The organism is Agrobacterium radiobacter, from assembly GCF_040801995.1.
In the GTDB taxonomy this organism is placed as follows: domain Bacteria; phylum Pseudomonadota; class Alphaproteobacteria; order Rhizobiales; family Rhizobiaceae; genus Agrobacterium; species Agrobacterium radiobacter.
Genome location: NZ_JBEGHX010000001.1, coordinates 1,213,204 through 1,270,389 on the forward strand (window position 1 = coordinate 1,213,204; position 57,186 = coordinate 1,270,389).

The following is a 57,186-nucleotide window of genomic DNA, read 5'->3' on the forward strand; positions in this document are numbered from 1 at the left end:
CCGACCCTCGCCGTCTCTCAACTATCCGAGGGCGGCGGCCCGTCGTCGTGATGATCCTGCGCCTCCACAAGACTGCCAAGCAGCCACAGCGAAACCTCGGCCGCCTCTCCGGCCGATTTGAACCGGTATGAGCCGCTATATTTCGGCATATCGAAAAAGGTGACGACGAAACCGTCACCGCTTTCCAGACTTTCGACCCTGATGCGCTCAGGATCGATCATCACACACACATAATGCGACCCCATATTGCGCATGAAGCCGGCCTTGTTGTCGTGCAGCCGCACGAAGGCAGCACCACCATCCGCCGTCATGTGCAGACTTCTGATCGCCTCGTTGGGAAAGGCACGGGCGAAATCCATGATCGCCTGCCCCACATCATGACTGTTATCCTCATCCGTCGCCCGCGTCATGCGCCAGGCGTAGACAGCGAAGACCGAAAGCAGCACGAAAACGATAATCCAGATCGCAATACTCATCCGGGGCGCTCCCTCAGCATCGAAACATCACGATTCGCGAATCGAAAAGACGCGAACCCGGCTCAGGTTCATACAGACCGAGGCTTGTGTGAAGTGTGGCTCTGCCGGATCGATGTCGTTTCGCTGCGTTACGCGGTCTGCGTAATCAGAAACGCTTGAGGAAGGAGGCCTTTGCCAGCAGCCATTGCCGGCGAAGCTGCGACAGTTGCAGGTCGCCGTCAAATACGCCGCTCCCCGTCTTTCTCGCCGCAGTGATGACAGGGCCGGACAGGGCGACGGGAAGATAGGCGGCAAAAACATTTTTCGAGATCTTTGCGCGTCGTGCCCTCTCCATATGATCCAGCGCATGGGTCGCAAAAATCTCGATGGCAATGCCGATGCGCTGCCTGTCCTTACCTTCCAGAAAAGTCTCGCGGTCGAGCCCGGCCGCAGCCAGCATATCGGCGGGAATATAGACCTGCCCGCGACGCCGGTGCAGCGGCATGAGCAGCAACATGCCGGCCATGGCCTGCGCGACGCCCGCATGACCTGCCCCTTCCGCGCTGGATGCGGCGTCTTCAGCGGAAAGCACGAGACTTGCAAGCTGGATCAAAGCGGATGCGGTTTCGCCAGCATAACCTTCCAGCGCATTGCGATCCTCGAACAGGTCGTCATAAAGATCGAAGATCCGCGCCTCGATCATGTTGGCCAGAACCGGGCGCGGCAGGCGATATTGTTCGATCGTTGTCAGAAGCGCTGCAGCCACCGGGTGGGACTGGCTGTCACCGTGCGGATTGCCATCGATAAGGTCGCGCCACCATTGCATGCGCACTTCGCCGGGCAACGCCTCGCGCACGGAATCGCGGATGCGGGCGATTTCGGCGTTGAAGGCATAAAGCGCGGCAAGGGCATTGCGCCTGTCGGCAGGCGACAGAAGGCAGGCAAGATAACGGTCGCGATCGGTATCGCGCAGCGTCGCGAGGCTGACGTCGAGATTTTCTGTGGGTGCCATGGTTCCCCGCGCGAAACGTCCTGTCAGCCTTCGACGGCAATCAGCGCCGCAGCCACGGCGCGCGATTCCGAAAGCATGATATTATAGGTGCGCACCGCAGCACCCGTACTCATCGGGTCAACCGAAATGCCCGCCTCCTTAAAGGCGGCGCGCAGTTCTTTCGGCAGGACCCGCATGCCGTCACCCGTGCCGATCAGCAGCACTTCGATATCCTGTGCTTCCGCCAGAACCTTTTCGAAATGCCCGACGGTCAGTTCTTTCGCATCGGCGGGCTCCCACCCGTAAATGCCCGAAGGCAGGAGGAGAAGAGAGCCGCGATGCGACATGTCGGCAAAACGGAAACCGCCATTGCCATAGGCATCGATGGGCGCCCGGCCGGGAAAATGGGCCGGGCGTATTTCGATCCCGCCGGCCATCAGACGGCAGGCTTGCCGCCGATGGCGCCGGTGTTGTTTTCTTTCTTGTCGTCCTTCTCGTCTTCCGCATCCTTGCTGTCGGGACGCAGCTTGAAGGCGATCAGCACCGGTGCGGCGATGTAGAGCGACGAGAACACGCCGATACCGACACCAAACAGCATGGCGAAGGTGAAGGAGCGGATGACTTCGCCACCGAAGAGGTAGAGCGACAGCAGCGCCAGAAGCACGGTCAGACCGGTGAGGATCGTACGCGACAGCGTCTGGTTCAACGACACGTCGATTATCATCGACAGCGGCATCTTTTTATAACGCCTGAGGTTTTCACGGATACGGTCATAGATGACGACGGTGTCGTTCAGCGAATAACCGATGATCGTCAGGATCGCCGCGATACTGGTGAGGTTGAATTCTATCCCCAGGAACACAAAGAGACCGATGGTGAAGACCACATCGTGCACCATCGAAATGACGGCGCCCAAGGCGAACTGCCATTCGAAGCGAACCCAGATGTAGATCATGATCGCCGTCATGGCGAGCAGGATGCCAACCGTGGAGGTGAAGGTGAGGTCACCCGAAACGGCCGGACCGACGACTTCCACGCGGCGGAAGTCATATTTGTCCTCAAGCTCGCCGCGCACCATGGTGATCGCAGACTGCTCGGCATTTTCGCCGCCGTCCTGCGCCTGGATGCGGATGAGAACGTCCTGCGGCGTACCGAAGTTCTGCGCCTGGATTTCACCGAGGTTGAGCTGGTTCAGGCGATCACGGATATCGGCGAGATCGGCCTCACCCTGCTTGGCGCGGACTTCGATGACCGAGCCGCCCTGGAAGTCGATGCCGAGGTTCAGGCCCTTGGCCACGAAGCCACCGACACAGGCGAGCATGACGACGCCGGTGATCATGAACACCACGCGACGGTAGCGCATGAACGGAATGTCGCGGCCGTCGAACATGGCGGTGCGGACACCCTTCGGCAGATGTTTCGGACGGCTGCGGCGAACCCAGTAGCCGAACATCCACGCCGTCAGCGTATAGGCCGTGAAGACGGTGGTGATGATACCGACAGCCAGCGTGACCGCGAAGCCCTTGACCGGGCCGGTGCCCATGTAGAACAGCACGCTCGCCACGATCAGCGTCGTCAGGTTGGCGTCGATAATGGTCGCAAAGGCGCGGGTGAAGCCGTTATCCAGTGACTGGATCAGCGGTTTGCCGCTCTTCACCTCCTCGCGTATGCGCTCATAGATCAGAACGTTGGAATCCACCGCCATACCGATCGTCAGAACGATACCGGCAATACCTGGCAAGGTCAGCGTTGATCCTATCACACTGAGGACAGCGAGCAGCATGACGACGTTGACGATGAGTGCGATGTTCGCGAGCAGGCCGAAGAAGCCATAGAACACGAACATGAAGATGAGGACGCCGACGGCGCCGATGACGCTGGCCGTCAGACCGGCGGTGATGGAGTCGTTACCAAGGCTCGGACCGACAGTGCGTTCTTCAACCACGGTCAGCGTGGCCGGCAGTGCACCGGCGCGCAGCAGAACCGCAAGGTCGTTGGCGCCCTGCACCGAGAAATTACCTGAAATCTGTCCCGAACCGCCAATAATCGGTTCGCGGATGACAGGCGCGGAAATGACCTGATTATCAAGCACGATGGCGAAAGGCTTGCCGACATTCTGCTGCGTCGCCTGCGCAAAGCGCTGCGCGCCGCGGCTGTCGAAGCGGAAGGTAACGACGGGTTCGTTGGTCTGCTGGTTGAAGCTTGCCTGCGCGTCGACGAGATTGTCGCCGGAAACGAGCGCGCGGCGCTCCACCAGATAGGGAACCGGCGGATCGTCCTGCGAGTACAGAACCTCTGATGTAGCCGGCGGACGGCCGTTCATGGCTTCCTGCACCGGCATCGTCGTGTCGACCATGCGGAAGGAGAGCTTGGCCGTCTGGTTCAAAAGCGACTTCAGACGCTGCGGATCCTGAAGCCCCGGAACCTGCACGATGATGCGGTCGGAACCCTGACGCTGGATGAGCGGCTCGGTGGTGCCGACTTCGTCAACGCGGCGGCGCACGACTTCGATGGACTGCGAAACGGCCGAAGACAGACGGTAATCGATGCCTTCATCCGTCAGATTGAGCCGGAGCAGATTGTCGCCGCCGTCATTCATCGTCACTTCGGTGATGGAGCCGCCGACCAGCGTGCCGGCGGACACCGGCTGCGTCAGGTCACGAAGCGCGTTCTTTGCGGCTTCCACCTGAGCGGGATCGCTGATGCGGACCTGAATTTGCTGGCCGTTGCCGGTGAGCCCCGAATAGCGAATGTTGGCGTCACGAAGCTGCGTGCGCACATCGCCCACGATCGTTTCAAGCCGTTCCTTGACGATGTCGGAACGCTCGATCTTGAGCATGATGTGCGAACCGCCCTGAAGGTCGAGACCGAGCGTTACCTTGTTGTCCTTGTACCAGGCAGGCATGCCCTCCAGCTGTTTGTCCGTAAACAGGTTGGGAGAGGCGATGAAGACGCTTGCCAGCACAAGCAGCCAGATGAAGACTGTTTTCCAACGGGAAAAATGAAGCATTTCGATCTCGGTCAGGGTTGGGGTCGCGCTCCGCGCAACCCGTCAAAATTCGCAATCGGGCATTCGGTTGTCCGGCAGGATCAGGAAGCGGTTTCCGTCTTGACCACTTCGCCCTTCACGCGCACTTCGGCAATGTAAGCACGGGCGGCACGGATTTTCACGCCTTCGGCGATTTCGACTTCGAGTTCATTGTCATCGATGACCTTGGTCACCTTGCCAACGATGCCGCCACCAAGAACGACCTGATCGCCACGGCGAATATTGGTGAGTGTTTCCTGACGCTTCTTCATCTGCGCGCGCTGCGGGCGGATAAGGAAAAAGTACCAGACCACCATAAGCGGCGCAAACAGGAAAAGCATTTCAAGGCCGGAACCGAAGGCAGATGCGCCGCCTGTTGCGTCCTGGGCAAAAGCTTGACTAATGAACATATAAAACTCCTCAGAATTACGGCACGACCTTGGATGCCGCCCCAGCTTTCAAGCCGCCGGAATATAGTGGGGAACGCCGGGATTGCAACAGATGCAGGGCCCACGCCGTACCGATTCCGGACCTCTTAACCTTTATGGGCGCCAAACACCATGCTAGGCCGGGCGCAAAACAGAGTTTTGAACACCAGACAAGCGGAAGAAACACCATGATTCGAGAAGAAACGGCCTCCCTGCTTCTTTCAGAACTGCGCCGGCTCACCCTCGCCGTGGAGCGGCTAGCCGGCCCCGCGCCCGCCGTAAACGACTGGGATGCGGCCGATTGTTTCGTCTGGGTGCCGACCAACTCCTTTATCCAGCCGGTTCCCCGCCCCAACCGCATCGCACTGAAGCTGATCCGTGGCGTCGATCATGTGCGTGACATCCTGCATGAAAACACGCTGCGCTTCGCGGAAGGTTTTGCCGCCAACAACGTGCTCCTGTGGGGCGCGCGCGGCATGGGTAAATCCTCGCTGGTCAAGGCCGTTCACGAAGATGTGCGCGCGGCAAGCGGCGTTTCGCTCAAACTGGTGGAAGTGCACCGCGAGGACATTCACACCCTGCCCGCCCTGCTCGACATCCTGAAGGCGTCAGGCCAGCGCGTCATCGTTTTCTGCGATGATCTCTCCTTCGACCATGACGATACAGCCTATAAATCGCTGAAGGCAGCACTCGACGGCGGCATCGAGGGACGGCCTGACAATGTGCTGTTTTATGCGACCTCCAACCGCCGCCATCTTCTGCCGCGCCACATGATGGAAAACGAGCAGTCCACCGCCATCAACCCTTCGGAAGCGGTTGAGGAAAAAGTGTCGCTTTCGGACCGTTTCGGCCTGTGGCTCGGTTTCCACAAATGCGGCCAGGAAGACTATCTGACGATGATCGACAGCTATGCCACGCATTTCGATCTGGGTCTGGACCGCGACACCCTGCATCACGAAGCGCTGGAATGGGCGACGACCCGCGGCGGTCGCTCGGGCCGTGTCGCCTGGCAATATATTCAGGATGCCGCCGGCCGCCTCAGAAAACCACTCGACAGATAACGCCACCGTGACACCGGATGAAAGCCGGTGTCGTTACGGCCACAAACAGTGTCGTATTCCCGAACGCCACATCTCCCCTCACATGGTTTGCTGCACCCATGGAGTCACCTGCCCGCGGAGGAGCGGACAGGCACGGTGTTCAAACCACGGAGGAGATGGATATGAGCAGGAACAGAGGCGTCGTCTACATGCGGCCGGGTCAGGTCGAAGTCCGCGACATCGACGACCCGAAGCTTGAGGCGCCGGATGGCCGCCGTATCGAGCACGGCGTGATTCTCAAGGTGATTTCCACCAATATCTGCGGCTCCGACCAGCACATGGTGCGCGGCCGCACCACGGCAATGCCGGGCCTCGTTCTTGGCCATGAGATCACCGGTGAAGTCATCGAAAAAGGCATCGACGTCGAGATGCTGCAGGTCGGTGATATCGTATCCGTGCCGTTCAACGTCGCCTGCGGCCGTTGCCGCTGCTGCAAGTCGCAGGATACCGGCGTGTGCCTGACGGTGAACCCATCCCGCGCCGGCGGCGCGTACGGTTATGTCGATATGGGCGGCTGGATCGGCGGACAGGCCCGCTATGTCACCATCCCCTATGCCGATTTCAACCTGCTGAAGTTCCCGGACCGCGACAAGGCGATGTCGAAAATCCGCGACCTCACCATGCTGTCGGACATTCTGCCGACCGGCTTCCACGGCGCGGTCAAGGCGGGCGTCGGCGTCGGCTCTACGGTCTATGTCGCAGGCGCCGGCCCGGTGGGTCTCGCCGCTGCCGCCTCCGCCCGCATTCTGGGTGCTGCCGTCGTCATGATCGGCGATTTCAACAAGGATCGCCTTGCCCATGCAGCAAAAGTCGGCTTCGAACCCGTCGATCTTTCCAAGGGCGACCGGCTGGGCGACATGATCGCCGAGATCGTCGGCACCAATGAGGTTGATAGTGCAATCGACGCCGTCGGTTTCGAGGCACGCGGCCATTCCGGCGGTGAACAGCCAGCCATCGTTCTCAACCAGATGATGGAAATCACCCGCGCCGCCGGCTCTATCGGCATCCCCGGGCTTTATGTCACAGAAGATCCCGGCGCGGTTGACAATGCGGCAAAACAGGGCGCCCTTTCGCTGCGCTTTGGCCTCGGCTGGGCAAAGGCGCAATCCTTCCACACCGGCCAGACGCCAGTGCTGAAATATAACCGCCAGCTCATGCAGGCGATCCTGCATGACCGCCTGCCGATTGCCGATATCGTCAACGCCAAGATCATCGCGCTTGATGACGCCGTGCAGGGTTATGAAAGCTTCGATCAGGGTGCGGCAACCAAGTTCGTCCTCGATCCGCATGGCGATCTGCTGAAGGCTGCCTGATACTTCAGCGGCACCCGGCTGATACTCGTAAAAGCGCCCGCGACGGATATCGTCGCGGGCGTCTTTGTTTCCCGTCCTGTCACCGTCAGGTGAAACTTACGGTTCCACTATCAGCATCGCTTCCAGTTCGGCTTTCGCTTCCGGGGAGAGATAGGGTCTGAACAGGCTTGAGACCTGCTCCAATCCCCAGCCCAGCTGCTGCGATCCAAATTCGGTGATACCTTCCTGAAGGTTGAGATAGGCCGCCCAATAGGTGGAGACGATCCAGAGATTTGTCAGGACGGCCGACCGTTCTTCCTCGGGAATAACCGCCAGGCCCGCTTTCTCCATGCGGGCGACGATATCGCCGACAGCGAGACGCATGGCGGCGCTTATGGTTCGCACAGGCTCCACCAGCGCCGGGGCGGAAGAGATAAGGCCGACCAGATCGCGAAACAGGAAACGATAGTCCCATACAAGCGAAAACCAGAGCCGCAGAAAACCGGCATAGGTTGCCGCCGCCGCCTCATCCGCCCCGTCGATCTTTCCGACAATCGCCAGCGCATCGGCCTCGAACCGGGCAAACAGCGCCAGAAACAACGCTTCCTTGGTGCGGAAGTGGTAATAGAGATTGCCCTCATTGATCTCTACAGCCCTTGCGATCTCGGCCGTCGTCACATGATCGGGCCCGCGCTCGTTGAACAGCACAAGTGCGGCGTCGAGAATTCTCTGGCGCGTGGGACGAACGGACGTGCGTCCGGTATTGATTTTTTTCATTGATGTCGAACCCAACCATTGAAACCTAAGGTGTGCACCTTAAATACCAAAAATAAGGTATACACCTTAACAGAAAATGTAAGTGTTCAACGCGGACAAAGGACCTGCAAATGACCGGCACCGACATTCGCACCGCCTCCCCCGATACGCCCGGAACCGCTCCCGTCTCCAAATTCGCGACGGTACGCGTCGCCCTGTCGCTCATCCGCAATCCGTTGAAGGCTCTGCCGCCGGAAATTTTCAGCGAGCCGGCGGTCTTTACGCGCCTTGGCGGCGTCATGCGGGTTCATCTTGCCGATCCCGTGCTTATTCATGAAACTCTGGTCAAGAACGCCCATCTGCTCGGCAAGGGCGAAGATGTACGCCGCGCCCTCGGCCCCGCACTCGGCCAGGGCCTGCTGACGGCCGACGGCGATCACTGGAAGTGGCAAAGGCAATCCGTCGCTGCTGCCTTTCGGCACGAGAAGCTGCTGGAATTGCTACCGGTCATGATCGACGCCGCGCGTCGCACGCAAGGGCGCTGGCGCTCACCTGCCGGTGACATTGATATTGGCCATGAGATGATGCGGACGACGTTCGATATCATTGTCGAAACCATGATGTCCGGCGGCCATGGCATCGATATAGGACGTGTCGAGCAAAGCATCACCGATTATCTGAAACCCACGGGCTGGACCTTCGCGCTCGCCATGCTGGGCGCACCGGAATGGCTTCCGCATCCGGGCCGGCGCAAGGCCCGCGCGGCGGTCGGCTATCTTCGTTCCAGCCTTGCGACCGTCATTTCCGAAAGACGGCAGAATCCGATCGAAAGGAACGATCTGGTTTCCATGCTGCTCGAAGCGAAAGACCCGGAAACCGGACGCATGATGAGCGACACGGAAATCATCGATAATCTCCTGACCTTCATCACGGCCGGTCATGAAACCACGGCCCTCGGCCTTGCCTGGACTTTCCATCTGCTCTCGCAAAACAGCGACGTGGAAAGCAAGGTCATCGACGAGATTGAAACCGTTACCGCCGGCGAACCGGTGGCGGCGGATCATATCGCCCGCCTGACCTATACCAGACAGGTATTTTCGGAAGCGATGCGGCTCTACCCGCCCGCCCCTGTCGTGACACGCACCGCGTTGCAGGACTTCAGGCTCGGCGAGCACGATATCCCGGCGGGCACCGTTCTTTATGTGCCGATCTACGCCGTCCACCGGCACACCACGCTGTGGGACGAACCCGACCGCTTCGACCCGTCACGTTTCGAACCCGAAAAGATCAAGGCGCGCCACCGCTACGCCTATATGCCCTTCGGCGCGGGCCCGCGCGTCTGCATCGGCAACGCCTTTGCCATGATGGAGGCTGTCGCAATCCTTGCCGTGCTTTTGCAGGACGTCCACCTCAAGAACAAAAGTCCGGCAAATACGGAGCCGCTGATGCGGGTCACCTTGCGGCCGGAAAACCGCCTGATGATGCAGGTGAGCCCGCGACAAAACAAATCGCCCGCGGCGTAACCACCACGGGCGACTGTTTTAGTGCGAAACTCCATCCGTCACCGGATGGTGACGATCAGAGGTCGACGTCGAGGATCGCCATGGAGAAGTTGTAGGAACGGTCGCCGTCTTCGTCATCGATATAAACGACGCCGAGAAACTCTTCGCCAAGATACACTTCGGCGGAATCGTCCTTGCGCGGACGCGCCTTCACAATCATCTTTTCATTGAAAGTGCGCTTGAAATAGGCGTCGAGTTTTTTGATTTCGTCGGCTTTCACCACTATTCTCCTGTGCGGTTCGCGTTGAGCCGCTTTTGGCATGGGACAAAGGCCAAAGTAAAGTGAAAGCGGCAAGTCATCCGCGTCTTCCACACGGACGACCGTGAAAATGCCGGCCCCATCAGAGCGCGACAGGGCCAGTCAGATATCCGCTCCGATAAGCTGGTCCATCAGGCGCGAGGGCTCCGAACACCCTGCTTCTCCCACCACGCGCGCCGGCACGCCGGCAACGGTAGTCTTCGGCGGAACCGGCTTCAGCACCACCGAACCGGCGGCGATGCGCGAGCAGCTGCCGATTTCGATATTGCCGAGGATTTTCGCGCCCGCGCCGATCATCACGCCATTGGCGATCTTCGGGTGGCGATCCGCCCCCTCCTTGCCGGTGCCGCCAAGTGTGACGCCATGCAGGATGGAGACGTTGTCACCGATGACGGCCGTCTCGCCGACCACCAGCCCGGTGGCATGGTCGAGGAAGATGCCCTTGCCGATGCGCGCGGCCGGATTGATATCGGTCTGGAAGATGCTCGATGAGCGGCTTTGCAGATAAAGCGCCAGATCCCTGCGGCCCTTTTGCAGCAGCCAATGGGCAAGGCGATGGGTCTGGATGGCCTGGAACCCCTTGAAATAGAGGAGCGGCTCCATGAAGCGCGTGCAGGCCGGATCACGGTCGTAAACGGCCTGGATATCGACGCGCAGCACGCTTCCCCATTCCGGCCAGTCATCCAGCATATCCTGGAAGGTCTGGCGCAGAAGCACGGCCTGCATGTCGGGATGATCGAGGAGTTCACAGATACGGTAGATCACACATTCTTCGAGAGACCGGTGATTGAGGATCGTCGAATAAAGGAAGGCCGAAAGCAGCGGATCCTGTGCCGCGGCGCTACGCGCCTCATGCAGCAGGCTGCCCCAGATCGGATCGACGATCGCCAGCTGTTCGGGCTGACGGGCCTCGGTACGTGCGACCATGAATGGTCTCCTCGTTTGCAGTAGTCGTTCTTTATACAGAAAAAGACGTGCATTAGAAATGGGATTCGAATGACGACTTTAAAGGCGGCAAGGCTTCAGTTTTTCTTCATGCAGCATGAAAAACCGTTTCTTGCCATCACGCTCATTGCGAGCGGTAAAATTCCAGCACCGCCGCCTTGAACACCCGGTCGCCGACAGCCAGCATGTGGTCGCGGCCGGGAATATCGATTGCCCGCGCATGCGGCATGATCGCCGCAAGCTCCGCGCCGGATCCGGCGATGTCGTCTTTCGTTCCGACTGCGATCAGCGTCGGGGCGTCGATCTTTTCCGCCTGTTCGCGCGTGACGAGAACCCGCGATGTCTCGATGCAGGCGGCCAGCGCCAGCCGGTCGCTTTTCGTCTGGTCGGCAAAGGCGCGGAACATGCGGCCGCGCTCGTGCGTCACGACATCGAGCGAAGGGGCAAGAAGCGCCTCTGCAATCGGATCCCAGTCACCGACGCCTTCCACCATGCCGATGCCGAGCCCGCCGAAGACCAGCGAACGCACGCGCTCAGGATGGGCCACGGCAAGGAAGGCCGAAATGCGCGCGCCCATGGAATATCCCATCACATGCGCTTCGGCGATGCCGAGATGATTGAGCAGCGCCACCGCATCGCCGGCCATGACGGGCGGATAATAGGCTTCCGGATCATGTGGCTTGTCGCTTGCGCCATGGCCACGATTGTCAATGGCGATCACCCGGTAACCCGCTTCACCCAGCGTCTTCAGCCAGCCGGGATGCACCCAGTTGACATTGGCGCTGGAGGCAAAGCCGTGGATCAGCAAAACCGGATCGCCCGCCGGATTACCCTCGTCGAAATAGGCAAGGCGAAGGCCGTCATGGGAAAAATCGGAAAACTGCGGCGTGTTGAGATTCATCAAGGACATCCTTTTTGCCGGACCATATGGCAGGAATTAGCAATGTTGAACATGTTTTGCTGACGATTTTTATGGAGATGCAATGCGTTTGAGGCTACATATCCGCAACGACGAGCCGATGCGCGAAAACCAGCGGCGGCTCGATAACGATGTTGCATTTGGAGACGAACATGGCCGGCCATTCCATTCCCCACTTCCAGAACGATGGCGGACACCGCATGATCGAGATCGGCGTCAAGGAATTCATGTGCACCGGCGCTTCCGTGCCTTTCGATCATCCGCATATCTTCATCGATATGGGCGACGACAATGAGAAGGTCTGTTCCTACTGCTCGACCCTTTATCGCTACAATCCGTCGCTGAAGGCAGAGCAGACCAATCCTCCGGGCTGCGTCTTCCATGTGAAGGCTGCCTGACCTTCCACCTTTTCTGATCGGGGCGCACCATGCCCATAAAATCCGTAGCCATTGTCGGTGCCGGCATCGCCGGTCTCACCGCTGCCCTTTCTTTTGCCCGGCACGGTATCGACTGTGACATCATCGAACAGGCCGGCGAACTGGCGGAAGTTGGCGCCGGCCTGCAGCTTTCCCCCAATGCCGCCCGCATTCTCGCCACGCTCGGGGTACTGCCTGATATCGAGGCGCGCTGGACCGAACCTGTCAGCGTCGAACTCGCCTCCGGAAAATCGCTTGCCACGCTGCTCTCCCTACCGATGGGCGCGGTGGCCCGCAGCCGCTGGGGCGCACCCTATGGCGTGCTGCACCGCTCGACGCTGCAAAACGCACTTCTCCAGGCGGTGATACGCAACCCGCTTTGCCGCCTGCATCTCGGAAAACGCATCGAAAATGCGACAGCGGATATCATCGCCGCAACCACCTTCCGCGACCATGATCTGATCGTCGGCGCGGATGGCGTCTGGTCGGCGGCCCGCTTCGCCGTGCCTTCCGCTCCCACCGCCACTTTCTCCGGCAATGTGGCCTGGCGCTTCACGGTCACAGCAAATGACGTGCCGTCAGCCATCAACAAAAGCGCCGTCACGGCCTATCTCGGCTCGGGCGGCCATATCGTCGCCTATCCGCTGAAGGAAATCGGCGGCTTCAACATCGTCGCCATCGCGCTCGGTGCCGACCCCGGCGCGACATGGCGGGCGGAATCGAGCGGACGGCAGAAAGCCATGCTGCTGGAACAGTTTCGCGGCTTCAGCCCTGACATCGTCCGATTGCTCGATTCGTCTGAAAACCCCACCTTCTGGCCGCTCTATCAGGCTGGCCCCGGCCGCTGGCACAATGGCCGTGACACGGTGCTGATCGGCGACGCGGCGCACGCCATGATGCCGTTCGCCGCCCAGGGCGCGGCCATGGCGATCGAGGATGCGTTTGAACTTGCGGGAACCATGGCGGGCAGCAACGCCGGAGCCTCGCTGCCCGTGCCGCAGGCCCTTGCCGCTTTCGAGGCCCTGCGCCTGCCGCGCATAGAAAAGGCCCGCAAGCGGGCCTCTCTCAATCGTTTTGCCTATCATGCCAGAGGCCCGGTCCGCACCGCGCGGGACTTCGTGTTTTCCACACGTCCGACGGAAGCCTTCCTGAAGGACTTCGACTGGCTCTACGGTTATCACGCGAAAGGCTAAGGCTGCGGGATCTGAAATCAGACCCCGGCGGCAGCCGCGAACCCGGCTTCGAGGTCCTTCTGGAGATCGGCGACATCCTCGAGCCCGATCTGCAGGCGGATGACCGGCCCTTCCGAGGGGCCCTTGGCAATGGTCCTGTCGACAAGCGACACCGAAACAGCAAGCGATTCGTATCCGCCCCAGGAATAGCCGAGCCCGAAGAACGTCAGCGCATCAAGGAAGGCAGCCGCCGTCTGCTTGTATTTGCCCTCTTCCGCCTTCAGCACGAAGGAGAAGACACCGCTTGCGCCCTTGAAATCGCGCTTCCAGAGTTCGTGCCCGGCAAAGCTCGGCAAGGCCGGATGCAGGACGCGAACGACGTCGCCACGGCTCTCCAGCCATGTGGCGATTTCAAGCGCGCTTTTCTGATGATGCGCCAGCCGAATTCCCATGGTGCGCATGCCGCGCAGGATCTGATAGGCATCGTCAGAGGTGACGCAGATACCTAGATTGGTATTGGCCTGATAAAGCGTCTTCCAGTGTTTTTCATTGGCCGAGACGAAGCCCATCAGCACGTCCGAATGACCCGAAGGATATTTGGTGGCGGCGTGAATGGAGACATCGACGCCGAAATCGAGCGGCCTGAAATAAAGCGGCGTCGCCCAGGTATTGTCCATCGTCACCACACAATTATGCCTGTGGGCGATCTCGGTGATCAGCCGGACATCCTGAATCTCGAAGGTATTGGAGCCCGGCGCTTCCAGATGCACGAGTTTGGTATTCGGACGGATCAGCGCCTCGATGCCCGTGCCGATTGCCGGGTCGTAATATTCCACCTCGACGCCGAGCTTCCGCAGCATCATGTTGCAGAAGCGGCGCGTGGGATAATAGACGGAATCGACAATCAACGCATGATCGCCGGCGCCGAGATAGGCGAGGAACGGCACGGTAATCGCCGCAAGGCCCGACGGCACGAGAATGGTTCCGGAAGACCCTTCCAGCTCATCGACAAGACTGCACAGCGCATCGGTCGTCGGCGTGCCATGGGTGCCATAGGTGTATTTCTGGTTTTCGGTCGAAAGCGTCTCGGCATCGGGGAAAAGCACGGTAGAGCCACGCACGATGGGCGGATTGACGAAACCGAAGCAGTCCGCGGGATCGTTGCCGCCATGGGTCAGGCGCGTATTCACACCTGCGGCGGAAAGCAGGTCATTTGTCTTGGTCATTTCAGATCAGCTTTCGAAGGAACATTGACGCGTGCGACAATGCTAAGAGCGGACCGCAAGGTCAAGTCCCGCAGGCTCCTCTCAAACGGAGTGAATTGATCCACCGAGAGCCAGCATACAACAAGTATACAAATACTGTGCAAGTTCAAATTTCCGCAAAAATATGCTTATATTTTCACCCTTTGCACACTTCCCGACCAAAATTTGGAAAATTCCGTTTTATAGGCACAATTATTGCCCGCACGTCTTGACCCCGCTGCCAATTGCGATTGTGATAGAAAAAGCGGATCGAAAAGGTCTCGCTGAAGGGGGAGCTGGGGCAAGACAATATGCCGGTCCTCTTCCAAGTGACGATAACAAACAAAGGTTGGGAAAAATGAAAAAGGCAATTCTGTCAGCCGCCATCGGCGCAGCAGTTTTGGGAGGAGCCTCGGTCGCTTCGGCTGCGACGCTTCAGGATGTGAAGGGCAAGGGTTTCGTCACCTGCGGCGTCAGCGCCGGCATTCCGGGATTCTCCAATCCCGATGACAAGGGCGAATGGTCCGGTATCGACGTGGACTATTGCCGTGGTATTGCCACTGCGGTTTTCGGCGATCCTTCGAAGGCCAAGTTCGTCGCCCTTTCGAGCAAGGACCGTTTCCCGGCTCTCCAGTCCGGTGAAGTCGATGTTCTGACCCGTAACACCACCTGGACGATCAGCCGCGACACGTCGCTCGGCTTCAACTTCCGTACCGTCAACTATTATGACGGCCAGGGCTTCATCGCCAAGAAGGGCTTGAATGTTAAGTCCGCGCTCGAGCTTTCCGGCGCCGCCGTCTGCGTTCAGACCGGCACGACCACCGAGCTCAATCTCGCCGACTACTTCAAGACCAACAATCTGCAGTACAACCCGGTCGTTTTCGAAAAGGAAGCCGACGCAACCTCCGCCTATGATTCCGGCCGTTGCGACGTCTACACCACCGACCAGTCCGGTCTTTACGCCATCCGCCTCAAGCTGAAGAACCCGGACGACAACATCGTTCTGCCTGAGGTCATCTCCAAGGAGCCGCTTGGACCGGCCGTTCGCCAGGGCGACGACCAGTGGTTCGACATCGTGACCTGGGTTCACTACGCCATGGTCAATGCCGAAGAACTGGGCATCACCTCGAAAAACGTCGATGAGCAGAAGACCAGCGCCAACCCTGATATCAAGCGCCTGCTCGGCACGGAAGAAGGCACCAAGATCGGTACCGATCTCGGCGTGACCAACGACTGGGCCTACAACATCATCAAGCTGGTGGGTAACTACGGCGAAGTCTTCGACCGCAACGTCGGTGCAGGCTCTCCGCTGAAGATCGAGCGTGGCCAGAACGCGCTGTGGACCAAGGGCGGCCTGCAATACGCACCGCCGGTCCGTTGATCGGCCCCATCATCGGCTAGATCATGACAGGAGGCTGGGCAATGCCCGGCCTCCATTTTAAAATTATATAAATAAGCTCGCAAAGAGCATATAAAAGGGAAAGGTGCCTATGGCAGGCAACGCGGTCAGTTCGCAACGATCGCGCGCGCAAAGCGCGTCGTCACTTATCTACGATCCACGCATACGCGGAATTTTCTATCAGGTCCTGACAGTCGTCATCCTGGCCGCCTTCGTCTGGATCATCGTGACGAATACGATCACCAATCTTCAACGGTCAAACATTTCGTCCGGCTTCGGATTCCTCAACGGAAGAGCCGGTTTTGATATCGGCCAGTCGCTGATCGCTTATACCAGCGACGCGACCTATGGCCGGGCTTTGCTCGTTGGCATTCTCAACACGATCCAGGTTGCGTTTTTTGGCATCATCGCCGCCTCGATCATCGGTTTCATCGTTGGTATCGCCCGGCTGTCCAGCAACTGGCTGATTTCGAAGCTCGCGCAGGCCTATGTGGAAATCTTCCGCAACATCCCGCCCCTGCTCGTCATCTTCTTCTGGTACAAGGGCGTCATCTCAGTCCTGCCGCAGGCGCGTGATTCGCTGGAGCTTCCGCTCGGAAGCTACCTCAACAATCGCGGTTTCTTCTTTCCGAAGCCCCTTTGGGGCGAAGGCACGTGGCTGATACCGCTCGCCCTTCTGGTCGCCATCGTCATCAGCTTTTTCATTTACCGCTGGGCAAAGGCGAGACAGGAAAAGACCGGTCAGCAGTTCCGCACCGGGATCACGGCTACACTTCTCATCATCGGCCTTCCGGCCGCGACATTTCTCGCGCTCGGCTCACCGCTGACTTTCGACTACCCGATTGCCGGGCGGTTCAACCTCTCGGGCGGCGCGGTCGTCGCACCTGAATTCATGTCGCTGTTTCTCGCGCTTTCCTTCTACACCGCCTCCTTCATCGCCGAGATCGTTCGCGGCGGCATCAAGGCCGTGGCGAAGGGCCAGACGGAAGCTGCGGATGCGCTCGGGCTTCGCTCCAGCACCACGACGCGCCTGATCGTCGTTCCGCAGGCGATGCGCATCATCATCCCCCCGCTGACAAGCCAATATCTCAACCTGACCAAGAACTCATCGCTTGCGGTCGCGGTCGGCTTCGCCGACATCGTCTCCGTCGGCGGCACGATCCTGAACCAGACGGGTCAGGCGGTCGAAGTCGTTGCGATCTGGCTGGTCATCTATCTCTCGCTGTCCCTGCTCACGGCCGTGGTCATGAACTGGTTCAACGCGAAAATGGCCCTGGTGGAGAGATGACGATGACAACAAGCAATCACGCTTTCGTGCGGCAGACCATCGAGGACGCCAGACCCGCGCCCTCGAGCGCCGTCGGCTTCGGTCACTGGCTGCGCACCAAACTCTTCGCCACCCCCAAGGACACGGTCCTGACGGTGATCGCCCTTGCCATGCTCGCCTATCTGGTGCCGCCGGTCATCAAGTGGCTGTTCATTGACGCGGTGTGGACCGGCAGCGATCGTATCGCCTGCCTGACCGCTTCGCAGGGCGGCGCGCTGCCGGACGGCCAGTCCGGTGCGTGCTGGGCTTTCGTTTCGGCAAAGCTCGGACAATTCGTCTTCGGCCGCTATCCGATCGACGAACGCTGGCGTCCCATCCTCGTGATGGTGACGTTCGCCATCCTGCTGATACCGATGCTGATTCCAAAAGCGCCGTTCAAGCGCCTCAACGCGCTGGTGCTTTTCATCATCCTGCCCTTCATTGCGTTTTTCCTGCTCATCGGCGGCGTCTTTGGCCTGCCGAAGGTGGAAACGCAGCTGTGGGGCGGCCTGATGGTGACGCTCATCCTGTCCTTCTTCGGGATCACCGTGTCGCTCCCCTTCGGCATTCTTCTGGCGCTCGGCCGACGGTCGAACCTGCCGGTCATCAAGATGCTCTGCGTGCTCTTCATCGAAGTCATCAGAGGCATCCCGCTGATCACCGTGCTGTTCTTCGCCAGCATCATGCTGCCGCTGTTCCTGCCCGACGGCTGGACCTTCGACAAGTTCCTGCGCGCGCTAGTCGGCGTGTCGCTTTTCTCATCCGCCTATATGGCGGAGGTTATCCGCGGCGGCCTGCAGGCCATTCCGAAGGGACAATATGAAGGGGCGGATTCGCTCGGCCTGAACTACTGGCAGAAGACGAGACTGATCGTGCTACCGCAGGCGCTTAAGCTCGTCATTCCTGGTATCGTCAACACCTTCATCGGGCTTTTCAAGGACACGTCGCTGGTTTCGATCATCGGCATGTTCGACCTGCTCGGCATTGTCACACTCAACCAATCGGATGCGAACTGGGCGACACCCGTCACCGCCATGACAGGTTATATTTTCGCAGGTTTCGTATTCTGGATATTCTGCTTCGGCATGTCGCGTTATTCGCTGTTCATGGAACGGCACCTCGACACCGGGCATAAACGATAAGGGACGCTCAAAATGGCAGAAACCCAAACAAAAAAACTGGCCGTTTCGACAACGGACGTGGCAATTGAACTCGTCGGCATGAACAAGTGGTATGGCGACTTCCACGTCCTGCGCGACATCAATCTGAAGGTCATGAAAGGCGAGCGCATCGTCATCGCCGGTCCTTCGGGGTCGGGCAAATCGACCATGATCCGTTGCATCAACCGGCTGGAGGAACATCAGTCCGGGCTGATCAACGTTGATGGTATCGAGCTTACCAACGACCTGAAAAAGATCGACGAAGTGCGTCGTGAAGTCGGCATGGTGTTCCAGCACTTCAACCTCTTCCCGCACCTGACGATCCTCGAAAACTGCACGCTGGCGCCGATCTGGGTTCGCAAGATGCCCAAGAAGGAAGCTGAAGAAGTGGCGATGCACTATCTGAAGCGCGTCAAGATCCCCGAGCAGGCGCACAAGTATCCCGGCCAGCTCTCCGGCGGCCAGCAGCAGCGCGTGGCGATTGCCCGCTCGCTCTGCATGAAGCCGAAGATCATGCTGTTCGACGAGCCGACCTCGGCGCTCGACCCGGAAATGGTCAAGGAAGTGCTCGACACCATGGTCAGCCTTGCCGAAGACGGCATGACGATGCTGTGCGTCACCCACGAAATGGGCTTTGCCCGCCAGGTCGCAAACCGCGTCATCTTCATGGACCAGGGCCAGATCGTTGAACAGAATTCGCCCGCCGAATTCTTCGACAATCCGCAGCACGAGCGCACCCGGCTGTTCCTCAGCCAGATTCTGCACTGAGAACTTTTGCCATCAACGCATCATCCAACGGGGCCGTTTCGGCCCCGTTTTTTATTGCAGAAACAGTGGCCACACCCAACGTCATCCTCGCCCCTGAGGCGAGGATGACGGCAAATATGTTCTACCTCATCACTGCCTCGCCGTTAGTTCCAATCCAGCCTACGCTTGTGCTGAGTCGTCGTTTCACAGCCCACATCCAAAGCAACAGGCCTCAAAAATAGCCACAGCCCGACCATTTAACCATTTGTTACGAAACAAGAATCCTTGTTTCTCAGGGCTTCTGGCGGTCCATGTCATTTTTTTGTCAAATCATGCATTTTTCCGCTTGCGGAGCAACGGGAGCCTGACTATAAGGGCGCCACACCACAAGCGCACGCGCCCTTCGTCTATCGGTTAGGACGTCAGATTTTCATTCTGAAAAGAGGGGTTCGACTCCCCTAGGGCGTGCCACTTGCCTTCGTGTTCTTCCCCTTCAAAAATATAAAGCAGCTTCACAGATCGCGAATTCGTCGCGCGCGATCGATGCGTCGGAACCGATTCCCGGTCGGCACGTTAGAGTGCTGTCCCCCCGATGGAAGGCAAGCCGGATGAAGCGCCAGCGGGCAAATCGACCGGCTTGCCTTTCCCCCTTTAGACAAATCATAGCGTCGGTTCTTTCCGGCGGGCGGCAGATGCCAGCTAAGGGTTGGGAAAAGCACCCCCGGGCCTTCCACGAGGCATGAAGGCATCACCAGCGCGCAGCGATAGCGGCGAAATTTCAAGGCCTTGGCCGGTCCCGGCGCAGTTTTCCACAGCCCTTTCGGCTTCCATAAAAAAACTCGCCGTGAAGCGAAAAAAATCAATTTTTCCGCTTGCGGAGCAACGGGAGCCTGACTATAAGGGCGCCACACCACAAGCGCACGCGCCCTTCGTCTATCGGTTAGGACGTCAGATTTTCATTCTGAAAAGAGGGGTTCGACTCCCCTAGGGCGTGCCACTTGCTTCTCCATAAAAATCAGTAGTCTGCACGAAAATCTTCACGCATCGCGTAAAGACGCATTGGCGTGTCTCGGCCATTCGTCAGAGACAGTGTTCATAAAATTCAGGGTAAGTTCCAAGGCCCCGTCAGGGCGCGAATGCCGCGTCCAGAACGCGCAGCTGCACGCGCCTCTGGCCCTGCCACAGATCGGCGCCCACGGTGCCTGCGACGTGAATGTTCCTGCCGCGTGCATTCAGCAGCATCTGCCCCAGAGGCGCTTCTGCAGCGCGAAACGCGATACCGTCCAGCCGCGAGCCGTCCATGGCCTCCAGCGTGATCTTGACGTGAGCTGTACCCACGAGCCGCACGTCGCGCAGGCGATGCGCCGGCACGGCAAAGATCGGCTGCGAGTGGCCTGATCCGTAAGGACCGGCCTGCTCCAACTGGTCGACAAGCTGCAATGTAGCGCCCGAAGCGCCGATGGCGCCGTCGATCTTCAGCACGCTGCTTTCCACCAGCTCATTCACGGTCTTTGCGGCCGCCTCCTCGAAGAAGGTCCTGAGCTTGCCGAGATTGGCGCGCTCCACCGTCAGACCGGCCGCCATGGCATGCCCACCGCCCTTGACCAGCAAGCCAGCCTCCACGGCGGCGCGCACCATGCGCCCCATATCGAAACCGTTGATCGAACGGCCTGAGCCGGTGCCCTTGCCGGAGGGATCAAAAGCAATGGCGAAAGCCGGGCGGCGGAAACGCTCCTTCAGGCGCGAAGCGAGCAGGCCGACAATGCCGGGATGCCAATTCTCGCGCGCGGTGACGATGACGCCCGCACCCGAGCCGTCGCCATATTCGAACAGAGCCTCCGCTTCGGCTTCCGCGAGCATCACCGCTTCCATCGCCTGCCGCTCACGGTTCAGCTCATCCAGCCGCTCCGCGATCACCTCGGCCTGCGAGGAATCATCTATCGTCAGCAGTCGGCTGCCGAGCGCCGCATCACCGATGCGGCCGCCGGCATTGATGCGCGGCCCGATCAGGAAACCGAAATGATAGGGCGTGACAGGTCCGCCGAGCCCGGCCTTCTTGAACAGAGCGGCGAGACCTGCATTGTTCATGTGGCGCGCGGCAATCAGCCCCTTGACCACATAGGCGCGGTTGAGGCCCTTCAGCGGCACCACATCACATACGGTGGCAAGCGCAACGATATCGAGAAGGGACAGCAGATCGAGTGTGAAGGCCTGCCGGTTCCGCCTGTCCTTCAATAGGCGCAGGGTGGCGACCAGCACGAGGAACACCACGCCTGCCGCACAGAGATGCCCCTGCCCCGAAAGATCGTCCTCGCGGTTGGGATTGACCAGCGCCACCGCCGGCGGCAGCTCCGTGCCGACCTGGTGGTGATCGATCACCACGACATCCGTTCCCGCGTCCCTGGCGGCCTGCAGCGATTCATGGCTGGTTGAGCCGCAATCGACCGTCACGATCAGCGTCGCGCCATTGGCAGCAAGCTGCTGCATCGCCGCCGGGTTCGGCCCGTAGCCCTCAAAAATACGGTCGGGAATATAGATTTCCGGCGTCAGACCGAAATGCGCGAGGAAGCGGTACATCAAAGCAGAAGAGGCAGCACCGTCGACATCGTAGTCGCCGAAGATCGCCACCTTCTCGCCGGTCTCGATGGCGCGTACCAGCCGCTCGGCGGCCTTCTCGCAATCGGTCAGCATATGCGGATCGGGCATCAGGGAGCGGATGGTCGGATCAAGGAATGCCAGGGCGTCATCGACACCCACCCCGCGTCCGGCAAGAACGCGTGCGATCAATTCGGGAATGGCGTGAATCTGGGACATGGCCAGCGCGCGGTTCTGCCCGGCCTGATCCAGCCGCGATACCCAGCGCTGTTCTGTCGCCGACCGCTCCACGCTTAAAAATGCGCGGGCCACGGTATCGGCCGGCTCCATCATTGCCATCCTGTCCATTCGTCCTGTCATGCGCCTGATCGCGCTCTTAAGACGGGCTAAATGGCGGTGGCGCGTTTTTCAAGCAAAAACGCGCATATGAGGTTTCACACCGAAAAAATCGAGAAAAACGGGCTGACGATCGAGACAGCGCCAACGAGCAGCAGCAGCGAGAAGACGGCGAGCGAACACCAGTTGCGCTCATGCTCCCCCATGTCGAATTCCATAGTGCGAATATTGTCATTGGCATTGTGAGGCCGCGCCCGGTGATGGGTCGCCGCAATGCCAGCGCGCTTATTGTCCTTGAACAGGATGATCGATGTCACGGCCACGCCTCCCTCGCTTGGTGAACAGGATTAACCATAGTGCCGAATCGCCTTGTTTTCCAGCGCTTCCGACGCCGTCCCCTCAAATTTTATGGGCGCCGGACCACCGGCGCTATACAGGCAGCCATACAACGAAAAACCGCGCCTCCATATGGAAGCGCGGCTCTCGGTGTCATCAAAATAATGAAGCGTCTCAGGTCCGCTCGATGCGGATGACCTGCGGCTCGCTGACGAGATATTTCTCGTTCTTGATCGCCTTCACCGCCTTGCGGATCGCATCTTCCATCGTCGCATGGGTGACGAGGATGATGGTCTGCGGCGCGCCTTCCACATGCACGCGCTGGCGCTGCACGATGGATTCCAGCGAGATGTTATTGTCAGCCATGCGGGTGGCGATGGAGGCGAAGACGCCCGCCTGGTCCTTCACCGTCAGGCGGATGAAATAACCGCCCTCATGGCTCTTCATCTTGGCGCGGCGATACTCCGACAGGGATTTCGCCGGACGGCCGAGGACAGGCACCTGCTGGGCGCCCGGACGGCTCTTGGCGATATCGGCGATGTCACCCAGCACGGCAGACGCCGTGGCGTTGCCACCGGCACCCGGGCCGACCATCAGCAATTCGCCGAGAATGTCGGATTCGATCGCCACCGCATTGGTCACGCCGTCCACCTGGGCAATGACGGAATCAAGCGGCACCATGGTCGGATGCACGCGCTGCTCGATGCCGGATTCGGTCACCTGCGCCACGCCGAGAAGCTTGATGCGGTAACCGAGTTCGGCGGCCGCCTGAATGTCCTCGCTGGAGATATTGGTGATGCCTTCCAGATAGATGTCATCAGCCGAAATCTTGTTGCCGAAGGCAAGCGTGGTCAAAATGGCGAGCTTGTGAGCGGTGTCGTTGCCCTCGATATCGAAGGCCGGATCGGCTTCCGCATAACCCAGCCGCTGCGCTTCCTTCAGACAGGCCTCGAAGGACAGCCCTTCCTTCTCCATCTTGGTCAGGATGTAGTTGCAGGTGCCGTTCATGATGCCGTAGATGCGCGACACATGGTTGCCGGTGAGAGACTCGCGCAGCGCCTTGATGACGGGGATACCGCCGGCCACCGCCGCTTCGAAATTGAGAAGCGCCCCCTTGTCTTCGGCAATGGTCGCCAGTTCGACGCCATGCTTGGCCAGCAGCGCCTTGTTGGCTGTCACCACATGGAGACCACGTGCGAGTGCGGCCCGCACCGCATTTTCCGCCTGGCCGGAAGCACCGCCGACCAGTTCGACGAAGACGTCGATATCGGCTTCGCTTGCCATCTGCTCCGGCGTGTCGAACCAGGTAATACCCTTGAGATCGATGCCGCGGTCGCGCGAACGGTCGCGCGCGCTCACCGCAATAATCTCAATCGCGCGTCCGCAGGTAATCGCAAGTTCGTTGCTTCTCTGCTGGAGGATGCGCACGAGCGAAGCGCCGACAGTGCCGAGCCCCGCTATGCCGATTCTCAATGAATCTGCCATGGGTATGTTCCTGATTTGCTGGTGATGGTGGCGGCCGAGGCCCGGCCGCCTTCGGTTGCCCTTATCTGTGGGCGTTAAGCGAAACGACGTTGTGCATCGTTTCGTCTGCGCTCGACAGGAAGCGCTTCAGATTGCGCGCTGCCTGACGAATTCGATGCTCGTTTTCCACGAGCGCGAGACGGACGTAATCATCGCCCATCTCGCCAAAGCCGATGCCGGGAGCAACGGCAATATCGGCCTTCTCGACCAGAAGCTTGGAGAATTCCAGGCTGCCGAGATGGCGGAACTTTTCCGGGATTTTCGCCCAGGCGAACATGGTCGCCGCCGGCGGCGGAACCTCGAAGCCGGCCTTGCCGAAGGTGTCGACCATGACATCGCGACGGCGGCGATAGACATTGCGCACTTCGGCAATGTCGGAGCCATCACCGTTCAGCGCATGCGTTGCCGCAACCTGGATCGGCGTGAAGGCGCCGTAGTCGAGATAGGACTTCACACGCGTCAGCGCCGCGATCAGCCGCTCGTTGCCGACGGCAAAGCCCATACGCCAGCCGGGCATGGAGAAGGTCTTCGACATGGAGGTGAATTCCACCGCAACGTCGATTGCACCGGGAACTTCCAGAACCGAAGGCGGCGGATTGTTGTCGTCGAAATAGATCTCCGAATAGGCAAGGTCGGACAACACGATGATCTCGTGCTTCTTCGCAAAGGCGATCACGTCCTTGTAGAAATCAAGCGAGGCAACATGCGCCGTCGGGTTCGACGGGTAGTTGACGATCAGCGCCAGCGGCTTCGGGATGGAGTGGCGCACGGCGCGCTCCAGCGGGCCGAAGAAGCTGTCATCAGGCTCGACATTCATCGAACGGATAACGCCGCCCGCCATCAGGAAACCGAAGGCATGGATCGGATAGGTCGGGTTCGGACACAGGATGACGTCGCCCGGCGCGGTGATGGCCTGCGCCATATTGGCGAAGCCTTCCTTGGAGCCGAGGGTCGCGACGACCTGCGTATCGGGGTTCAGCTTCACGCCGAAACGGCGGGCATAATAACCGGCCTGCGCGCGGCGAAGGCCTGGAATGCCCTTGGAGGAGGAATAACGATGGGTACGCGGATCCTGAACGACCTCGCAAAGCTTGTCGACGATCGCCTTGGGGGTCGGAAGGTCGGGATTGCCCATGCCGAGATCGATGATATCGGCCCCGGCCGCTCGCGCGCTCGCTTTCAAACGGTTGACCTGTTCGAAGACGTATTGCGGCAGACGCCGGACCTTATGAAACTCTTCCATCTCTTTCCTCATGGGAATGGACCGGTACTGCCGGCCCATAACGAAGGTTCGTTTTTTGTTGTTAAACGCCGCCGACACGAACCGACCCGGCAGGCGTTATTCATTGTAGCGCAAAGCACGGGAAAACCTACAGGGGTTTTCTTGGCCCACGCCGCATAGCGGCCATCCGCCCGTCCTTCCGGCACGGCCTTTTCAGCCCCTCCGGCATGGCGGATCGCGCACTACGATCAGGGAACTTGCATAACGCCAGATTCTTGGAAAATGCAAGGCAAGCCATGCTCAAGAACGGCCATTCCCGCCCTTCAGCCGCGCTCCCCTGTCACAATTGCGGCGCGGATGACCGAAAGCACGCGCTCCGGCTCGATATTTGTGCAGACGAGCTGGCTCGGATGCCCATCCCAGTCACCGGGCGGAAAGGCGCGGCCATCCGGCTTCTGGATCGTCTGGCCGTCGGCAAGCCCGCCGCAGACGACGCGTACCGGGCCGCTGCGGGTTTCAAAAAGCTCAGGCGCCACAAGATAGACGCAGGCGCAGCTGTCATGCACCACCATGCCGTCGCCGGTACGGGTCTTGTAGAAATCGATGTAGAACTGCGACAGGTCCGAAAGCAGCTGCACCGGCTTGCCGCCGGCCTTTGCCATGTCAGCCATGAAGGCGCTGGTCATCACCGTTTTCATCGTCACATCGAGACCGACGACGATCACGCGCCAGGGCGCGGTGAAGACGAGATCGGCCGCTTCAGGATCGCCGTGAATATTGGCCTCGGCCGCCGGCGACACATTGCCGTTCATGTCGAAGGCGCCGCCCATGACGATCACCTCCTTCACCAGCGCCGCGAAGTCAGGTTCTTCGCTGAGCGCCAGCGCCAGATTGGTCATGCGACCGACGGCAATCAGCGTCACCTCACCGGGATTGGCCTTTACCGTCTCGATGATGAAACGATGTGCGGGGCGCGGGTCGAGCGGCAGATCGATGGTCTCAGGGATATCGATATCGCCGAGACCGTTTTCGCCATGGATGAAGGTCGGCCAGTGGCCTTCCTTGCGGGTGGGATCGAAGGTCACGCCGGCGCCCCTGGCGACCGGTGCTGTCATCTGCCATTCCCGCTTCAGGAAGAGCGCATTGCGGGTGGTGATATCAATGGGCGCATTGCCGAAAACGGTGGTAACGCCGATCAGATCGATATCAGGATGGCGGTGCAGGAACAGAAGCGCCATGGCGTCATCCACACCGGGGTCCGTATCGAATATCACTTTATGCATAATGCCCTCATCCATATGTCTCAAGCGCCATCCGTCCTTCCGGCGACGCGCCACGGAAACATAACGATAAGCGGCAACACCGCAATCCCCCTGCCCGCTGCTGAACGCACAGAAAGAGATTGCGCCGTGGCCCTTTCGGTGAAAGAAGAAGCCCTCTCCTTCGCCTGCCCGGACATTCCCAGTGCAAGACATCGCCCTCAACGTTTTTATCGTTCTCTTCTGCGTCGCCATCTTTGCCGGATTTATCGATTCCATCGCCGGTGGTGGTGGCCTCATCGTCATTCCCGCAATGATGATCATGGGCATCGCCCCGCTCGATACGCTCGGCACGAACAAGCTGCAGGCGCAGTTTGGTTCCGCCTCTGCGACCCTTGCCTATGCCAGACGCGGCCATGTGAATCTCAAAGAACAATTGCCGATGGCGCTGATGGCCATGGCCGGCGGGATGCTCGGCGCGCTGACAGCCGCCTTCGTGCCGGCCGATCTCATGCGCGCCATCATGCCGTTCCTGTTGATTGCGATCGCGCTTTATTTTGCCTTCAAGCCGCAGCTCAGCGATATCGACAGCCACCGCCGCATCACGCCCTTCGTGTTCGGGCTTGCGGTCGCGCCGCTGATCGGTTTTTACGACGGTGTTTTCGGCCCCGGCGCGGGGTCCTTCTACATGCTGGCCTTTGTGGGCCTTGCCGGTTTTGGAATGCTGAAGGCGACCGCCCACACGAAGCTTCTCAACCTCGGTTCGAATTTCGGCGGCTTTCTCGTCTTTGCAATGGGTGGCGCGGTTTTGTGGAAGCTCGGCCTGGCCATGGGGGTCGGCCAGTTCATCGGCGCGCAGATCGGATCCCGTTTCGCGATGAAAAACGGCGCAAAGATCATCCGCCCGCTGCTCGTCCTGTCATGCCTTGCCATGGCGACGAAGCTTCTTGTCGACGCATCGTCCGCCTGGTCGATCGCCACTGTCTGGGAAACCATCTTCCCGAAATAAGGGATGGTGGAGCGCCTTTTCCCGTCATTCCGACAATGGGACGGCGCCCTGCTGCCTCAGCCAGCGGCGCGGCGACGGCGATCGGCGATTTCGCGGATCACCACCATCGCACCTACGAGCTTGTAGGCGGACGAGTAGCACGGCGACATTTCCAGCGACTTGACGACCGTGCGGCCATTCTGATCTTCCGCATAGGTATATTTCGACGTATCGCCCTTGAAGCAATTGTCGAGCTTTTCCCTGAGATTGTTCTGGAACCGGTGAACGCCGACAAGTTCGGCGATATGGCAGCCGACAAGCCCTTCCGGGGCATTGCGCTGAAATGCATCGAGAGCATTGGCGAAGGAAACGCGGTAGCCAGGGGAAACGATCACCACCGGCTCGTCGAGATCGTTGAGCATATCCTCATCGAGGATCAGATGGCGGTGATGCCACTCCAGAGTGTCTTCGTCCTCGTCACCGACGACCTTCGCCTTTGACGGCATGCCGACGTAGCGATCGACAAGGGTGCGAAGAAGCTCGGAGTTGCGCTGCACGCAGCCAAGGTCTTCCGCCTCGTGGTTAAGGAGATCGATGGCAAAACGGAACTGCTCGCGGATATCTTCGGAGTTTTCTGTCTTGCGTCCGACAACCCGCTCGAGGAGCTGTTCCAGTTCACGTTCCAGCACGGCAATCTTGTCGGCTTCGTTTTTACCAACGGCAGATTGCAGTTCCGTATAACGCAGCCAGAACAACTCAATCAAATCTTTCAACCCAACTCTCCCTGAACGGGCATAACCCCGCTACCTATGCGAACGGATTAAGCCTTTATCCCCTGATTGTAGCGTCTTTGCGCTTAAAAATGACGTAACGAAACGCAGGAACGCCGCGAGGATTGTTGTTCAAAATATCACAGCAGCCGCTAATTTTTCAATTTCGATAATCCATGAACGAAAAATGAGGTTCCGCAAATATGGAAAAGTACCGAAACGCACGATTTTCCCGTCGAATTTCGTGAGAATCACCGAAAATCTGGCCGCACACGATCCCGTCAAATCTGATGCTTCACGTCCCAGCGGTCGTGATACCACAGCCATTGTCCGGGGTATTCGCGCACCCAGCTTTCCACCTTGTCGTTCAGAAGCTGCGCCGTCGCCTGAATATCGACATTGCCCTTCTCATCGCGCGGAATTTCAACCCTGGGCTCTATTTCCAGCCTGTAGCGATTATCCGGAAGACGCACGCAGCGGGCAGGATAAACATCGCAGTTGAACTGCCGCACCAGCTTGGCGAGAAGCGGATTGGTGCGAACCTCAAGGCCGAAAAATTTCGTCGTCAGCCCCTTGCCGAATTTCTGGTCGACGAGCACGCCCACGCCGCCACCCTTTTCCAGCTGTCGCGCCAGCGCGAAGGAAGAGCCGGCATGCGAGGGCACGAGATTACCCATGCGCTCCTTGCGGAAATTGAAAACCTTGTCAGCCACGAAGGGATTGTTGGGCGGCCGGAACAACACCGTCACATCGAGACCAAAAGCCGAGCCGGCAACCGGCAGCAGCTCGAAATTGCCGCTATGGGCGGTAAAGACGATGAAGGGTCGTGGATTGTCGCGCAGTTCGAGGAAGGTCGAGGTGCCCTCGACCTCGATGCGGCCCGGCTCGTTCTTTTCCGGATCGAAATCGAACAGCCGGTCGAGAAACACATATTCCGCCGCAAGCCGGCCCATATTGGCCCAGCTGTCCATGGCGATCGCAAGCAGCTCTTCCTCTGACTTCTCCGGAAAGGCGCGTGCCAGATTATAAAGCATCAGCTTGTGGCGACCAGTCTTCGGCCCCACCCAGCGCGCCAGCCGGTCGGCGGCGCGAATGCCCGCATCGGCGGGGAAGAGCTTCAGCAGGTTGAGAAGGCCGAAGGCGAATGTCGCGATCAGCCACTGCCGGAAGTGGTCCAGTTTCAGGACGATCCGTGTCAGGAAAAGCTTCAAGACGGTCAATCCATCCGCAGAACGATTTTACCGAACACCTGACGCGTCTCCATACGTTCCAGCGCCCGGTCGATATCGTCGAAGGTGACTTCGGTGTCGATAACAGGATGCACGATGCCACGCGCCATCTTCTGCATGGCGTTGGCCATGTTTTCCATACGGCAGCCGAACGAGCCGAGCAGCTTCAGCTGCTGCTGGAACAGCATCATCAGGTTGATATCGGTGGAGACACCAGACGTAGAACCGCAGGTGACGAGACGGCCGCCGCGCTTCAGCGAGAACATCGAGCCCGCCCAGGTGTCCTTGCCAACATGTTCGAATACAACGTCGACGCCCTTCTTTTTCGTCAGCTTGCGCACGACGCCTTCGAAACGGTCGGTCCGGTAGTTGATGACGTGGTCGGCACCCAGAGCCTTCGCCCGTTCGATCTTGTCGTCGGAGCCGACGGTGGTGATGACGGTGCAGCCCATCTTCTTGGCAAGCTGGATCGCCGCCGTGCCGATGCCGGAACCGCCGGCATGCACGAGGATCGTCTCACCGGATTCGAGCTTGGCATTGTCGAACAGCATGTGCTCGACCGTGCCAAAGGTGACAGGCGCAAGGGCAGCCGCAACGGCATCGATGCCATGCGGCGCGGGCACGAGCTGACGGGCGGGAATATTGATCTTTTCCTGGGCAAAACCATCGAGATGGAAACCGTGAACGCCCTGCACATGTTCGCACAGATTGTCACGGCCTTCGCGGCAGGGTTTGCACAGCCCGCAGGTGCGCGCGCCATAGATTGCGACGAGCTGGCCGGGCAGCACGTTCGACACGCCCGGACCGATGGCTTCGACCACGCCGGAAGCTTCCGCACCGATGGTGAGCGGCATCTTGCGCTTGGCGAAAGCCATGCCGCGCCAGCCCCACACATCGATGTGGTTGAGCGCAACCGCCTTGACGCGCAGCGTCACCTCGCCCGGTGCCGGAGCATCCGGTTCGGGCAGGTCCACTTTTTCGAGCTTCCGGTCGTCCACGAGTTGAAGAGCGCGCATATATCAGTCCTTCGCCCGAGGGCGTTTATCTAAAGGGCTATTCCAGCAAACCTCTGTAACGGTTTTGCGGCCGGAATGCGTAATCAAAGAAGCGAGAGCGTTTTCGCAATTCAAGCGAAAACGCTCCTGTTAGTGGTGAAACCGGTCAGGCCGGTTCCCGCGTCATGACAAGGCTTGCATTCTGCCCGCCAAATCCGAAGGAGTTGGACAGAACCGCGCTCACCTGAGCATCCCGCTTCACATTCGGCACCACGTCGAGCGTGATGGTCGGATCGGGATTGTTGTAGTTGATCGTCGGCGGCAGGGTGCCGGTCAGCATGGTCTGCAGCGAGAACACCGCTTCCACAGCGCCTGCGGCGGTCAAGGTATGGCCGATCATCGACTTGTTGGACGACAGCGGGATGTTCTTCAGGCCCTCGCCGAAGACGGCGAGCATGGAGCCATATTCCATCTTGTCGTTTTCCGGCGTCGAGGTGCCGTGGGCGTTGATATAACCGATATCGCTTTCGGCCACGCCCGCATCGGCAAGTGCCGCGCGGATCGTCGCGATCGCCGGGCCGCCATCGGGCGAAGAGCGTGTGCGGTGGAAGCTGTCGGCCTTTTCGCCGGCGCCCTTGATGATGCCGAGAACCTTCGCGCCGCGTGCAACGGCGGCTTCGAGCGATTCCAGCACCAGCGTCGCCGCACCTTCGGCGATCACGAAACCGTCGCGGTCCTTGCTGAATGGCTTGGAGGCCTTTTCCGGCGGATCGTTCTGGGTCGAAAGCGCCGACAGCAACGAGAAGCGGATCAGCGCTTCGGCGCTGACAGAACCGTCTGTCGCAACCGTCAGCGCCCGCTCGGTGCGGCCCTGGCGGATTGCTTCGACACCAAGCTGGATCGCGGTCGCGCCGGATGCACAGGCGGTCGAAAGCGTGACCGGCAGGCCGCGCGTGCCAAAACGGTCGGAAAGACGCTCGGAAATCGCGCCGAAAAGTGCTGCTTCCTGAAACGCCGGATCGGGACGCTGACGGAAAGCCGTCAGGAACCGCTCATAGGCGTCACCCGGCTGGGCGGCCGGCGGAGACCGGTCGGCAAGCTCGAAACGGGCGCTCCATTCCGGCTCGATTGGCGGTGCTGCAAGAAACAGCGGGCCGTCGAAATCACCTGATATACCGGCCTGCGCCAGAGCCTCGATGGTGGTCTCACGCGCAAAAGCATAGGAACGCTCGACCGAATTCGGAACCGGGATATCGATGAAATCCACCGTGCCGCTGATCCGCGTCGAAAGCCCCTCGGTCGGGAAACGGGTGATCTTGTGGATGCCCGATTTGCCTGATGTCAGCGCCGCCCAGTTATCGGCGAGCCCCTGCCCGAGCGACGTGATGATGCCCATGCCGGTCACGGCAACGATGGGACGACCGAGATGATCCTTGAAGTTGGAAGTCATGGTCTTTCTCCTCACACGTCACGGGACAGAACGGCGACACCTTCGCCGCGCACATGGCCGACGGTGGTGACGACGGCTTCACTGGCCGCCTCGCCCATGGGTTTTTCCTCGGCCGCGTCGAAAGCCGGCACCTTCGCGCCGCTTTCAAGGGTCAGCGCCGCGAGCGCCAGCCCAAGCGGGAACTGCGCTTCCAGCCCGTGGCCGGTGATACCGCCGAAACCGCGGATGACAGCATTTGGCAGAGCCTTTTCGAGAATGTCCTTCTCGCGGGCCGTCACACCGTCATAACCGCTTGCGCCGGAGAAGATGACAGTGGCTGCGCCGTCCTTGGCAGGGGCAAGCAGACGCTCCATGCGCTTTTCCATCTTGCCTTCATCACGGGTGCCGCGATCCCCCTCGATGGCGTCGATGCGGGCATAGATGCGCGCGCCGCGCGCGCTGGCGTGCTTGCGCGATTCCAGCACAAGGAAGGCGCCCAGCGAACCGGAAACCATGCCGCCGCCATCCTGGTCACCACGCGACCACAGCGGCTGCCAGCCGCCCTGCGCATGTGCACCGATGGCTTCAAACAGCAGGATCATGTCGGGACGTTCCGCAGAGAAAGCACCGCCCACCAGCGCGTGGCTCGATTCGCCGGAGCGAATGCGGTGGAATGCGGTTTCGACGGCGGAAATGCCCGCCGCTTCCTCGCCCATGAAGGTGCGGGAAGACCCGGTGACCTTGTGCACGATGGAGATGTTGCCGGCCATCAGGTTGGAAAGCTGGGCGAGAAACAGCGTCGGGCGCAGTTCGGTCGTCAGCTTTTCGTTCAGCAGCTTTTCGCGGTCATTGCGCTTCAGCGCCTCGTCGACGATCAGCGTATCGACATTGATGTCGCGCTCACCACCACCGGCGGCAACGATCATGTCCATGGTGGCGCAGGCTTCGGCATTTTCCTTCAGCCCGGCATCATCAAGCGCCAGGCCGGCGGCAAAAACGCCAAGCCGCTGCCAGTTTTCCATCTGGCGCTGGTCGCCGCGCTTGGCAATCTGCGCGGACCAGTCGATCTCAGGCATGGGATGGACCGGATAGGGTTTGAATTTTTCGGTCTCGACAATCGTCGCCGGCGCGTCGGTTCCAGAAAGAAGCGCCACATGCGCCTGGCTGCCAACGCCGTGACAGGTCACGATGCCGACCCCTGTTATCACCACATCATTGTCAGATTTCATCGTCTGTCATCCTTTGCAGCCGGCCCCGCCGAAACGGTCACGGCTATCCACAGCGGTTGCGAACAACCACTTCATGCGTTGCGGAATAAAGCGCGCGATGCGGATTGGCAATGGTGAAGGCCCGATCCGCCGTCGCGAGCCCACGAATTTCGTGCGTCAAAACCGGGCCGACGGGAAAAACGCTCTCCTTCGAAACGGGTGGAAACGCTTATTTCTGCGCATCCGCGGCAATCGCCGCCATCAGGCCGACTTCTTCCGCCCGCTTCTTGACGATAGGCCCGAGCGGAATTTCGCTGAACGGCATTGTGCGCAATTTAAGCTGCGCGTCGCAGACCTTCTTGCCGGCAGAGGTGATCTTCGCCTTGGTGACGGCAAAACCGGAACCGTCATGCTCCAGCACGGCCTCGATGTCGAGAACCGCGCCCGGCTCCACGAAGGTGCGCATCTTGGCGCCGTCGACCGACATCAGGAACGGCATGGACGCAAAATCGCTGAAGGCCAGAACCAGCATGCCGGAAGCCTGCGCCATGGTTTCGATCAGCAGCACACCCGGAACCAGCGGCATGCCGGGGAAGTGACCTTCGAATACCGGGCTCTGGTCGGGAACGATCGACTGCGCCTTCAACGTGCGCGTCGCCATGTCCACGGCCTCGACCTTGTCGATCATCTGAAAATATTCAAGCAGCATCTGTCCGGCCCGTCTCTGGTCGGTTGCGACCCGCCTTTACAGGCTGGGTCCAGAAAGAAAAATGCCCGCCTGAAGCGGGCATCGTTGCTTCAGCCCTTGGCTGCGCGCAATTCATCGATCTTGGCGCAGAGGTTCTTCAGCACGAAATATTCTTCGGTGGAAACTTTGCCTTCGTTGACTTCCTGCGTCCACTGCTCGAGCGGAATCTTGATGCCGAATTCCTTGTCGATCGCAAAAACGATATCAAGAAAGTCGAGGCTGTCGATGCCCAGATCGTCGATCGTGTGGCTCTCCGGCGTAATGGTTTCGCGGTCGATTTCGCTGGTTTCGGCGATAATGTCGGCAACCTTGTCGAATGTAGCTGTCACGCCCATAATCCTTATTGTCGTTCGTATGAATTATCCTGTCTGACGCACCACATAGGCAAGTCGCACAAAAAAGCCAATGGTTTCGTGACGTAACTTTGTAATTTGCCCCAAAACTGTTGCCTAAACAGCAACCGAATGGCGGCCGCGTCCGTTACCGAGATAGGTGTCGAAGATTGCCGCGATGTTACGCACGAACGGCTTTCCAGCCTCCGTCACGGCAAAAATATCGGCATCCAGACGCACCACGCCATCCCTGTCGCCTGCGGCGAACAGCTGTGCCTGATCCCTCACGGAATGGCTCACCTTGCCGAAACGGTGCTGCAATTCCGAAAGATCGATCGAAAAATCGCACATCAGCCGTTCAATGACATGCGAGCGCAGATGATCCTCCTCCGACAGTTCAATGCCCTTGACGACGGCAAGACCGCCCTCGCCCGCCATACGCTGATATTCCCCCGTCGCCACCATGTTCTGCACATAACCCTGCGGCAGCCTGCCGATCGACGATGCACCGAGCCCGATCAGCGCATCGGCGGTGTCGGTCGTGTAGCCCTGGAAATTCCGTCGCAGCGCGCCGGCTTCTGCGGTCTGGCATAATGTATCGGTCGGCTTGGCGAAATGATCGATGCCGATCGCCTTGTAACCCGCCTGTTTCAGCATCTCGCCCGCCATCGTCATCTGGCGGTAGCGCTCGGCAATATCCGGAAGCGCGTGTTCGGGGATCAGCGACTGGTGTTTTTTCATCCAGGGAACATGGGCATAACCGAAAAGCGCGATGCGATCGGGATCGAGCGACACGATTTGGTTGACGGTCCTTTCCAATGTCTCACAGGTCTGGAACGGCAGCCCATAGAGGATGTCGCAGTTGACCGAATGCACGCCCCTCGCCCGAACGGCATCCACGACGGATTTCGTCTGTTCGAAGGACTGGATGCGGTTGATGGTTTTTTGCACTTTGTCATCGAAGTCCTGAACGCCCAGGCTCGCCCGCGACATGCCGATGGCGGCAAGCGCATCATAGCGGCTGTCGTCCAGATCATTGGGGTCCATCTCGACGCTGATTTCAGGTGCGAGCCCGAAGGTGAAGTGACGCCGCAGACAGTCCATCAGGCTCTGCATGTCCTCCGGCTTCAGCATGGTGGGCGAACCGCCGCCGAAATGAACAGCACTCACCACCGCATCAGGCGAAACAAGCGCGCCAACCGCCGCAATCTCCTGCTTAAGTGCTTCAAGATAAACTGCAATCGGCTCGTATTTCAGCGTGTGCTTGGTGTGACAGGCGCAGAACCAGCACAGCCGGTCGCAATAGGGAATATGCAGATAAAGCGATATGCGATTCCGGTAGCCAAGCGCGCCGAGCCAGCCGCGATAGGTGCCATTATCGATTCCCTCGTGGAAATGCGGCGCGGTCGGATAGCTCGTGTAACGCGGCACTGCACCCGAATATTTGTGAAGAAGTTCGGTATTCATCACCCGATTTGCCTTTTATCAAGAAAATGTCGATTTCCTCTCTTTCAGTAACGGCTGCGACAGTTTGCAACTTTGACTTCAATCAAATTGCGCCATAAGTTCTTGCTAAAGTAGACGCGGGGACGACGGCTACATGGCGCAAGCCTTCAAAGAGACCGTATTTGATACCCACGGTCGCAATCGTCCCGAAAAGCCAGCATTGGAAAAGGCTTATGGACACGCTGCAGAAGACCATCCACAATTCGGAAGAGCCCGTTGTTTGCCGCTCCTGCGAGGCGCGTCACGGCGGTCTTTGCAGCACGCTGACACCACAGCAGCTCTGCGATCTCAACCGCCATTCCAGCCGCAAAAAGCTGGAAGCCGGCAACGAGCTTCTCGGCCAGGGCGAACTCGTCACCTCCTATGGCAATATCCTGAAGGGCGTGGTGAAGCTGTCAAAAATGATGTCGGATGGCCGTCAGCAGATCGTCGGCCTGCAATTCGCACCGGATTTTCTCGGCCGTCCGTTCCTGGCGGAAAGCAAGATGACGGCGGAAGCCGCAACCGATGTGGAGATTTGTCTCTTTCCGCGCCGCGTTGTCGACCGCATGGTGTCCGAAGTGCCTGACATGGAACGCAAGCTTCACAACCAGTCCCTGAAGGAACTGGACGAGGCGCGTGACTGGATGCTGACGCTGGGTCGCAAATCGGCACAGGAAAAGGTTGCCAGCTTCCTTTATATGATCGCCACCCATATCGACCCGGAAAACGACGACAAATCCTGTTTCGACCTGCCGCTTTCACGCGCCGACATCGCCGATTTCCTTGGCCTCACCATCGAAACGGTTAGCCGGCAAATGACCAAGCTGCGCAAGGAAGGCATTATCCGCATCGAAAACAACCGTCACATCACGGTGCCAGATCTCGACGTGCTGAGCGAAGCCGCCGGCAACGACTGACGGAATTTGCCCTCTCACTGCCCCTGAAGTGCAGGTGTCCCGAAATTGATGTGCGGCGCCCGCGCCTGTGCGGGTGCGAGCGCAAAACCGGCAAGAACCAGCAAAGCGGCGATGCATTTCATGATATTTCACCCCGTGCCCCGCTTTTTCAGCGGCCTGTTTGTTATGGCTGCATCATAGCGGCAAACCTCATCCATCCGCTTAACATCTTGGGTAAGCGGATGGTTCAAAGGCAGGGTAAAGAAGGGGTTACAAGCTCGGCATCGCCGCATGTTTCTTCTCTCCGCCAGAGAGAAGAAACAAAGCACACCCGCTCGCTCCATAGGGAATCGACCGTTTGGGGGGCATGTCTTGTCAACAAAGATGGTCTGGCCAGTCTCTGAAACCGCGCAAATACGCGGCATGATCTCACTGCGAGGCTGCAGGCGTCGCAACCGGCTTCTGGTTTTCGGCAAGCGCCCGCAGCTCGGCCACCCGGCGCTTGTATTCGGCTTCCGAAATCTGGCCGTTGCGCCGTGCCGCACCGAGGCGCGACAGGCTCGATTCCATGGTGGAGGCCTCATCCTCACCCATCTGGGTGCCCGCGGCCGTCAGCGGCTGCGAAAAGGTCGGATAGGTGCCGGTATCGCGCTTCTGGCTCACCGCATTGTCGCTGACGGGGCGCGGACCGACGATTTCAGTCGTCGGACGGCGCATATGGGCGGGCGCAACGATCGGCTCCGGTGCCTTGCAGGCTGCAAGCGCGGTGACGAGCAAGGTGCCAGAGAGCGAAAGAACAGCGATTCTCGCGGCGTTTTCCGCATATGTTCCCCATGTGCCCATGTGCTTGCCCATCGTCATGTTCCGCCTGTAAGGATATCGCCGATATCGAATTCGACTGCGGTTCGGCCCTTTGCGGCCTCCCCTTGCTGGTGGAACTTGTATTCGTTTTCATGCAGAATGTGCAAACACAAATTTGGTGGAGGATGGCGCATGGCAGGTGTTGACGGCGGGGCAGAGAAAAAGGGTGGAAAAACGCCCGGTTTCGACGCTACTTCCGCCGAGGCCTACCTGATCCGCGACCCGGAAACCTTCGCGATCAATATCGCCCGCGCGCTCGAGAATCTCGGCAAGGCCGCCTCCGAGTGGCTGGCGCCACGCGAACGCGGTGAAATCCCGCAGGCAAGCGCCGATCCCGTGACCGATCTGGTCAAGACGCTCTCCGATGTCGCCGAATACTGGATGGCAGAACCGAAGCGCTCGCTCGAAGCGCAGACCCATCTGCTTTCCAGCTATTACGATCTCTGGGCGAAATCGGTGGCGCAGTTTTCCGACGACGCCGATTCGGCTTCGGAAAAACCCGCCGAAAGCGGTCCTGCCGAACGCAGGAGCAGGCGTTTTGCCGATGCCGACTGGCAGGCCAATCCCTTCTTCGATTTTCTCCTGAAAGCCTACCAGACCACCGTCGGTTTTGCCGACCGGATGGTGACGGAAGCCGAAGGCCTTGACGAACATACCCGCACCAAGGCGCTGTTCTATATGCGGCAGGTAACGGAGGCGCTTTCACCGGCCAATTTCGTCTTCACCAATCCACAGGTCTTCCGCGAGACGGTGGCCTCCAGCGGCGCCAATCTCGTCAAGGGCATGGCGCAGCTGGCGGAAGATGTCGCAGCCGGCAATGGCCACCTGAAACTGCGCCAGACCGATTACAGCAAATTCGTCATCGGCCAGAATATCGCCGTCACGCCGGGCAAGGTGGTGGCGAAAAGCCCGCTCTGCGAAATCATCCATTATGCGCCGACGACGCAGAAGGCCTTCAAGCGGCCGCTGCTGATCGTGCCGCCATGGATCAACAAATTCTACATTCTTGATCTCAACCCACAGAAATCCTTCGTCGGCTGGTGCCTTGAGCAGGGCCACAGCGTGTTCATGGTCTCCTGGATCAATCCGGATGCCCGTCTGGCCGAGAAGGGCTGGGACGATTACATCCGCGAAGGCATCGATTTTGCGCTTGATACCATCGAGGAGCGGACCGGTGAGAGGCAAATCAACGCCATAGGTTATTGCGTCGGCGGTACGCTTTTATCCTCGGCGCTGGCGCTGCATGCGCAGGAAGGCGATGAACGCATCCGTAGCGCCACGCTGCTGGCCGCCCAGACCGATTTCATCCATGCCGGCGACCTCAAGGTCTTCATTGACGAAGGCCAGCTGGCGGCGCTGGACAAGCACATGCAGGCGGTCGGTTATCTCGACGGCTCGATCATGGCGACCGTCTTCAACATGCTGCGCGCCTCCGATCTCATCTGGCCCTATGTGGTCGATAATTACCTGCGCGGCACCGAGCCCCTGCCCTTCGACCTGCTCTACTGGAACTCCGATTCGACCCGGGTGACCGCCGCCAGCCACTCGTTTTATCTGCGCAATTGTTATCTCGAGAACAATCTCGCGCGTGGACTGATGCGCGTTGCCGGCAAACGGATCAATCTCGGCGATATCAATATCCCTGTCTACGATCTCGCCACCCGCGACGACCATATCGCGCCGGCGAAATCGGTCTTCACGGGTGCTGCGCTGTTCGGCGGGCCGGTGGAATTCGTGCTCGGCGCTTCCGGCCATATCGCAGGTGTCGTCAACCCGCCGCAGCTTGAGAAATACCAATATTGGACGGGGCAGTCACCAGCTGGGGACTTCGATGCCTGGCAGGCCGCCGCCACGGCCCATAAGGGCTCGTGGTGGGTGCATTGGCAGAGCTGGATCGAAAACCAGAGTGCCGAAAAGGTGAAGGCGCGAAAACCGGGGGATGGCAAGCGCCCGGTGCTCGGCGATGCGCCGGGAACCTATGTCCTGTCCTGATCACGCCCGCTACCTCTTAGTCTTTCAGGCCCCATGTTCTTCACGCCCCTGCTTATTCCCGCAACGTTGATCTCCCGCTACAAGCGTTTTCTGTTCGATGCCGTACTGGAAGACGGCACGGCGATCACCGGCTCCTGCCCCAATACCGGCTCCATGCGCGGGCTGACGACACCGGGCTCCCGCATCTGGCTTTCCGAACACGACAGCCCTACCCGCAAATACCGTCACATGCTGGAAATGGTCGAGGCCGATGGCACCGTGGTCGGCATCAATACCGGCATGCCGAACCGGCTGGCGGAAGAGGCGATCCTGAACGGCCGCATTCCTGAGCTTGACGGCTATTCGACGATCCGGCGCGAACAGAAATACGGCCGCAATTCCCGCATCGATTTCCTGCTGTCGGAACCCGGCCGGCCGGATGCCTATGTGGAAGTGAAGAACGTGCATTTCATGCGCGAAAAAGGTCTGGCCGAATTCCCTGACACCGCCACCAAACGCGGCGCGAAACATCTCGAAGAACTGGGTGACGCAGCGGAAGCTGGTTACCGTTCGGTGATGCTCTATCTCATCCAGCGCGATGATTGCGACCGGATGCGTATCTGCGACGATCTCGATCCCGTCTATGCGCTGGCGTTTCAGCGGGCGATGGCGCGCGGCGTGGAGGCCTATGCGGTGAAATGCACGGTCTCCCCGGCACAAATTTCAGTCAGCGGAACGGTTAAGATGGACGAATGGCGTCCGGCTGTTTTATGAACAGGGACGTAAAGAGACAGAAAGCACTATGATGGTCACCTATATCGACGCAGCCTCCGCCCCCCTCAAGAATACCGGCGTCATCCGCCTTTATACGCCTGAGGATTTTGATGGCATGCGCAAGGCCTGCCAGCTGACGGCGCGTTGCCTCGATGAACTGGCAGCCATCGTCAAGCCGGGTGTGACGACTGACGCCATCGACCGCTTCGTCTTCGAATTCGGCGCCGACCATGGCGCGCTGCCGGCGACGCTGAATTATCGTGGTTATACGAAATCCGTCTGCACCTCGATCAACCATGTCGTCTGCCACGGCATTCCGGATGAAAAGCCGCTACGCGAAGGCGATATCGTCAATATCGACGTGACCTATGTGCTTGACGGTTGGCATGGCGATTCGAGCCGCATGTATCCGGTCGGCCAGATCAAGCGCGCTGCCGAGCGGCTGATGGAAGTGACCTATGAATGCCTGCTGCGCGGTATTGCCGCCGTAAAGCCCGGCGTACGCACCGGCGCGATCGGCGCTGCGATCCAGGCCTATGCGGAAGCGGAACGCTGCTCCGTGGTGCGTGATTTCTGCGGCCATGGCGTCGGACGCCTGTTCCACGACACACCCAACATCCTGCACTACGGCCGCCCCGATGAAGGCCCGGAAATCCGCGAGGGCATGATCTTCACCATCGAGCCGATGATCAATCTCGGCAAACCGCATGTGAAGGTGCTTTCTGACGGCTGGACCGCGGTGACGCGTGACCGTTCCCTTTCCGCCCAATATGAACATGCCGTTGGTGTCACGGCCACCGGCTGCGAAATCTTCACGCTGTCACCGGGTGGTTTTGATCGTCCGGGCCTGCCGCCGCTTTCCCCCGCATAAGGCCAGACCGCCTATGGCAAAACGCCCCGCCTCGCCTTCCGCCGATCTTTCCACGACGTCAGGCTTTGAGGCGGGCGAAGGCGATCTCTTTGAAGGGGCGGATGAGCGCGGCTTTTTTGCAGAACCGCGAAATGCGCCCAGGAAACCCGAGCGGGCCGCAGCCATCTCAGAACAGGAAGCGGATGCGGCCCATTATCACGGTCACCGCGACAGGCTGCGGGCGCGTTACCGCGATGGCGGCGATGCAGCGCTTGCCGATTACGAGTTGCTGGAGCTTCTGCTGTTCCGACTGATCCCGCGGCGGGATACCAAACCCATCGCCAAGGCTCTCCTTGCCCGGTTCGGAACCCTTGGCGGCGTGCTCGGTGCCCCTCTGGCCTTGCTGCAGGAAGTGAAGGGCGTGGGCGAAGCCGTGGCGCTTGATCTGAAGCTTGTCGCCTCCGTTTCCCAGCGCATGCTGAAAAGCGAAATCCGCAACAAGCAGGTTCTCGGCTCCTGGTCGTCGGTCATCGATTATTGCCATGCCGCCATGGCCCACGAGACGCGGGAACAGTTCCGCATCCTCTTCCTCGACAAGCGCAACGTCCTGATCGCCGACGAGGTGCAGGGTCAGGGAACCGTGGACCACACGCCGGTCTACCCGCGCGAAATCGTGCGGCGCGCGCTTGAATTATCCTCTACTGCCTTGATTTTAATACATAATCACCCGAGTGGAGACCCCACCCCTTCGCGAGCGGATATCGAGATGACCAAAACCATCATCGATACGGCAAAGCCGCTCGGCATCGCCGTTCACGACCATATCATTATCGGCAAGGATGGCCACGCCAGCTTCAAGGGCCTTCGGCTGATCTGAAGCAAACGCGAAAGTTTAACGCGAGCTGCAACCCATAGAGGCGGCATCAATACAAAATTAACACCTATAAATTAGCATTTCCGAAAATAATAAATCAAGGCATCGAACCTTGATGCCTGAAGGAACGGGGGTGCTTTATGTTTAATGGAGTGCGTTTCTTTCGCGATAGATCCGGCTCGTCTGCTGTCGAGTTCGCCATCGTCGCACCGATATTCTTTCTCGTCCTGCTCACCATGATCGCCTACGGCATTTATCTGATGGCCGCCTATTCGGTGCAGCAGATCGCCGCCGATGCGGCAAGAACGGCCGTTGCCGGGCTGAACACGACCGAACGCCAGCAGCTTGCCCGCGATTTCGTCAGCAAAAGCGATCTCAGCTACGCCTTCATGGACAAGACGCGTTTCACCGTCAACGTCGCCACCGATCCCGCCAATTCCAACCAGTTCACGGTCAAGGTCGAATATGACGCCCGCAACCTGCCGATCTGGAGCCTCTACAGCTACACCCTGCCCGAGCCGGTCATCCGGCGTTTTTCCACCATCCGGATCGGAGGAGCATGACATGCGAGATATCCATTCCCTGCTCCCCCGCTTCCTTGGGGATAGAACGGGCAACATCGCCATCTCGGCGGGGCTCACCGCACCGCTCTTCATCGGCATATTGGCGCTCGGTGTCGATTACGGTTACCTGACATTGCAGAAACGGCAATTGCAGCAGACCGCTGACCTCGCAGCCATATCGGCGGCAGCCAATGCCGCCGATGCCGAAAAAGCGGTTCAGCAATATTTTGCCCTCAACGGCATGGATCTCGGCGTCAGGACGGCCCAGGGCATTTTGACCGCCAAGGGGCTCCAACCCTTCGATCCCCTGAATGAATTCGCCAGCAGCAAGGGTTATGCCGAAGTCATCAAGGGTCACTACGAGCCGGATGCGACGGTCCCTGTCGGCCAGCGTTTCGTCGATAACGCCCTGCCCACCAATGCGATAAAAGTGAACATCGTCGAACAGGGGCAGATATTCTTCGCCTCCGCCTTCACCAAGCCGCCCAAGGTTTCGGCCGTCGGAACGGCCTCGTCCCAGAAGATCGCCGCATTTTCGGTCGGATCTCGGCTCGCCAGCCTCGATGAGGGAATTCTCAACAGCCTGCTCGGCGGCCTGCTCGGCACCACGGTGTCGTTGAAGCTGATGGATTATCAGGCGCTTCTCGCCGCTGATGTCAACGCGCTGAAGATCGTCGAGGCGCTCGCCATTGATCTCAACCTCACCGCCGGCACCTACAAGGATGTTCTGAAAACCGAAATCAGCTACGGCAAGTTCCTCGACGTGCTGACGAAAACCACGGGATTACAGCCGACGGTCGTCAACATACTGAATACGCTGCAAAAAACCGTCAACAAGAGCAACGTCAAGATCAAGCTCGAGGAAATCCTCAATCTCGGCCCGTTCTCGGACAAGCTGATCGGTACGGGTGAAAACCTCAAGGTCACCGCCGGTGTCTTCGATCTCATCAATGCCGCAGCGGTAGCCGGCAATGGCGGCAATCAGCTGGGCCTCAATCTCAACGCCAATCTTCTCGGTCTCGCCTCGGTCAAGGCAACGCTTGCCATCGGTGAACCGCCGGTCGAAACGCCGTCGCTTGCCGTCGGAGGTCAGGGCACCGTGGTGCGCACCGCACAGACCCGGCTTGCGGTCAATGTCGTGGTTGACGGGCTTCAGGCCATAGCAGGCCTCAAGGTCAATCTTCCGCTCTATGTGGAAGTCGCCCATGCCGAAGCGCGGCTTGCCGATATTCGCTGCACGGGCGGCGGACAGGGAACCGTCGATGTCGAGGTCGTTCCCGGCGTTGCGGAAATCGCTCTTGGCAATGTCGATACCACGGCCTTTGCCAATTTCGGCAAGGATCCGCGCGTCACCAAGGCGGCGATCGTGGATTCGGCGCTGCTCTCCATCAATGGCAGCGCCCTCATCAACGCCACCAACATGACCAAGACCAAGCTGACCTTCACGCAGTCCGATATTACCCAGGCCAAGATCAAGAGTGTCTCCACCAAGGACACCGTTACCACTCTTGTCAGTTCACTGCTGAAGAACCTTAATCTGGATATCAGGCTTCTCTTCCTCAACCTTGATCTCGGAGGTCTGGCGGGCATTCAGGCGGCGCTTGCCAACACGCTTGCGGTGGTCACAGCCCCCGTCGATCAGCTGCTCTATAACGTGCTGCTGGTTCTCGGCGTCAAGATCGGCGAAGCCGATGTGCGGGTCACGGATGTCCGCTGCCAGCAACCAGCGCTGGTGCAATAGTTCAGCACCGCACACGAAAAAGCCGCCGGAAGGTCTCCCGGCGGCTTTTTTGTTTATTTCGTTAGATCAGGCGTTGGCAATCGCCAGACGCTTCTCGTCGCGGCCGCTCTTCATGCGCTCGGACAGCAGGAACGCCAGCTCCAGCGCCTGATCGGCGTTGAGGCGCGGGTCGCAATGGGTGTGGTAACGGTCGGACAGCGAATCCGCCGTCACGGCGCGCGCACCACCCGTGCATTCCGTCACATCCTTGCCGGTCATCTCGATATGGATGCCGCCCGGATGCGTGCCTTCGGCGCGGTGGATCTGGAAGAAGCTTTCGACTTCCGACAGGATCCGCTCGAACGGACGCGTCTTGTAGTGGTTGAGCGTGATCGTGTTGCCATGCATCGGATCGCAGGACCAGACGACCTTGCGGCCTTCTTTTTCCACCGCACGGATGAGCTTCGGCAGGCTGTCCGCCACCTTGTCGTGGCCGAAACGGCAAATCAGCGTCAGGCGGCCAGCCTCGTTCGCCGGGTTCAGCGCATCGATCAGCTCGATCAGGTTATCGGGCGTCAGCGACGGTCCGCATTTCAAACCGATCGGGTTCTTGATGCCGCGGAAATATTCCACATGCGCATGGTCGAGCTGACGCGTGCGGTCGCCGATCCAGATCATGTGGCCGGACGTGGCGTACCAGTCGCCGGAGGTGGAATCGACGCGGGTCAACGCCTCTTCGTAACCGAGCAGCAGCGCCTCATGGCTGGTGAAGAAGTCGGTTTCACGCAGGCTCGGATTGCTGTCTGCCGAGATACCGATCGCCTTCATGAAATCCATGGTTTCGGAGATGCGGTCGGCCAGCTTGCGGTAACGGTCCGCCTGCGGGCTGTCCTTGATGAAGCCGAGCATCCACTGGTGAACGTTTTCGAGGTTGGCATAACCACCCATCGCGAAAGCGCGCAGCAGGTTCAGCGTCGCCGCCGACTGGCGGTAGGCGTCGAGCTGACGCTCCGGGTTCGGAATACGCGAAGCCTCGTTGAATTCGATGCCGTTGATGATGTCGCCACGGTAGGACGGCAGGGAAACGCCATCCTGCACTTCCACGTTGGAAGAGCGCGGCTTGGCGAACTGGCCAGCAATGCGTCCTACCTTCACGACAGGCAGCTGCGCGCCATAGGTCAGCACGACGGCCATCTGCAGGAAAGCGCGGAAGAAGTCGCGGATATTGTCCGCGCCATGCTCAAGGAAGCTTTCAGCGCAATCGCCGCCCTGCAGCAGGAAGGCGTTGCCTTCGGCCACATTGGCAAGCTGCTTTTTCAGGCGACGGGCTTCACCGGCAAAAACCAGCGGCGGATAGGTCGCAAGCGTGGCTTCCGTCGCCGCAAGCGCCGCCGCGTCAGGATATTCGGGAACCTGCTGGATTGGCTTCTGCCGCCAGCTGCCGGGGGTCCAATTCTGTGCCATGTTCTTACCCTTTTCTCGCCCGCGCGACTGCCGCGCGACCGCCTCGAAAAATTGAGCGGCTTATAGCTCCAAGCGCCGAGTTTGCATAGACACCCGCGCCCCCGCACCTCCCTTTCCGACCCTTTTGATGCCGTCCGACGAAGAAAAATCGTTTCAAACGATTAAAATATCACAAGATGGTGTCCGCCTGTTCCCAAGCAATCAAGAAATTCCCCATTTTGCGCGGATATAGTGGCGCAGGGAAAGAGGCAGATGGAAGAGAAAGACTGCCAGTCGGTCCATGGCAGAGGATGGCCATGTCTCCCACTCATCATCACTCCCGCCTTGCCTGCGCAGTACTTCAGTGCGGCTCATCTTTTCCATCAGGAACATGGTTTCCGGTAACATCTCTATCTCCTTGGTGTGGAGACGAGTTAAGCGGACCCGGCGGGAGAGAGCATAGGTGCACGTTTGAAAGACCCGTTTCATATAAAAACGGAGAAAGCGGCCCCTGATGCGCATAGGGTGCTGCGGTGATTTGGAGAAGATGCCGTGAAGGAAGTAGACTGGGACGATCTGAAGCTTTTCGACATTGTTGCGACAGAGGGAGGTTTGGCTGGTGCTGCAGGCAGAGCCGGGCTCAGCGCGCCAACGATTGGCCGGAAAATGCTCCTTTTGGAGCGCAAGATCGGAAGAACGCTCTTTATTCGAAGCCAGAACGGATACCGGCTCGCCCCGGATGGTGAGGTCCTCCTCGAAAAGGTTCTGACCATGCGACAGAGCGCGGCAGAGATCGCGCAATGGCACGGTGAGGCCTTCTCGCTGCCGATTGTTTCGATATCGAGCGACATCTGGATTGCGGGCTTCATAGCGGCCAATACAGCAGCCATCCGGGGCCCATCCGACCCTTTTCGGCTGTGCTGCAAGCAATGCGAGAACGAAGACGAACTGACCTATCGGCGCGGCCTGATTTCGATAAGGCACGACAAGCCAGCCACCGGAAATTTTGCCGTGCGCAAATCGGTCGACGTCGCCTATTGCGCCTATCGCCAGCAGGACAGTTCAGGCGCAGCGTTGACGCAATGGATTTCAATTGGAACCGAGGTGGCGGCGTCCGACGCGGAAAAATGGGTATTTCGTCATCGGGAACCGCTTATCCACACATGGACAAACGCGCCCTCACTTTTGCCTGGTATTATCCAGAGTGGCGCGGGAAAAGGCGTCCTGCCGTGCTTCGTTGGTGATGCCCTGCCCGGCCTCGTCCGCGATGGCGAGGCAATCGAAGAATTATCCCATCCGCTATGGATCGTCGTCAACGATGACGACCGGCATGCCGCGGAAATGCGGCTCGCCATAGACCGTCTCGTTGCCCTTTTGAAGAGCAACGAGACCCTGTTCAACGGGCGCCAGTGATAGTCAGCCGAAAATCACCGATGTTCCGGAGTGGGAGGTAACTAGACCTTTTCGCCGTTCACCACGCGGTAGCTCGGCGAATACATCGTCACCAGTTCCTCGGACGCTGTCGGATGAACCGCCATGGTGCGATCGAAATCATCCTTGGTGCAGCCGGCTTTCAGCGTGATGCCGAGAAGCTGCGCCATCTCGCCCGCCTCATGGCCGAGAATATGGACGCCGACAACCTTGCGGTCGGCAGCATTGACGATCAGCTTCATGATCGTTTTTTCCTGACGGCCGGATAGCGTCGCCTTCATCGGGCGGAACTGGGCGCGATAGACCTCCAGTTCCGGATATTTCCTGCCGGCTTCCTCTTCCGAAAGACCGACCGTGCCGATTTCGGGCTGCGAAAACACCGCCGTCGCGATCAGTTCGTGATCCGGCTTGGTCGGGTTGTTCTTGTATTCGGTTTCGATAAAGCACATGGCCTCGTGAATCGCCACCGGCGTCAGCTGTACCCGGTCGGTGACGTCACCCAGCGCGAAGATGTTCGGCACGTTCGTGCGCGAGTAATCATCGACGATGATCGCGCCGCGCGCATCGAGTTTTACCCCGGCATTTTCGAGACCAAGACCCTTGGTGTTCGGATCACGGCCAAGCGCCAGCATCACCAGGCCGACATGCAGCGAGCCGCCCTGCTTCGTGCGCGCCACGAAGCCACCGGCGCCATCCTTGCTGACGTCCTCGATGATGTCTTCCAGAATGATGCGGATGCCCTTGGCCTCCATCGCTTCATGCAGGCCCTTGCGCATGTCGTGATCGAACCGCGAGAGGATTTCCTTGCCGCGATAGATCAGCGTCGTTTCGACACCAAGCCCGTGGAAGATATTGGCAAATTCCACGGCGATGTAACCGCCGCCGGCGATCAGGATCGATTTCGGCAGCTCTTCCAGATCGAAAGCCTCGTTGGACGAGATCGTTAGCTCATGGCCGGGCAGCGCCTTGTGCTCGTTCGGCGTGCCGCCGACGGCGATCACGATACGCTCGGCCGTGAACGTCTGGCCGGTTTTCGTGAGCTTCACGGTGTGGGCGTCAACCAGTTCCGCCCGGCTGTCGAAAATGTCCGCCTTGGCGTTTTCAAGACCCTTGCGGTAGAGCCCTTCGAGACGGGTGATTTCCTTGTCCTTCGCCGCGATCAGCTTCTTCCAGTCGAAGCTGCGTTCGCCGACGCTCCAGCCAAATCCTTCCGAGTCCTCGAAATGTTCCGGGAATTGCGAGGCGTAGACGAACAGCTTCTTCGGCACGCAGCCGCGGATGACGCAGGTGCCGCCATAGCGGTATTCCTCGGCGATTGCCACGCGCTTGCCGAGCGAGGCCGCTACACGGCCGCTGCGCACGCCGCCAGAACCGCCACCGATGACGAAGAGATCGTAGTCATAAGCTGTCATAGTCAAAACCCCTGATCAAAACCGCCGTCCTCAGCCTCGAGACGGGTGGCGGCGCATTCACGGCACATATAGGTGCTGCGACGCACAAATGAAAAGCCCGGTCTTGCAACCGGGCTTTGAATATTTCTGAACTGTTTCTTCAATCAGGGCTTGGGAGCTGCCGGAGCGCCGCCCGTGGCGTTCTGATCGGCCGGAAGCGGCTTCAGATCGGCGCCTGCGACCTTCTGCAGTTCCGACATGCTGGAGGCGTTCAGGTCACGGTTGATGCCGGCGGCCCAGATGTCGGCGGCCTTCATCAGTTCGCGCGTGGCGATCGGGCCGTCCTTCAGGAGCTTCTTGCCCGCTTCGCTGCTGTAGAAGGTGGAGATGGCGTTCAGCTCTTCAACGGTGAAGGCGCGCGCGTAGGTTAGCGCGGCTTCGCGTTCCAGATCGGCGCGGCGCGGCGCAAGCTCGAGCGCCTTCGCGTCAACGGTCTCGGTGATCGCGTCCTGCACATTCGGCGAGGCCTGAATGAGTTCGGCTTTCAGACGCTCCGCCAGTCCAGGCAGAATGTCGTCGAAACGGTCGGTAACGCCAAGAGAGGTGATAGCCTGCCGTGCGGCAGCGATATGCGCTTCCGAAATTTCCTGAGCGCGTGCGGCAGTACCGAACACGATGCCGGAAATGAGGATCGAAGCAGCGGCAGCTTTGCCCAGTCCCGCTAGTTTGACCATGAAAATCTCGCTCCTGTTATACTGCCTGCATCACGCGGGCGCCTTCAGGACCCGCGATGATGGCAAGCGATGCCAAATTTATGAAAAGTCCGTGCTCGACGACACCGGGAATCGTGTTCAGCTCGCGTGCTAGCGCTTCTGCATCAGGAATACGGCCAAAAGATGCGTCAAGGATGAGGTGTCCACCGTCGGTCATGAAGGCGCCATCACCGGACGAGCGCATCGTCAACGCGCCCGAAAGGCCTGATCGCGCCGCCAGTTTTTCGATGGCGATGCGCGTTGCCACCTGGCCGAACGGGTTGATTTCGATGGGAAGCGGAAAGGCGCCAAGCGTCTCGACGACCTTGCTTTGGTCGGCGATGACGATCACGCGGGCGGATGCCGCAGCCACGATCTTTTCGCGCAGAAGCGCGCCGCCGCCGCCCTTGACGAGACGCAGCGCATGATCAACCTCGTCGGCGCCATCGATGGTCAGATCAAGCTCCGGCAATTCATCGAGGGATTTCAACGGCACGCCAAGCTCGACGCACAGGCGCGCGGTACGCTCGGATGTCGGCACGCCCTCGACCTTGAGACCGGCTGCGACCTTTTCGGCCAGAAGCCGGACAAATTCCTCGGCCGTCGAACCCGTGCCGATACCAAGCCGCATCCCGTCCTGAACGTGGGACAATGCGGCCTCGGCGGCCTTGATCTTCATCTGGCGGGCATCCATGTGCCTGAAACTCCGGTAGCTTTGTCGTCGCCGTGCTGTTTACACGGGTCGAAAGCCAAACGAAAGCCTTTTTCAAGGCAACGAACAGAACGTTGTGACGCGGTTGCAAAGACAGGCCCGTTTGCCTAGGCTTGGCGCAAATGAAAGCACCCATATCCCAGAATCCGCATTCTCCAAGAGGCCAGTTCCCGTGACAACCCGCACGCTCTCCCCGCTCGCCATTTTCGATCTCGACGGCACGCTGGTCGATACCGCCGCCGATCTCGTCTCGAGCCTTAACCACACCATCGCTGCAGCCGGGCTTGCCCCCGTTACCTATGACGACCTGACGCATCTCGTCGGCCAGGGCGCTCGGGTGATGATCAAGCGCGCCTTCGCACTTCGCGAGACGGAACTGCCGGAAGCCGAGATCGATCCGCTCTATGAGCGCTTCATCACCCATTACCGGGCCGAAATGCCCGGCGAAAGCCTTCCCTATCCGGGCATCGTCGCGGCTCTGGACGCGCTAAAGGCCGCCGGCATCACGCTTGCCGTCTGCACCAACAAGACCGAAATCCTCGCTGTGCCGCTACTCGAAAAACTCGGCCTCACGCCCTATTTCGCCGCCATCACCTGCGGCGATACCTTTGAGTACCGCAAGCCCGATGCGCGCCACATCCTCGGCACCATCGAAAAGGCCGGCGGTGACCCGCAACGCACGGTGATGGTCGGCGACAGCATCAACGACATCCTCGCCGCAAAGAACGCTGGCGTGCCATCGATCGGCGTCACCTTCGGTTATACGGATGTGCCGATGGTGAAACTCGAGCCGGATGTCGTGATCGACGATTTCAATGAATTGACGCCGGCGCTGTTCGAAGAACTGGTTGCTAAGGGTGCCGCTGCGGCCTGAGAGGCTGTGGGCTAGGCGGAAAAAGCGAGGGAGCGGCACACTCAACCGCGTTGAGGGTTGCGCGCCCCTTCTTCCGTCATGCCGGACTTGATCCGGCATCCAGCCACGGCGCGTCTGCACCGTGAGAAGAGTCTCTCGCGATCAAAGACTTGATCGCGCTGGACCCCGGATCAAGTCCGGGGTGACAGAGTACGGTGTTGCCGTTAACGCCAAATGTAGCAGGCGGACCCTACCACCAAACAAATCGGGAAGGCCTTTCCTTCAAACAAAAAAGCGCCGTCTCCGGCGCTTTTTCTCTTGATGGTATGCTGATCAGATCGACACGGCCCGCGCCTTCGTCGTCACGGCGAATGCCTTCTGAACATAGCTGTCGCGATCATAGACATCGTCGAAGAATTGCACCTTGCCATCCTTGTCCGGCCACGCGGTGAAATAGGCCACATAGACGGGAACCTTCTCCGGCACCTGCACGGCCCGGTTCTTGCCGGATGCGATCTGCTCGCCAACCTTGTCGACGCTGGTGCCGAGAACGGCCGCGGCCATGCGGCGCGGATCGACCAGGCGGATACAGCCATGGCTCAGCGCCCGCATGTCGCGGTTGAAGAAGCTCTTGGCCGGCGTGTCATGCATGTAGATGGCATGCGCATTGGGGAACAGGATCTTCAGGTCGCCCAGCGCATTGTCGCTGCTCGGCGGCTGACGCACGGAAATCGCGTTGGTCGAGCCGTACCAGTTGACGCTGGTGGAAGAAACGGCACGGCCGCCCACCTGCACTTCGTAACCCAGACGGTCGAGATAGGACGGATCACGGCGCAGCTTCGGCAGCATCTCATTGACGATGATCGACTGCGGCACGCCCCAATAGGGGTTGAACTCGACGGTCTGGATCTCATCCTGGAAGAAATAGGTCTGGTTGGCCTTCGAGCCGACCACCACCTTCATGCCGAACTGTTCCAGGCCGTCATTGTGGTAATAGGCCATGAAAGCGGGTTGGTTGATGAAGACGTAACGCTGGCCGAGATCGGCCGGCAGCCAGCGGACCTGCTCCATGGCCACTTGCACCTTGGCGATCTTGGCGTCATTGCTTTCGCCGACCATGGCGCGCACGGTCGCGCGGCCAATCACGCCATCCGGCTTCAGGCCGTTTTCGCTCTGGAACGCCTTCACCAGATCGACGAGATCAGGCGTATAATCCGGCGTCTGCTGATACGCGGAAATGATCGCCGCATGCTCGGCCTTGAAGGCGGGCGAAGCGCGATGTTCGATGGCCTTGACGACATTGGCCATATCCGCGCTGCTGTTGCCGGGCTTCAGCACCAGATCGGCGGGAACGCGCACGACATGCGCCGCGTCACCCTCGCCGCGCAGGCGGGCAAGTTCGGTCTTCAACGCAAGATATTCGGCGCTAGACGGTTCGCGGCTGCGCAGATAGGCGGCGACATCGGGGCTGAGGCCCGCAAGCTTCAGCACGGGTGCGAGGTTCACCGTCTTGCGCTTGAAATCATGGTAGCCGGAAAGCCGGTTCGGATCGACACGGCCACGGGTCGTATCCTGCACATAGGCAAGAACCTTGGCGGAGAGCGCCAGCTCGAACTGCATCTGCGCCCGCTGATAGGCATCGGATACGGGTGCCGAGGCCGTTTCGACCGGCGTACCCGTTGCAGTCGTGCCGGCAGCGTTGCTGCTGATGCTGGCGGTCACGTCCTTTGCCGGTGCGGAAATGCTGTAATCGGCCGGATCGAGGCCACTTTCGCCCACCGTCTCGAAAAAGGTGATGACGGCATTGGCGCGCGCGGTAAGCTCACCTTCCGAAACCCACAGCGTCTTGCCGCCGGCGCCATAATAGGCTTCCAGCGCCTTGGCGATCTCAGGCGTGGCGCTGAACTTCAGATTGGCGAGACCTTCGCCGAAATTCGCGGTGTTTACGACACGGGCCGTATCCGCCTTGTAGTCGTAATAGCGAGGGCCGGAAACGCGCGGCAAAGGCTCGGGGTCGGAAGCGTCCGCACTCTGTCCTGCGCCAGGTCCAGAGGCCGAGGGCGAGGTGACGATGCCGGCCGGCGGCAATTCACCGCGATCACGCGCGATCTTGCCGGGGCCGCCGCGCAGGAGGTCCATCAGCGTTACCGCCCCGGCGCTGCCGGGAAGAGCGGTGGAAACGGAAAGACCGAGAGCCAGCACCAGCGCTGCCGATGATTTTCCAGATGTGACTTGCAATTTGATCCTCGTAGCACCCAGCACCGCCAGCAAAGGGCGGGCATCAGTTTCATGCCTGTCTAGCCGATCGCCGGCCCGTTGAAAAGAAAACGCCCAAAGCCCACAACCGTGCCGAAATGAACCTTATGATACAGCCAAAGCCATAAAAACGTAATTTCCAGAATTGGCGAGAATGGTTAAATTTCTATTTATTTCATTCACTTTACCCTGCCCCAACGGAGCGTCAGCGCACCCGGTAAAGCCCGGTTTTCCGGCCATTTCGCGTCGTAGTAAAAATGACACGCCGACGCCTTTTTCTCCGCGCACCACGCCACACGGTAAAATCGCTTTTGCACGGCGGGAAATATCTGCCTCCGCCGCATTGCAGCGCTTTCATTGCCGGCGCGATGATTCTATATATCGGCCGCGCAAGGCGGGCGAAGGCGCCGTTTTGGCGGAGGAACACGAGTAAAAAGGCAAGATTGATGACAGCCACACGCACGGAAACCGATACATTTGGACCCATTGAAGTTCAGGCCGATCGCTATTGGGGCGCGCAGGCGCAGCGCTCGCTCGGCAACTTCAAGATCGGCTGGGAAAAGCAGCCCGCCTCTGTCGTTCGCGCGCTCGGCATCGTCAAGCAGGCAGCGGCCCGCGCCAACATGGCCCTGGCCGGCCTCGACCCGAAAGTCGGCGACGCCATCATCGCGGCTGCTCAGGAAGTCATCGACGGCAAGCTGACCGAACATTTCCCGCTCGTCGTCTGGCAGACCGGTTCCGGCACGCAGTCGAACATGAACGCCAACGAGGTGATTTCGAACCGCGCAATCGAAATGCTCGGCGGCGAAATGGGCACCAAGAAGCCGGTTCACCCCAACGATCACGTCAATATGAGCCAGTCCTCGAACGACACCTACCCGACGGCGATGCACATCGCCTGCGTGGAAGAGATCGTTCACCACCTGCTGCCGAGCCTGAAGCACCTGCACAAGGCGCTGGAAGCCAAGGTCAAGCAGTTCGAAAAGATCATCAAGATCGGCCGCACCCACACCCAGGATGCAACGCCGCTGACGCTCGGCCAGGAATTCTCCGGCTATGCCGCGCAGGTCTCCTCGGCCATCGCCAATATCGAAACCACCCTGCCCGCACTTTCCAAGCTCGCCCAGGGCGGCACGGCTGTAGGCACGGGCCTCAACGCCCCAATCGGCTTCGCCGAGAAGGTCGCGGAAGAAATCTCCAAGATCACCGGCCTGCCCTTCGTCACTGCGCCAAACAAGTTCGAAGCGCTCGCGTCGCACGATTCCATGGTCTTCTCCCATGGCGCGATCAATGCGGCTGCCGCAGCACTGTTCAAGATCGCCAACGACATCCGCTTCCTCGGTTCCGGCCCGCGCGCCGGTCTTGGCGAATTGTCGCTGCCGGAAAACGAGCCCGGCTCATCGATCATGCCGGGCAAGGTGAACCCCACCCAGTCGGAAGCATTGACGCAGGTTTGCGCCCACATCTTCGGCAACAATGCAGCGCTCTCGTTTGCCGGTTCGCAGGGCCACTTCGAGCTCAACGTCTATAACCCGATGATGGCCTACAACTTCCTGCAGTCGGTCCAGCTTCTGGGCGATGCGGCCGTCTCCTTCACCGACAATTGCGTTGTCGGTATCGAGGCACGCGAAGATAACATCCGGAAGGGCGTCGAAAACTCGCTGATGCTGGTGACTGCGCTCAACAGCAAGCTCGGCTACGATATCTGCGCCAAGATCGCCAAGACCGCGCACAAGAACGGCACGACCCTGCGCGAAGAAACGGTCGGTGGCGGATACCTCACCAACGAGGAATTCGACCAGTTTGTACGCCCGGAAAACATGATCGGCCCGAAATAAGCCGGTCGGGATTTATCGCTGGAATTGGAACGGGCCTTCGGGCCCGTTTTTTATTGCCGGATGGATAAGGACAGGCTCCAAGCTGGACAGGCTGCGATGGTCCGGTATTGACCTCGCCTGCCGTTTTGAAGATCGTCCTTGTGAGCCGGTCTCCGGCGCAAATGCCGAAACCCCAAGCGCGATGAGGATGACGCCATGATATGCCGCCGCAATCTCCTGCTGGGCGGCGCGCTTTTCGCGGCGGCCTTGAAAATCCCAGATGTCTTGGCCCGGGACAGGCGGCTGCAAATACCTCTCTGGCCCGGCCCACCTCCCGGCGGCAGCGGTCCGGGTGGCGCTCTGGAGATCAGCAGGAAAGGCGCGGTCAGCAATATCAGCCTGCCGAGCCTTGAAATATTCGCACCCGAGAAACCAAACGATTCCGCCATCATTATCGCGGGTGGCGGTGGATATAAACGCATCGAAGAAGGCAAGGAATCCTATCCTGCAGCACGCTGGCTTGCCGCAAGGGGTATCCACGCCTTCGTCCTCACCTATCGCCTGCCGATCGAAGGCTGGGTCGCCGGTCCGCTTGCCCCGCTTCAGGATGCACAGCGTGCCATCAGGCTCATCCGCGCCCGCGCTTCGCAATGGCAGATCGATACGCACAAGATCGGCGCGCTTGGCTTTTCTGCGGGCGGCCACCTGATGGGCCTGACTGCGGCCCGCTCCGCCTTCTCATCTTACGATGCTCTCGATGATATCGACAGGCAATCAGCCCGGCCGGATATCGCAGCGCTGATCTACCCGGTCATCACGCTATCGGCTCCCTATGACGATACCTCGACCCGCAAATCGCTTGTCGGCAGACATCCGACGGATGCGGCAACGCGGCAATGGTCGGTGGAAAGCCATGTGGGAAAGGATTGCCCGCCGATTTTCCTGACGCAGGCCGATGACGATCGCATTTCCGATCCGGCCAACAGCCGTATCATGCAGCAGGCCTGCGAAAAGGCCGGCGCGGATGTCGAGTTTCATCCAATCGCGTCCGGCGGTCACGGCTTTGGCATGGGCAAGCCCGGAACTCTCACCGAAGCATGGCCGACATGGTACGAAGCGTGGCTTAAGAAACGCAGCTTTCTGACCTGATGCATGGGGCGCATCGCAGCGCACCGCGCGTCCCAAGCCCATTATCACCAAACAAAAGGGCCGCAAAAGCGGCCCTCTTCATCTCATTCAAACTGTCAAACCAGCCGGCTCTGCTCCACCGCCGCCTCAACGAAGCTGGCGAAAAGCGGATGCGGATCAAGCGGGCGGCTCTTCAGTTCCGGGTGATACTGCACACCGATGAACCACGGATGGTCAGGATATTCCACCGTTTCCGGCAGGACGCCATCCGGAGACATGCCGGAGAAGACGAGGCCGCAATTTTCCAGGCGGTCCTTGTAGTCCACGTTCACCTCGTAGCGGTGGCGGTGGCGCTCGGAAATATCCGTGGTGCCGTAGATTTCGGCGATCTTGGTATCTTTCTTCAGCGCCGCCTTGTAGGCGCCAAGACGCATCGTACCGCCGAGATCGCCCTTGGAGGAGCGCTTCTCCAGCTCGTTGCCCTTGACCCATTCCGTCATCAGGCCGACGACCGGCTCGGAAGTCGGGCCGAATTCGGTGGAGGAGGCATTTTCGATGCCGGCAAGGTGACGGGCCGCTTCCACGACCGCCATCTGCATGCCGAAGCAGATGCCGAAATAGGGCACGTTGCGCTCACGCGCGAACTGCGCCGCCATGATCTTGCCTTCGGAACCACGCTCACCGAAACCACCAGGCACGAGAATGCCGTTGACCTTTTCGAGATAGGGTGTGGGATCTTCCTTTTCGAAGACCTCGGACTCGATCCATTCCAGCTTGACCTTGACGCGATTGGCAAAACCACCGTGATGCAGCGCCTCGATCAGCGACTTGTAGGCATCCTTGAGGCCGGTGTATTTGCCGACGATCGCAATCGTCACTTCGCCTTCCGGCGTGCGGATGCGGTTGCAGACCTCTTCCCACGGCTCCAGACGCGGCTTGGGCGCCGGCTCGATGCCGAAGGCGGCCAGCACTTCCGAATCGAGACCTTCCTTGTGGTAGGCAATCGGAACGTCATAGATATTCGCCACATCCAGCGCCTGGATGACGGCGGAAGGACGCACGTTGCAGAACAGCGAAAGCTTGCGGCGTTCCGCTTCCGGGATTTCCCGGTCGGCGCGCACAAGCAGGATGTCGGGGTGAATGCCGAGCGCCTGCAGTTCCTTCACGGAATGCTGGGTCGGCTTGGTCTTCAACTCGCCGGCTGCCGGAATGTAAGGCATCAGCGTCAGGTGAAGATAGATCGCCGTGCCGCGCGG

At 59.7% G+C, this 57,186-nt stretch carries 52 protein-coding genes and 2 tRNA genes (1 of these 54 only partly in view); 23 read left to right on the forward strand and 31 right to left on the reverse strand.

The genetic code is table 11. From position 1 onward, the window contains the following. Positions 1–17 precede the first annotated feature (17 nt). The 5 genes from MRBLRC7O_RS06165 to yajC form a co-directional block, all read right to left on the reverse strand. A complete protein-coding gene (locus tag MRBLRC7O_RS06165; protein ID WP_060726268.1) occupies positions 18–476 on the reverse strand; it encodes a hypothetical protein in 459 nt (152 codons plus the stop codon). Between the two features lie 145 nt (positions 477–621). Beyond that, positions 622–1,467, reverse strand: coding sequence for a phytoene/squalene synthase family protein (locus tag MRBLRC7O_RS06170; protein ID WP_080866145.1), 846 nt, complete (start codon positions 1,465–1,467; stop codon positions 622–624). A 23-nt stretch (positions 1,468–1,490) separates the two neighbouring features. After that, a complete protein-coding gene (locus MRBLRC7O_RS06175) occupies positions 1,491–1,883 on the reverse strand; it encodes an Mth938-like domain-containing protein (protein ID WP_080866146.1) in 393 nt (130 codons plus the stop codon). After that, positions 1,883–4,456, reverse strand: a complete 2,574-nt coding sequence (gene secDF, locus MRBLRC7O_RS06180; protein ID WP_003502840.1) for a protein translocase subunit SecDF — start codon at positions 4,454–4,456, stop codon at positions 1,883–1,885. The genes MRBLRC7O_RS06175 and secDF overlap by 1 nt, the downstream gene beginning before the upstream one ends. An 80-nt stretch (positions 4,457–4,536) precedes the next feature. Then, positions 4,537–4,884, reverse strand: coding sequence for a preprotein translocase subunit YajC (yajC, locus tag MRBLRC7O_RS06185; RefSeq protein ID WP_003502842.1), 348 nt, complete (start codon positions 4,882–4,884; stop codon positions 4,537–4,539). 206 nt (positions 4,885–5,090) lie between these two features. On the opposite strand from yajC, the gene MRBLRC7O_RS06190 reads away from it, so the two are divergent. Together MRBLRC7O_RS06190 and fdhA are read left to right on the forward strand one after the other, a co-directional pair. Next, positions 5,091–5,963, forward strand: coding sequence for an ATP-binding protein (locus tag MRBLRC7O_RS06190; protein WP_003502844.1), 873 nt, complete (start codon positions 5,091–5,093; stop codon positions 5,961–5,963). Positions 5,964–6,124: 161 nt separating this feature from the next. Continuing rightward, positions 6,125–7,315, forward strand: a complete 1,191-nt coding sequence (gene fdhA, locus MRBLRC7O_RS06195) for a formaldehyde dehydrogenase, glutathione-independent (RefSeq protein ID WP_003502846.1) — start codon at positions 6,125–6,127, stop codon at positions 7,313–7,315. Between the two features lie 96 nt (positions 7,316–7,411). Here fdhA and MRBLRC7O_RS06200 read toward each other — a convergent pair whose 3' ends face one another. Continuing rightward, a complete protein-coding gene (locus MRBLRC7O_RS06200; protein ID WP_003502847.1) occupies positions 7,412–8,071 on the reverse strand; it encodes a TetR/AcrR family transcriptional regulator in 660 nt (219 codons plus the stop codon). 110 nt (positions 8,072–8,181) lie between these two features. On the opposite strand from MRBLRC7O_RS06200, the gene MRBLRC7O_RS06205 reads away from it, so the two are divergent. Then, positions 8,182–9,573: a cytochrome P450 gene (locus MRBLRC7O_RS06205; RefSeq protein WP_080866147.1), complete on the forward strand. Its 1,392-nt coding sequence runs from the start codon at positions 8,182–8,184 to the stop codon at positions 9,571–9,573. Between the two features lie 55 nt (positions 9,574–9,628). Here MRBLRC7O_RS06205 and MRBLRC7O_RS06210 read toward each other — a convergent pair whose 3' ends face one another. From MRBLRC7O_RS06210 to MRBLRC7O_RS06220, 3 genes are all read right to left on the reverse strand, one after another. Further along, positions 9,629–9,832 carry a DUF3126 family protein gene (locus MRBLRC7O_RS06210; RefSeq protein ID WP_003502851.1) on the reverse strand — a complete coding sequence of 68 codons (204 nt, stop codon included), beginning with the start codon at positions 9,830–9,832 and terminating at the stop codon, positions 9,629–9,631. Positions 9,833–9,973: 141 nt separating this feature from the next. Then, positions 9,974–10,798, reverse strand: a complete 825-nt coding sequence (gene cysE / locus MRBLRC7O_RS06215) for a serine O-acetyltransferase (RefSeq protein ID WP_003502853.1) — start codon at positions 10,796–10,798, stop codon at positions 9,974–9,976. A 142-nt stretch (positions 10,799–10,940) separates the two neighbouring features. After that, complete coding sequence (locus tag MRBLRC7O_RS06220; protein ID WP_112540174.1) at positions 10,941–11,717, reverse strand: alpha/beta fold hydrolase; 777 nt, start codon at positions 11,715–11,717, stop codon at positions 10,941–10,943. Between the two features lie 170 nt (positions 11,718–11,887). Between MRBLRC7O_RS06220 and MRBLRC7O_RS06225 the strand changes: the two genes are divergently transcribed. Together MRBLRC7O_RS06225 and MRBLRC7O_RS06230 are read left to right on the forward strand one after the other, a co-directional pair. Further along, positions 11,888–12,133 carry a zinc-finger domain-containing protein gene (locus tag MRBLRC7O_RS06225; protein ID WP_003502857.1) on the forward strand — a complete coding sequence of 82 codons (246 nt, stop codon included), beginning with the start codon at positions 11,888–11,890 and terminating at the stop codon, positions 12,131–12,133. Between the two features lie 29 nt (positions 12,134–12,162). Continuing rightward, positions 12,163–13,344 (forward strand): FAD-dependent monooxygenase, encoded by a 1,182-nt coding sequence (locus tag MRBLRC7O_RS06230; RefSeq protein ID WP_003502859.1) that lies wholly within the window; start codon positions 12,163–12,165, stop codon positions 13,342–13,344. Positions 13,345–13,361: 17 nt separating this feature from the next. Here MRBLRC7O_RS06230 and MRBLRC7O_RS06235 read toward each other — a convergent pair whose 3' ends face one another. Further along, positions 13,362–14,549 carry a cystathionine beta-lyase gene (locus MRBLRC7O_RS06235; protein WP_003502861.1) on the reverse strand — a complete coding sequence of 396 codons (1,188 nt, stop codon included), beginning with the start codon at positions 14,547–14,549 and terminating at the stop codon, positions 13,362–13,364. A gap of 376 nt (positions 14,550–14,925) precedes the next feature. On the opposite strand from MRBLRC7O_RS06235, the gene MRBLRC7O_RS06240 reads away from it, so the two are divergent. The 6 genes from MRBLRC7O_RS06240 to MRBLRC7O_RS06265 all read left to right on the forward strand — a co-directional run bounded on the left by MRBLRC7O_RS06240 (position 14,926) and on the right by MRBLRC7O_RS06265 (position 20,176). After that, positions 14,926–15,948 carry an amino acid ABC transporter substrate-binding protein gene (locus MRBLRC7O_RS06240; RefSeq protein ID WP_003502863.1) on the forward strand — a complete coding sequence of 341 codons (1,023 nt, stop codon included), beginning with the start codon at positions 14,926–14,928 and terminating at the stop codon, positions 15,946–15,948. A 109-nt stretch (positions 15,949–16,057) separates the two neighbouring features. Next, a complete protein-coding gene (locus MRBLRC7O_RS06245; protein ID WP_003502865.1) occupies positions 16,058–17,254 on the forward strand; it encodes an amino acid ABC transporter permease in 1,197 nt (398 codons plus the stop codon). A 2-nt stretch (positions 17,255–17,256) separates the two neighbouring features. Continuing rightward, on the forward strand, positions 17,257–18,414 hold the full coding sequence (locus MRBLRC7O_RS06250) for an amino acid ABC transporter permease (RefSeq protein WP_080866148.1): 1,158 nt from the start codon (positions 17,257–17,259) through the stop codon (positions 18,412–18,414). 12 nt (positions 18,415–18,426) lie between these two features. Continuing rightward, entirely contained in the window at positions 18,427–19,200 is a 774-nt protein-coding gene (locus MRBLRC7O_RS06255) for an amino acid ABC transporter ATP-binding protein (RefSeq protein WP_003502869.1), read from the forward strand. Positions 19,201–19,575: 375 nt separating this feature from the next. Beyond that, positions 19,576–19,650, forward strand: a tRNA-Glu gene (locus MRBLRC7O_RS06260). A gap of 451 nt (positions 19,651–20,101) precedes the next feature. Continuing rightward, positions 20,102–20,176, forward strand: a tRNA-Glu gene (locus MRBLRC7O_RS06265). 128 nt (positions 20,177–20,304) lie between these two features. On the opposite strand, the gene recJ is transcribed toward MRBLRC7O_RS06265, so the two are convergent. The 5 genes from recJ to MRBLRC7O_RS06290 form a co-directional block, all read right to left on the reverse strand. After that, entirely contained in the window at positions 20,305–22,113 is a 1,809-nt protein-coding gene (recJ, locus tag MRBLRC7O_RS06270; RefSeq protein ID WP_367727453.1) for a single-stranded-DNA-specific exonuclease RecJ, read from the reverse strand. A gap of 95 nt (positions 22,114–22,208) precedes the next feature. Continuing rightward, the gene (locus MRBLRC7O_RS06275) at positions 22,209–22,433 is read right to left on the reverse strand and encodes a hypothetical protein (protein ID WP_060725790.1); all 225 of its coding nucleotides are present in this window, start codon (positions 22,431–22,433) and stop codon (positions 22,209–22,211) included. Between the two features lie 187 nt (positions 22,434–22,620). Then, the gene (locus MRBLRC7O_RS06280; protein ID WP_020012584.1) at positions 22,621–23,931 is read right to left on the reverse strand and encodes a homoserine dehydrogenase; all 1,311 of its coding nucleotides are present in this window, start codon (positions 23,929–23,931) and stop codon (positions 22,621–22,623) included. Positions 23,932–23,992: 61 nt separating this feature from the next. After that, a complete protein-coding gene (locus MRBLRC7O_RS06285) occupies positions 23,993–25,213 on the reverse strand; it encodes an LL-diaminopimelate aminotransferase (protein WP_003502876.1) in 1,221 nt (406 codons plus the stop codon). A 302-nt stretch (positions 25,214–25,515) separates the two neighbouring features. Then, positions 25,516–26,475 (reverse strand): nucleoside hydrolase, encoded by a 960-nt coding sequence (locus MRBLRC7O_RS06290; RefSeq protein ID WP_111820728.1) that lies wholly within the window; start codon positions 26,473–26,475, stop codon positions 25,516–25,518. A 181-nt stretch (positions 26,476–26,656) separates the two neighbouring features. Between MRBLRC7O_RS06290 and MRBLRC7O_RS06295 the strand changes: the two genes are divergently transcribed. Continuing rightward, positions 26,657–27,460 carry a TSUP family transporter gene (locus tag MRBLRC7O_RS06295; protein ID WP_060725789.1) on the forward strand — a complete coding sequence of 268 codons (804 nt, stop codon included), beginning with the start codon at positions 26,657–26,659 and terminating at the stop codon, positions 27,458–27,460. Positions 27,461–27,516: 56 nt separating this feature from the next. On the opposite strand, the gene MRBLRC7O_RS06300 is transcribed toward MRBLRC7O_RS06295, so the two are convergent. The 8 genes from MRBLRC7O_RS06300 to hemN all read right to left on the reverse strand — a co-directional run bounded on the left by MRBLRC7O_RS06300 (position 27,517) and on the right by hemN (position 35,617). After that, positions 27,517–28,212, reverse strand: coding sequence for a nitrogen regulation protein NR(II) (locus MRBLRC7O_RS06300; RefSeq protein ID WP_003502880.1), 696 nt, complete (start codon positions 28,210–28,212; stop codon positions 27,517–27,519). A gap of 278 nt (positions 28,213–28,490) precedes the next feature. Then, positions 28,491–29,420 (reverse strand): lipid A biosynthesis lauroyl acyltransferase, encoded by a 930-nt coding sequence (locus MRBLRC7O_RS06305; protein WP_049832298.1) that lies wholly within the window; start codon positions 29,418–29,420, stop codon positions 28,491–28,493. Positions 29,421–29,425: 5 nt separating this feature from the next. Further along, positions 29,426–30,454, reverse strand: a complete 1,029-nt coding sequence (locus MRBLRC7O_RS06310) for a zinc-binding dehydrogenase (RefSeq protein ID WP_020810302.1) — start codon at positions 30,452–30,454, stop codon at positions 29,426–29,428. Between the two features lie 145 nt (positions 30,455–30,599). After that, positions 30,600–31,883 carry a beta-ketoacyl-ACP synthase gene (locus MRBLRC7O_RS06315; RefSeq protein ID WP_003502883.1) on the reverse strand — a complete coding sequence of 428 codons (1,284 nt, stop codon included), beginning with the start codon at positions 31,881–31,883 and terminating at the stop codon, positions 30,600–30,602. 11 nt (positions 31,884–31,894) lie between these two features. Beyond that, complete coding sequence (locus tag MRBLRC7O_RS06320) at positions 31,895–33,091, reverse strand: beta-ketoacyl-ACP synthase (RefSeq protein ID WP_080866149.1); 1,197 nt, start codon at positions 33,089–33,091, stop codon at positions 31,895–31,897. A 208-nt stretch (positions 33,092–33,299) separates the two neighbouring features. Continuing rightward, positions 33,300–33,779: a 3-hydroxyacyl-ACP dehydratase FabZ family protein gene (locus MRBLRC7O_RS06325; RefSeq protein ID WP_003502886.1), complete on the reverse strand. Its 480-nt coding sequence runs from the start codon at positions 33,777–33,779 to the stop codon at positions 33,300–33,302. A gap of 89 nt (positions 33,780–33,868) precedes the next feature. Then, positions 33,869–34,153, reverse strand: a complete 285-nt coding sequence (locus MRBLRC7O_RS06330) for an acyl carrier protein (protein WP_003495848.1) — start codon at positions 34,151–34,153, stop codon at positions 33,869–33,871. A gap of 114 nt (positions 34,154–34,267) precedes the next feature. Continuing rightward, the gene (gene hemN / locus MRBLRC7O_RS06335; protein WP_080866150.1) at positions 34,268–35,617 is read right to left on the reverse strand and encodes an oxygen-independent coproporphyrinogen III oxidase; all 1,350 of its coding nucleotides are present in this window, start codon (positions 35,615–35,617) and stop codon (positions 34,268–34,270) included. 212 nt (positions 35,618–35,829) lie between these two features. On the opposite strand from hemN, the gene fnrN reads away from it, so the two are divergent. Beyond that, the gene (gene fnrN, locus MRBLRC7O_RS06340) at positions 35,830–36,555 is read left to right on the forward strand and encodes a transcriptional regulator FnrN (protein WP_003502897.1); all 726 of its coding nucleotides are present in this window, start codon (positions 35,830–35,832) and stop codon (positions 36,553–36,555) included. A gap of 408 nt (positions 36,556–36,963) precedes the next feature. On the opposite strand, the gene MRBLRC7O_RS06345 is transcribed toward fnrN, so the two are convergent. Further along, entirely contained in the window at positions 36,964–37,389 is a 426-nt protein-coding gene (locus tag MRBLRC7O_RS06345; protein ID WP_223567027.1) for a hypothetical protein, read from the reverse strand. A 138-nt stretch (positions 37,390–37,527) separates the two neighbouring features. On the opposite strand from MRBLRC7O_RS06345, the gene MRBLRC7O_RS06350 reads away from it, so the two are divergent. From MRBLRC7O_RS06350 to MRBLRC7O_RS06375, 6 genes are all read left to right on the forward strand, one after another. After that, positions 37,528–39,387 (forward strand): PHA/PHB synthase family protein, encoded by a 1,860-nt coding sequence (locus MRBLRC7O_RS06350; protein ID WP_003502903.1) that lies wholly within the window; start codon positions 37,528–37,530, stop codon positions 39,385–39,387. Between the two features lie 33 nt (positions 39,388–39,420). Further along, positions 39,421–40,140, forward strand: coding sequence for a DNA/RNA nuclease SfsA (gene sfsA / locus MRBLRC7O_RS06355; RefSeq protein WP_003502905.1), 720 nt, complete (start codon positions 39,421–39,423; stop codon positions 40,138–40,140). A gap of 31 nt (positions 40,141–40,171) precedes the next feature. Beyond that, positions 40,172–41,011, forward strand: coding sequence for a type I methionyl aminopeptidase (map, locus tag MRBLRC7O_RS06360; protein WP_003502907.1), 840 nt, complete (start codon positions 40,172–40,174; stop codon positions 41,009–41,011). A gap of 13 nt (positions 41,012–41,024) precedes the next feature. Beyond that, the gene (gene radC / locus MRBLRC7O_RS06365) at positions 41,025–41,867 is read left to right on the forward strand and encodes a RadC family protein (RefSeq protein WP_003502909.1); all 843 of its coding nucleotides are present in this window, start codon (positions 41,025–41,027) and stop codon (positions 41,865–41,867) included. A gap of 137 nt (positions 41,868–42,004) precedes the next feature. After that, positions 42,005–42,427 carry a TadE/TadG family type IV pilus assembly protein gene (locus MRBLRC7O_RS06370; RefSeq protein WP_080866152.1) on the forward strand — a complete coding sequence of 141 codons (423 nt, stop codon included), beginning with the start codon at positions 42,005–42,007 and terminating at the stop codon, positions 42,425–42,427. Position 42,428: 1 nt separating this feature from the next. Next, on the forward strand, positions 42,429–44,168 hold the full coding sequence (locus MRBLRC7O_RS06375; RefSeq protein ID WP_080866153.1) for a TadG family pilus assembly protein: 1,740 nt from the start codon (positions 42,429–42,431) through the stop codon (positions 44,166–44,168). Positions 44,169–44,234: 66 nt separating this feature from the next. Here MRBLRC7O_RS06375 and MRBLRC7O_RS06380 read toward each other — a convergent pair whose 3' ends face one another. Then, positions 44,235–45,611, reverse strand: a complete 1,377-nt coding sequence (locus MRBLRC7O_RS06380) for a class II 3-deoxy-7-phosphoheptulonate synthase (protein WP_020012603.1) — start codon at positions 45,609–45,611, stop codon at positions 44,235–44,237. A 201-nt stretch (positions 45,612–45,812) separates the two neighbouring features. After that, positions 45,813–45,998 carry a hypothetical protein gene (locus MRBLRC7O_RS06385; protein ID WP_080866581.1) on the reverse strand — a complete coding sequence of 62 codons (186 nt, stop codon included), beginning with the start codon at positions 45,996–45,998 and terminating at the stop codon, positions 45,813–45,815. A gap of 144 nt (positions 45,999–46,142) precedes the next feature. Between MRBLRC7O_RS06385 and MRBLRC7O_RS06390 the strand changes: the two genes are divergently transcribed. Beyond that, a complete protein-coding gene (locus MRBLRC7O_RS06390; RefSeq protein WP_080866154.1) occupies positions 46,143–47,003 on the forward strand; it encodes a LysR family transcriptional regulator in 861 nt (286 codons plus the stop codon). Between the two features lie 41 nt (positions 47,004–47,044). Here the strand turns inward: MRBLRC7O_RS06390 and gor are convergent, their stop codons facing one another. From gor to rpiA, 3 genes are all read right to left on the reverse strand, one after another. Continuing rightward, positions 47,045–48,433: a glutathione-disulfide reductase gene (gene gor, locus MRBLRC7O_RS06395; protein WP_080866155.1), complete on the reverse strand. Its 1,389-nt coding sequence runs from the start codon at positions 48,431–48,433 to the stop codon at positions 47,045–47,047. Between the two features lie 143 nt (positions 48,434–48,576). After that, entirely contained in the window at positions 48,577–49,146 is a 570-nt protein-coding gene (locus MRBLRC7O_RS06400; RefSeq protein ID WP_003524811.1) for a DUF2059 domain-containing protein, read from the reverse strand. A gap of 16 nt (positions 49,147–49,162) precedes the next feature. Beyond that, complete coding sequence (gene rpiA / locus MRBLRC7O_RS06405; protein ID WP_003502924.1) at positions 49,163–49,858, reverse strand: ribose-5-phosphate isomerase RpiA; 696 nt, start codon at positions 49,856–49,858, stop codon at positions 49,163–49,165. A gap of 190 nt (positions 49,859–50,048) precedes the next feature. Between rpiA and gph the strand changes: the two genes are divergently transcribed. Continuing rightward, entirely contained in the window at positions 50,049–50,750 is a 702-nt protein-coding gene (gene gph, locus MRBLRC7O_RS06410) for a phosphoglycolate phosphatase (RefSeq protein WP_003502925.1), read from the forward strand. 312 nt (positions 50,751–51,062) lie between these two features. On the opposite strand, the gene MRBLRC7O_RS06415 is transcribed toward gph, so the two are convergent. Next, positions 51,063–52,967, reverse strand: coding sequence for a L,D-transpeptidase family protein (locus MRBLRC7O_RS06415; protein ID WP_236777547.1), 1,905 nt, complete (start codon positions 52,965–52,967; stop codon positions 51,063–51,065). 464 nt (positions 52,968–53,431) lie between these two features. Between MRBLRC7O_RS06415 and fumC the strand changes: the two genes are divergently transcribed. Together fumC and MRBLRC7O_RS06425 are read left to right on the forward strand one after the other, a co-directional pair. Beyond that, positions 53,432–54,823 carry a class II fumarate hydratase gene (gene fumC / locus MRBLRC7O_RS06420; protein WP_080866156.1) on the forward strand — a complete coding sequence of 464 codons (1,392 nt, stop codon included), beginning with the start codon at positions 53,432–53,434 and terminating at the stop codon, positions 54,821–54,823. A 195-nt stretch (positions 54,824–55,018) separates the two neighbouring features. Then, complete coding sequence (locus MRBLRC7O_RS06425; protein ID WP_080866157.1) at positions 55,019–55,951, forward strand: alpha/beta hydrolase; 933 nt, start codon at positions 55,019–55,021, stop codon at positions 55,949–55,951. A gap of 95 nt (positions 55,952–56,046) precedes the next feature. Here MRBLRC7O_RS06425 and MRBLRC7O_RS06430 read toward each other — a convergent pair whose 3' ends face one another. Continuing rightward, a protein-coding gene (locus tag MRBLRC7O_RS06430) for a CTP synthase (RefSeq protein ID WP_003502929.1) crosses the window boundary here: on the reverse strand, positions 56,047–57,186 show its 3' portion. It continues 489 nt past the right edge of the window; 1,140 of the gene's 1,629 nt are visible here — the last part of the coding sequence; the start codon falls outside the window, past its right edge — the gene reads right to left on this strand; its stop codon occupies positions 56,047–56,049.

Excerpts from the sequence above, each read along its gene's own strand:
- fumC (WP_080866156.1), top strand. The coding sequence starts at position 53,432 with ATGACAGCCACACGCACGGAAACCGATACATTTGGACCCATTGAAGTT.
- MRBLRC7O_RS06315 (WP_003502883.1), bottom strand. The coding sequence starts at position 31,883 with ATGACTTCCAACTTCAAGGATCATCTCGGTCGTCCCATCGTTGCCGTG.
- MRBLRC7O_RS06240 (WP_003502863.1), top strand. The coding sequence starts at position 14,926 with ATGAAAAAGGCAATTCTGTCAGCCGCCATCGGCGCAGCAGTTTTGGGA.
- MRBLRC7O_RS06385 (WP_080866581.1), bottom strand. The coding sequence starts at position 45,998 with ATGTTACCGGAAACCATGTTCCTGATGGAAAAGATGAGCCGCACTGAA.
- rpiA (WP_003502924.1), bottom strand. The coding sequence starts at position 49,858 with ATGGATGCCCGCCAGATGAAGATCAAGGCCGCCGAGGCCGCATTGTCC.
- MRBLRC7O_RS06330 (WP_003495848.1), bottom strand. The coding sequence starts at position 34,153 with ATGGGCGTGACAGCTACATTCGACAAGGTTGCCGACATTATCGCCGAA.
- gor (WP_080866155.1), bottom strand. The coding sequence starts at position 48,433 with ATGACAGCTTATGACTACGATCTCTTCGTCATCGGTGGCGGTTCTGGC.
- radC (WP_003502909.1), top strand. The coding sequence starts at position 41,025 with ATGGCAAAACGCCCCGCCTCGCCTTCCGCCGATCTTTCCACGACGTCA.
- fdhA (WP_003502846.1), top strand. The coding sequence starts at position 6,125 with ATGAGCAGGAACAGAGGCGTCGTCTACATGCGGCCGGGTCAGGTCGAA.
- yajC (WP_003502842.1), bottom strand. The coding sequence starts at position 4,884 with ATGTTCATTAGTCAAGCTTTTGCCCAGGACGCAACAGGCGGCGCATCT.
- map (WP_003502907.1), top strand. The coding sequence starts at position 40,172 with ATGGTCACCTATATCGACGCAGCCTCCGCCCCCCTCAAGAATACCGGC.
- secDF (WP_003502840.1), bottom strand. The coding sequence starts at position 4,456 with ATGCTTCATTTTTCCCGTTGGAAAACAGTCTTCATCTGGCTGCTTGTG.
- MRBLRC7O_RS06350 (WP_003502903.1), top strand. The coding sequence starts at position 37,528 with ATGGCAGGTGTTGACGGCGGGGCAGAGAAAAAGGGTGGAAAAACGCCC.
- MRBLRC7O_RS06175 (WP_080866146.1), bottom strand. The coding sequence starts at position 1,883 with ATGGCCGGCGGGATCGAAATACGCCCGGCCCATTTTCCCGGCCGGGCG.
- hemN (WP_080866150.1), bottom strand. The coding sequence starts at position 35,617 with ATGAATACCGAACTTCTTCACAAATATTCGGGTGCAGTGCCGCGTTAC.
- MRBLRC7O_RS06320 (WP_080866149.1), bottom strand. The coding sequence starts at position 33,091 with ATGAAATCTGACAATGATGTGGTGATAACAGGGGTCGGCATCGTGACC.
- MRBLRC7O_RS06165 (WP_060726268.1), bottom strand. The coding sequence starts at position 476 with ATGAGTATTGCGATCTGGATTATCGTTTTCGTGCTGCTTTCGGTCTTC.
- MRBLRC7O_RS06190 (WP_003502844.1), top strand. The coding sequence starts at position 5,091 with ATGATTCGAGAAGAAACGGCCTCCCTGCTTCTTTCAGAACTGCGCCGG.
- MRBLRC7O_RS06375 (WP_080866153.1), top strand. The coding sequence starts at position 42,429 with ATGCGAGATATCCATTCCCTGCTCCCCCGCTTCCTTGGGGATAGAACG.
- MRBLRC7O_RS06345 (WP_223567027.1), bottom strand. The coding sequence starts at position 37,389 with ATGGGCAAGCACATGGGCACATGGGGAACATATGCGGAAAACGCCGCG.
- recJ (WP_367727453.1), bottom strand. The coding sequence starts at position 22,113 with ATGGCAATGATGGAGCCGGCCGATACCGTGGCCCGCGCATTTTTAAGC.
- MRBLRC7O_RS06325 (WP_003502886.1), bottom strand. The coding sequence starts at position 33,779 with ATGCTGCTTGAATATTTTCAGATGATCGACAAGGTCGAGGCCGTGGAC.
- MRBLRC7O_RS06310 (WP_020810302.1), bottom strand. The coding sequence starts at position 30,454 with ATGCGCGCTCTTCAACTCGTGGACGACCGGAAGCTCGAAAAAGTGGAC.
- MRBLRC7O_RS06370 (WP_080866152.1), top strand. The coding sequence starts at position 42,005 with ATGTTTAATGGAGTGCGTTTCTTTCGCGATAGATCCGGCTCGTCTGCT.
- fnrN (WP_003502897.1), top strand. The coding sequence starts at position 35,830 with ATGGACACGCTGCAGAAGACCATCCACAATTCGGAAGAGCCCGTTGTT.
- MRBLRC7O_RS06220 (WP_112540174.1), bottom strand. The coding sequence starts at position 11,717 with ATGAATCTCAACACGCCGCAGTTTTCCGATTTTTCCCATGACGGCCTT.
- sfsA (WP_003502905.1), top strand. The coding sequence starts at position 39,421 with ATGTTCTTCACGCCCCTGCTTATTCCCGCAACGTTGATCTCCCGCTAC.
- MRBLRC7O_RS06205 (WP_080866147.1), top strand. The coding sequence starts at position 8,182 with ATGACCGGCACCGACATTCGCACCGCCTCCCCCGATACGCCCGGAACC.
- MRBLRC7O_RS06200 (WP_003502847.1), bottom strand. The coding sequence starts at position 8,071 with ATGAAAAAAATCAATACCGGACGCACGTCCGTTCGTCCCACGCGCCAG.
- MRBLRC7O_RS06280 (WP_020012584.1), bottom strand. The coding sequence starts at position 23,931 with ATGGCAGATTCATTGAGAATCGGCATAGCGGGGCTCGGCACTGTCGGC.
- MRBLRC7O_RS06225 (WP_003502857.1), top strand. The coding sequence starts at position 11,888 with ATGGCCGGCCATTCCATTCCCCACTTCCAGAACGATGGCGGACACCGC.
- MRBLRC7O_RS06425 (WP_080866157.1), top strand. The coding sequence starts at position 55,019 with ATGATATGCCGCCGCAATCTCCTGCTGGGCGGCGCGCTTTTCGCGGCG.
- MRBLRC7O_RS06250 (WP_080866148.1), top strand. The coding sequence starts at position 17,257 with ATGACAACAAGCAATCACGCTTTCGTGCGGCAGACCATCGAGGACGCC.
- MRBLRC7O_RS06255 (WP_003502869.1), top strand. The coding sequence starts at position 18,427 with ATGGCAGAAACCCAAACAAAAAAACTGGCCGTTTCGACAACGGACGTG.
- MRBLRC7O_RS06230 (WP_003502859.1), top strand. The coding sequence starts at position 12,163 with ATGCCCATAAAATCCGTAGCCATTGTCGGTGCCGGCATCGCCGGTCTC.
- MRBLRC7O_RS06235 (WP_003502861.1), bottom strand. The coding sequence starts at position 14,549 with ATGACCAAGACAAATGACCTGCTTTCCGCCGCAGGTGTGAATACGCGC.
- MRBLRC7O_RS06245 (WP_003502865.1), top strand. The coding sequence starts at position 16,058 with ATGGCAGGCAACGCGGTCAGTTCGCAACGATCGCGCGCGCAAAGCGCG.
- MRBLRC7O_RS06290 (WP_111820728.1), bottom strand. The coding sequence starts at position 26,475 with ATGCATAAAGTGATATTCGATACGGACCCCGGTGTGGATGACGCCATG.
- MRBLRC7O_RS06285 (WP_003502876.1), bottom strand. The coding sequence starts at position 25,213 with ATGGAAGAGTTTCATAAGGTCCGGCGTCTGCCGCAATACGTCTTCGAA.
- MRBLRC7O_RS06170 (WP_080866145.1), bottom strand. The coding sequence starts at position 1,467 with ATGGCACCCACAGAAAATCTCGACGTCAGCCTCGCGACGCTGCGCGAT.
- MRBLRC7O_RS06380 (WP_020012603.1), bottom strand. The coding sequence starts at position 45,611 with ATGGCACAGAATTGGACCCCCGGCAGCTGGCGGCAGAAGCCAATCCAG.
- MRBLRC7O_RS06400 (WP_003524811.1), bottom strand. The coding sequence starts at position 49,146 with ATGGTCAAACTAGCGGGACTGGGCAAAGCTGCCGCTGCTTCGATCCTC.
- cysE (WP_003502853.1), bottom strand. The coding sequence starts at position 10,798 with ATGGTCGCACGTACCGAGGCCCGTCAGCCCGAACAGCTGGCGATCGTC.